Raw genomic sequence first — 56450 nt, forward strand, 5'->3', positions numbered from 1 at the left:
CGACTGGCCGCGCGGCAAGGTTCTGGGCGGCTCGTCGTCGCTGAACGGGCTGCTTTACGTTCGCGGCCAGCCGCAGGATTACGACCGCTGGGCGCAGATGGGCGCCATCGGCTGGGCGTGGGACGACGTGCTGCCGCTGTTTCGCCGCTCGGAGGACCAGCAGCGCGGCGCGGACGCGCTGCACGGGTCCGGCGGGCCGCTGGCCGTCTCCGACACCCGCGTCGCGCGCAAGATCTGCAGCCAGTGGATGGAGGCCGCCGAGGCCGCCGGCTATCCGCGCAACCCCGACATCAACGGCCCGGTTCAGGAGGGCATGACCTATGCGCAGCTGACCGCGCGGGGCGGCTGGCGCTGTTCGGCGGCGACGGCGTTCCTGCGCCCGGCGATGAAGCGGGCCAATCTGCGCGTCGTCACCCGCGCCCAGGTGGAGCGGGTCGAGATCTCCGGCGGCCGCGCCACCGGCGTGACCTATGTGGACGCCGCCAACCACCGCCATAGCGCCCGGGCCGAGGGCGAGGTGATCCTGTCGGCCGGGGCGATCGGCTCGCCGCAGATCCTGATGCTGTCCGGCGTCGGGCCGGCCGAACATCTGGCGAATATGGGGATCGAGGTGCGGCGCGATCTTGGCGGCGTCGGCCAGAACCTTCAGGACCATCTTCAGGCCCGGCTGGTGTTCAAGTGCCGCGAGCCGACGCTGAACGACGAGGCGCGCAGCCTCCTCGGCAAGGCGAAGATCGGGCTGCAATACGCGCTCACCCGGCGCGGCCCGATGGCGATGGCGGCGTCGCTGATCATCGGGTTCGTCCGCACCCGCGACAATCTGGAGACCCCCGACATCCAGTTTCATATCCAGCCCTGGTCGGCCGACAGCCCCGGCGAAGGCGTGCATCCCTTCTCGGCGTTCACCGCCTCGGTCTGCCAGCTTCGCCCCGAAAGCCGCGGCGCGCTGGAGCTGAAGAGCCCCGACATGCGCGACCATCCCGTCATCCGGCCGAATTATCTGGCGACGCCGACCGACCGGCGCACCGTCATCGACGGCGTCCGCATCACGCAGGCCATCGCCGCGAAGCCGCCGCTCCGCGACAGCATCACCGAAGCGCACAGCCCGACGGAAGAAGTGCGGAGCGACGAGGAGATTCTCGACTGGGTGCGCCGCACCGCGACCACGATCTATCACCCATCGGGCACCTGCCGGATGGGAACCGACAGCCGCGCGGTGGTCGATCCGCGGCTACGGGTCCACGGCGTCGAGAGGCTCCGCGTCGTCGATTGCTCGATCATGCCCGACCTGACTTCGGGCAACACCAACGCGCCGACGATCATGATCGGCGAGAAGGGGAGCGATCTGATTCTGGCGGACCGGCGATGACGGCGCGGCAAGGCGCCGGACCGGGCCGGAAGCCCGCGCAGGGCAACATGCGCCTCCTGACCCTGCTGGAGGAGATCGTGCGCATCGGGGCGCCGGTCGCGCCTCATGAACTGCTGGGCCGGGTGGATCTGCCGAAGGCCACGCTGCACCGGCTGATGGGCGCGCTCCAGGATCAGGGTTTTTTGCAGAAACTTCCGGACGGGCGCAGCATCCCCGCGCGCCGCACCTTCGGCATGGCGGCGAACATCCTGTCGGCGATGCGGCTCTCCACGGCGGCTTCAGCCGCGCTCAGGGCGCTTTCGGAGGAGATCGGCGAGACCTGCAACATTGCGATCTGCCGGGACGGCCGCATGATCTACACCGACCGCGCCGAAACCAAATGGCCGCTGCAGATCTCGCTGCCGGTCGGCTCGGAGGTGCCGCTGCATTGCTCCGCCAGCGGCAAGACCTGGCTGGCCAGCCTGCCTCCGGGGGAGGCGCACCGGCTTTTTTCGGCCGGCGCGCTGGAGCGCTTCGCGCCCAACACCATCACCGAGCCCGAGGCGCTTCTCGCCGAGATCGAACGAACCCGGCGCCGCGGCTGGGGCGAAGACAACGAAGAATTCATCGAAGGCATGACCGCGCTCGCCGTGCCGATCCATGACGCGGAGGGGCGGCTCTTCAGCACCCTGTCGTTCCACGCCCCCGTGCAGCGCATGCCGATCGCTCTCGCGCGCCAGCAGGCCGGCCTTCTGCACCGCGCCGCCCGCAACATGACCGCCCTGCTGTTCTCCGGCTAGACATGCGCCCCGGCGCCCCGCCGAAACCAGGCCGGGCGCGCAAGCGGCTGTTGCAAGCCCGCCATGGATCGCGCCAATCTGAGCGTGGAATTCTGCAACGGGACACGCCATGAAGCTGGACGCCATCGATCTGCGTATTCTGGATGCGGTTCAGCGCGACGGCCGGATCACCAAGCTGCGGCTGGCCGAACAGGTCGGCCTCTCGCCGACCCCCTGTTGGGTGCGGCTCCACAGGATGGAGCAGGCCGGGTTGATCGAGGGGTATCACGCCCGGCTGGACCCGCGCCGCGTCGCGCCGGTGGCGAGCGTCATCATTGAAGTGACGTTGGCCAATCATCGTCAGGCCGATTTCGAGCGGTTCGAGAAAGCCATCGCCGGGCGGCCCGAGATCACCTCCTTCTGGTCGGTCGGCGGCGGGGTGGATTATTTCCTCATGGCGAAGACCCGCGATATCGACGCCTATCAGCGCATGATCGACCAGATGCTGGCGGACGATATCGGCATCGATCGCTATTTCACCTATATCGTGACCCGAACCCTGAAAGAGAGCTCACGCATACCGGTTGAATTGCTGGCGCCGATCTGACCCCGCCATCGAAAAAACGGCGCCCAATAGAGACTCTGTCTGATTCGGCGTGATCCGATAGCTGGAATGGCTGATCGCGCGCCCCGATACAGCCCCCTTCTCCGAAGCTCCGGCGCCATGATGCGGCGAGATCACCCGGAGCGCCTCTGATGAACATTGAAACGCCCCGCGCCTCGCGGCACGCCGCGCTTGGCCGAATTTCGGACCGGCGCCTGTTGCGCAGCCTCGGCTATATCGACGATCGCTGGGTGGCGGCCGCCGACGCCGCCGATTTCGTGGTGACCGATCCGGCCTCGGGCGCGTTGCTCGGGCGGGTCGCGCGGCTTGGCGCGGCGGAGGCGGACGCCGCCATCGCCGCCGCCGTCGCCGCCTTCCCGCCCTGGCGGGACCGCCCGCCTCAGGAGCGGGCGCGCATTCTGCGGCGCTGGGGGGAGCTCATGCTCGAGGCCCGCGAGGATCTGGCGCTGATCATGACGCTGGAGCAGGGCAAGCCGCTGGCCGAGAGCCGCGGCGAGATCGACTACGCCGCCTCCTTTTTCGACTGGTATGCGGACGAGACGCGGCGCATCAACGTCGAAAGCGTCACGAGCCATCTGCCCGGCGCCGAGATGATCCTGCGGCGCGAAGCTCTGGGCCCGGTCGGCGTGGTCACCCCGTGGAATTTTCCGTCGGCGATGATCGCGCGGAAGGTCGCGGCGGCGCTGGCCGCGGGCTGCACCGTGGTCGCGCATCCCTCCTCCGAGACGCCGCTTTCCGCCCTGGCGCTGGCCGAGCTGGCCGGGCGCGCCGGGGTTCCGGCCGGCGTCTTCAACGTGCTGACCGGGGACGCCGCGCCCCTTGTCGGCGCCCTCTGCGCCGACCCCCGGCTCAGGGGCATGTCCTTCACCGGGTCGACCGCGATCGGCCGGCTGATCGCGGCTGAGTGCGCGCCGACCATGAAACGCCTGGTGATGGAGCTTGGCGGGCACGCGCCACTGATGATTTTCGCCGACGCCGACCTCGATAAAGCCGTCGATATCGCGATGGACGCCAAATTCGCCACCTCCGGGCAGGATTGCCTCGCGGCGAACCGGATCTATGTCGAGCGCCCGATCCTCGAGCGGTTCACCAAAGCCTTCGGCGCGCGCATCGCCGCGCTCCGCGTCGGCCCCGGCGTCGAACCTGCGAGCGAGATCGGCCCGCTCATGCACCGGCGCGCGCTGGAAAAGGTCGCGGCGCAGGTCCGGGATGCGGTCGCCAAGGGGGCGCGGGTCGTCGCCGGGGGCGCGATCGACGCCGCGATGCCGCTCGCCTACCGGCCCACATTGCTGGTCGACATCCCGGAGGACGCGTCGATCCTGAGGGAGGAGACCTTCGGGCCGGTCGCCGCCGTCATGCCGTTCGACACGGAGGCGGAGGTGATCGGGCGCGCCAATGACACGGAATACGGGCTCATCGCCTATGTCGTGACCCGCGACGGCGTGCGCCAGCTCCGGCTCTCGCGCGCGCTCGATTTCGGGTTGATCGCGATCAACCGGGTCAAGATCACCGGCGGGCCCTTGCCCTTCGGGGGCTGGAAACAATCCGGCCTCGGGCGCGAGGGCGCGCGCCAGGGGCTCGAAGCCTTCACCGAGCTGAAATGCGTCTGCGTCGACACCGCCGCCTGACGCGCGAACACATGGGACCAAAAGGAGACTGCGATGCTGGACCGGGACGACAATGAACTGAACGCGTGGGATCGGGATCACTTCTTCCACCCCTCGACCCCGAGCGGCCAGCATGCGCGCGGCGAAAGCCCGCGCCGGGTCATCACCGGCGGCGAGGGCGTCTACATCGTTGACAGCGAAGGCGGGCGCAGCCTCGACGGTTTCGCCGGGCTTTACTGCGTGAATGTCGGCTACGGCCGCACGGAGATCGCCGACGCGATCTCGAAGCAGGCGCATGAGCTGGCCTATTTCCATTCCTATGTCGGGCATGGAACCGAGGCCAGCATCACCCTCGCGCATATGATCATCGAGCGCGCGCCGGAGCATATGTCGCGGGTCTTCTTCGGCCTCGGCGGCTCCGACGCGAACGAGACCAACATCAAGCTGGTCTGGTATTACAACAACATTCTCGGCCGGCCCGAGAAGAAGAAGATCATATCGCGCTGGCGCGGCTATCATGGCTCCGGCGTGATGACCGGCTCCCTGACCGGATTGTCGCATTATCACGAATGTTTCGACCTGCCGCGCGCGCCGATCATGCACACCGAGGCGCCGTATTACTTCCGCCGCGAAGACCGCGGCATGAGCGAGGAGCAGTTCAGCGCCCATTGCGCGGCGAAGCTGGAGCAGTTGATCCTCGCCCAGGGGCCGGAGACCGTCGCCGCCTTCATCGGCGAGCCGATTCTCGGCACCGGCGGCCTCGTTCCGCCGCCGAAGGGCTATTGGGCGGCGATCCAGAAGGTCCTGAACAAATACGATGTGCTGCTGATCGCCGATGAAGTCGTCACCGGGTTCGGCCGCCTCGGCTCGATGTTCGGCTCGCCGCATTACGGGATGAAGCCCGATCTCATCACCATCGCCAAGGGCCTGACCTCGGCCTATGCGCCGCTCTCCGGCTCGATCCTGTCCAAAGACATGTGGGATGTCGTGGTGCAGGGCGCGGACCGGCTGGGGGAGATGGGCCATGGCTGGACCTATTCGGCGCATCCGCTCTGCGCCGCCGCCGGCGTCGCCAACCTGAAACTGATCGACGAGCTGGATCTGGTCAGGAACGCGGCGGAGGTCGGCGCCTACCTGAACGCATCATTGGCCGAGGCGATGGCGGATCATCCGAATGTCGGCGAGGTGCGCGGCGAAGGGCTGATGGCCGCCGTCGAATTCGTGGAGGACAGGGACGATCGCCGCTTTTTCGACCCGAAACGCGGGGTCGGCAAGGCGATCTCGGCCGAGCTGCTGAAGCGCGGCGTGATCGGGCGGGGCATGCCGCAAGGAGACATCCTCGGCTTCGCGCCGCCGCTCTGCATCACGCGCGAAGAGGTGGATATCCTCGTCTCCGCGACGAAAGAGGCTGTGAACGCCGTCCTTCCACGCTGAGGCGGTGCGGCGGGCCGGGCGCGTGTCTCGGCGCCCCGCCCGGCGCGTCAGCCGCCCTCGACCGCCACCACCGCGACGCAATCGCCCATCTGCACGAGCCCGGGAACATGGCGCGCCGCCAGAACGCCGGAGCGGCGGGCGTGAACCGGGATGGCGGCCTCGCCGCTCCGATCCACCGGCCAGAGGCGGGCGAGGGGCTGGCCTTCCGCCACCCTGCCGCCGAGATCGATCATCGGCTCCAGCAGCGCGGCCCGTTCGCAGAAGACGAAGCACCGCTCATCCGGCATATCGAGCATGACCGAGGGCGCGCGCTCGGGCGCGCCGCTCAGGATTCCGGCGTGAATCAGGAGATTGCGCGCGCCCTTCCGGGCGATGGCGACGGAGGCGGCGGTCGAGGTTCCGCCGCCGCCGAGTTCGGTCGTGACGAACACCTTTCCCTGCCTCTCGACCTCGGTGTCGAACATGCCGCGATTGTCGATCTCCAGCATCCGCATCGAATAGGGGGCGTTGAACGCCGCCATCGCCGCCATGCAGGCGGCCTCCTGTTTCTTGTCGGGCAGAATATGGGCGGCGGCGAAGGGCAGAAAATCGAGCGTGCGCCCGCCCGAATGATAGTCGAGCACGATATCGGCCATCGGCGTCAGCCGGGTGGCGATGAAATGCGCGATCTTCTGCGTCGCCGCGCCGCCCGCATCCCCGGGAAAGGCGCGGTTCAGGTTGCCGCCGTCGATCGGCGAACAGCGCCGCCCGGCGGCGAAGGCGGGGAGATTCATCATCGGCAGCAGGATCACCCGCCCGAAGATCCTTGCGGGATCGAGGGTCGCCGCCAGTTCCTGCAGGGCGATCGGGCCTTCATATTCATCGCCGTGATTGCCCCCGGTCAGCAGCGCCGTCGGCCCGTCGCCGCGGGCGATGACGCTGATCGGGATCATCACGGAGCCCCATGCGCTGTCATCGCGGCTATGCGGCAGGCGCAGGAAGCCATGATGGACTCCCTCCGCGTCGAGCGGAATCGTCGGGGTGATCGGGCTCTCCGTCATCATTTGACGAAGAGTTTCCGGGGCGTGGAGCAGAAGCACTCGACCCCGGTTTCGGTGATGAGGATCGGCTCGGTGATCTCGAGCCCGCCATCGTCGAGCCAGAGCGCGGGCATGAAATGGAAGGTCATGCCGGGTTCGAGCACCGTCTTGTCGCCGCGTCTAAAGGAGATCGTGCGCTCGCCCCAATCGGGCGGATAGCTGATCCCGATCGGATAGCCGCACCGGCTGTCCTTTTCGAAACCGGCCTTGTTCAGCGTCGCGTTGAAGGCGTTGGCGATGTCCTCTGCGAGGTTGCCGGGGCGCGCCTGCTCCAGCCCGGCCTCGATCGCGTCGAGCACCGCCGCTTCCGCATCGCGGTATTTCTGCGGCGCCTCGCCAAAAAAGAGGGTGCGCGATTGCGGGCAATGATAGCGCCGATGCGCGCCCGCGATCTCGAAAAAGGTCGCCTCATCGGGCTGCATGGGCCGGTCGTCCCATGTCAGGTGCGGCGCGGTCGCATCCATCCCCGAGGGGGTCATGGGCGCGATGGCCGGATAGTCGCCCCAGAAGCCATGGGCGCCGCGAATGGAGGCCGAGTAGATCTCGGCGACAAGATCGTTCTTGCGCATCCCCGGCTCGGCCACGTTGAAAATATGCTCGTGGACCATCTCGACGATGCATGCGGCGCGGCGCATGTATTCTATCTCTCGCTCGGATTTGACGGCGCGTTGCCAGTTGACCAGGCCGGTTGCGTCCTGAAACGAGACCTTCTTCATCTGCGTGACAAGCGTCGCGTGCGCCCGGGCGGAATAATAGTAATTGTCCATCTCGACGCCGATGCGCGCCTTTTCGAGGCCCAGCCCGACAAGGAGGCGCGAGAGATCCTCCATCGGGTGCTTTTCCGGGTTCTGAACGTAACTGTCGTCATAGCCGTGGATGCAATCGTCCTCCATGAACACGGTGCGCCGCGCGCCCATCGCGTCCATGTCGCGGCCCCACCAGATCGGCTCGCCGTCCTGCTTCAGGATGACCGCCTGAAACGTGTAGAACGACCAGCCGTCATACCCCGACAGCCACGATATGTTGGAGGGGTCGCAGACGACGATCGCATCCAGCCCCTTGGCGGCCATGGCTGCGCGGGTCTTGTCGATCCGGCGCAAATATTCGCCACTGGTGAAATTCGCCTCAAATGTCGTCATATGCGCCCTCTTTCACCCCCAATAGCGGCCGAAGACTCCGACTCGGGCCGCTATTCTTCAGCCTCTGAGGTGAATGTATAAGCTACGGGCGATCAAAACGCCGTCAGAACCCGACCAAAGGATGGAGCGAGCCGACCATTCCGGCGCCGCCGCGCGCAGGACGGGCGCAAGGCGGCGGTCCGGTCTCTCCCGGCTAGAGAATGGCCTTGAGGAATTCGCGGGTGCGCTGCTCCTGCGGATCGGTGAAGATCTGCTCCGGCGGACCTTGCTCACATACCCGGCCGCCATCGAAAAAGCAGATCCGGTCCGACACCTCGCGCGCGAAACGCATCTCGTGCGTGACCAGAAGCATCGTCAGATCATGTTCGCGCGCGAGCTTGCCGATGGTCTCCAGCACCCCGTCGACAAGCTCGGGGTCGAGCGCTGAAGTCGGCTCGTCGAACAGCATGATCTTCGGGCGCATCGCGAGGGCGCGGGCGATGCCGACGCGCTGTTGCTGCCCGCCGGAAAGCTGGTGCGGATATTTCTTCGCGTGGTCGGTGAGATCCACGAGGTCGAGAAGCTCCATCGCCCGTTCGTGCGCCTCGCGCTTCGACATGCCCAGCACCGCCATCGGGGCCTCGGAGATGTTGCGCAGGACAGTCATGTGCGGAAAGAGGTTGAACTGCTGGAACACCATGCCGAAAAGCTTGCGCATCTCGCGCAGATGCGTCTCGGACGCGGGAACGAGCTCGCCGCCCCGTTCTTCATGCCAGAGCGGCTTTCCCTGCACGCGGATGACGCCGCCCTGGATGGTTTCGAGCGTCATCAGGATACGAAGCACCGTGGACTTTCCCGACCCGGACGGGCCGATGATGGTGACCTTCTCGCCCGGCGCCACCTCGAAATCGAGACCGTCGATAACGACAAGATCGCCGAACTTCTTCATCACATTCCTGAAGCTGATGATCGGTTCCGTCATTTCAGGGGCACCCCTGTTTTTGGCAGGCTTTTGTCGATGAATCGCACCGCCGCCGAAGCGATGAGGGTGAGAATGAGGTAGAGGCCGCCGACCATCGTGAACGGCACGAAATAGTCGAAGGTCTGGTCGCCGATGATCCTGGCCACGTTCAGCACCTCGAGCACGGTGATGACCGAGAGCACGGGCACATCCTTCATGATCGAAACGGCGTAATTGCCGAGCGCGGGCACGATGCGCGGCACCGCCTGCGGCAGGATGATCCGGGTGAAGGTCCGCCAGCCGGTCAGATCGAGCGAGCGCGCCGCCTCCCGTTGCCCGCGCGGCACCGCGTCTATTCCCGCGCGGTAGCACTCCGACGTGTAGGCGCTGTACTGGATGCCGAGCGCGAGCGCGCCGGTGAGGAACGCGGGCAAGACGACGCCATATTCCGGCAAGACATAGAAAAGGAAGAAAAGCTGCACCAGCAGCGGCGTATCCCGGAAAAACTCGACGACGAGGATCGTCGGATAGGAGATGAAGGGCGATTTAGACTGCCGCAACACCGCGAACACGAGGCCGAGCGCGAGGGCGATGAAGAACCCCGCGAACGACGCCTGTATGGTGACCACAAGCCCGATCAGCAGCATCGGCAGGATCGAGATCGCGAAGGCGAGATCGCCATTCATCGCGTCCCATTCGTATCCGAACAACATCAGCCGCGCGCCCCCCGCCAGCGCGTGACCCAGAATTCGAGGCCGCGCATCATCACCATGAGGACCAGCGCCATGCCGAAATACATGAGCAGGACCATGGTGTAGATCGTTGTGCTGTCTTGCGTGAAATTGCGGATCTGCTCGGCGCGAAACGTCAGATCGCCGAGGCTGATCAATGAGACGAGCGCGGTGTCCTTCAGGTTCTGAACCGCCAGATTGTTGAACGGAGGCATCATCTCGGGGATGGCCTGCGGCAGCGCGACCCGCCAGAGCGCCTGCCATGGGGTGAAGTTGAGCGCGCGCGCCGCCTCATGCTGCGCCGGGGAGACCGCCTGAAGCGCCCCCCGCACCACCTCGGCCCCATAAGCGCCGATATTGAGCCCGAGCGCGAGCACGCCGGCGGTCACCGGCGGCAGCCGCAGGTTGACCCCGATATAATCCCCGGCGATCGGCAGAGCGAAATAGAGCCAGAACAGCTGAACCAGAAGCGACGTGCCGCGGAAGATCTCGATATAGGCGACGCTGAGCCCCCGGATCGCCCAGCTCCGGGAGATCTTTCCGATCCCGGCCGCGAAGGAGAGGATGGCGCCGAGGATCGTGGACCAGACCGTGATCTGGACCGTGACCCAGGCGCCCTCCGACAGCGGCTTCAGATAATCGATCCACGTCATGCGGAGTCGCTCCCCGAAGGCCCGGCGCCGTCCGCTCCGGGAGCCGCGGCGCCTCGTCCCGGGGCGGCGCGGCCGCCCCGGCTGTCAGGTCGATTCACCCGCCCGCGCAGAGCTGCTGCGTGGTCACCTCCGACGAATGCTCGATGTCGGCGGTCGTGAAGCCGTATTCCTTGAGGATCTCGCTCCACGCGCTGGTCTTCTTGAACTCCACGAGCGCCTCGCTGACCGCGTCGCGCAGATCGGCCGAGTCCTGGTTGAAGGCGAACCCGCCCCAGCTCCTCACCGGCTTGCCGTCGATCACCGGATCCTTGAACGTGTCCACGACGGCGACCTTGTCGCTCTTGCCGGCGAGGCCGCTCGCGGTGAGGCTGGTCGCCGCGTAGGCGTCGGCGCGGCCGGTCGAGACCGTCGAGATCGCGTCGGCGTTGGTCGCGATGGTGACGATGTTGTCCTCCGACACGCCGAGATGCTGCAACATCTGCAACTGGTCCGCGCCGGCCATGACGGCGACCTTGCTGTCGCCCTCCTTGAAGTCGGTGAAGGCGTGAAGATCCTTCGGATTGCCTTCCGCCACCAGAAGCCCCTCGCCATAGGAGGTGTTGGGCTCGGAATAGATCACCTTCGTGCAGCGCTCCGGCCGGATCGCGAGTTCGGCCGCGACCATGTCGAACCGATTCGCCTGCAGACCCGGGATCAGCGAGCTGAAATTCGTGACGATCCACTGGATGTCGTCGGACTCGATTCCGAGCCGCTCCAGAACCGCGCGGGCGACATCCGGGCCGGCGCCTTTCGCCTCTCCGCTCGGATCGACATAGCCGTAGGGAATCTCGTTCGCGACCGCGACGCGCACGAAGCCCCGGTCCTTGATGTCCTGCAAGCTCGCCGCCTGCGCGGCGGCGGCGCTCAGCGCGACAGCCCCGGCGGCGGCGACAAGACGTACCGATATGTTGAACATGCTCCACTCCCTTTGTTTTTTATAATCCTTGTCGTCAGACAAACTGAAACAGACCTCCATCCAGCCGTCAACCCCAGGGATATTACCCTATAAATACTTGTATATATGGGCCATTTACATACCTTAATTTCTTTTGATCAACTGGCGATCGAACTAATAAATAAAGCTCATGAAGCCAAAGGGAGAGGTTGACATTCAATACTCTTTATCCGCTCGAAAAAATTGAACGGCGTCAGGCGCTCGCCCCGCCACGGGGGCGAGGGGCCGCGCCGACGAGCGGAGCGCCGCGCGCGGCGCCCGTCGGCGCGGCGGACCAATGTCCGGATCGGCGCTTGCTCAGTAAGAGCGGGGCATGCCGAGAACATGCTCCGCGAGGTAGCTCAGGATCAGGTTGGTCGAGATCGGCGCGACCTGATAGAGGCGGGTCTCGCGAAATTTGCGCTCGATGTCGTATTCTTCCGCGAAGCCGAAGCCGCCATGGGTCTGAAGGCACGCCTCCGCCGCGTCCCAACTCGCCTCCGCCGCCAGCATCTTGGCCATATTGGCCTCGGCGCCGGGGTTTTCGCCGGCTTCGTAGAGCCCGATGGCTTCGCGCAGCATGAGCTCCGCCGCGCGCATCCGCGCGTAGGCTTTCGCGATCGGGAACTGGACGCCCTGATTCTGGCCGATGGGCCGGCCGAACACCTCGCGCCCACCGGCGTAGGCCGACGCCTTCTCGATGAACCATTTGGCGTCGCCGATGCACTCGGAGGCGATCAGGATCCGCTCGGCGTTCATGCCGGAGAGGATATAGCGAAAGCCCTTCCCCTCCTCCCCGATCAGGTTTTTCGCCGGCACGCGCACATTGTCGAAGAAAAGCTCCGTCGTGGCGTGGTTCATCATGGTGCGGATCGGGCGGATGGTCAGGCCGTTCGTCCTCGCCTCGCGCATGTCGACGAGCAGAACGGAGAGCCCGTCGGTCTTGCGCGCCGCCTCCTCGCGCGGGGTGGTGCGGCAGAGCAGGACCATGAGGTCGGAATGCTCCGAGCGGGAAATCCAGATCTTCTGGCCATTGACGATGAAATCGTCGCCGTCGCGTTTTGCGAATGTGCGGAGCGAACCGGTGTCGGTGCCGCTGGTCGGCTCGGTCACGCCGAAGGCCTGAAGCCGGATCGAGCCGTCCGCGACGCCGGGGAGATAGGCCTGCTTCTGCGCGTCCGAGCCATGACGAAGGACGGTGCCCATCGTGTACATCTGCGCGTGGCAGGCGCCGGCGTTGGCGCCGCTGCGGTGAATCTCCTCAAGAATCGCCGCCGCCGCGGAGAGGGGGAGACCGGAGCCGCCGTATTCCTCCGGGATCAGCGCGGAGAGGAAGCCCGCTTCGGTCAACGCCTTCACGAACTCGGTCGGGTAGGCCTGCCTCCGATCCAGATCCCGCCAGTATTCCCCGGGGAACCCTTCGCAGAGCTTGGCCACCGCGGCGCGAATGTCGTGATGCAATTCAATCGTCATGGCGCATATCCTGCGATGTCGGCGGGCTCATCACCTTGCAAGACGCGAATAACAGCCCAGCCCTGATGAAGCTAGTGAACCGCCGCGTACATCAGCTTCTCGTCGGTCGCGTCGAGCGGCGAGAACTCCTCCACCACCTTGCCCTGGCGCGAGACCAGAATCCGGTCGGAAAGCTGCATGATCTCCGGCAGATAAGAGGATATCACGACGACCGCCTTGCCCTCGTCCGCGAGCCTGTTGATGATGTCGTGAATCTCCGCGATCGCGCCGACATCGACGCCCCTTGTCGGCTCGTCGAAAATGATGAGCTCCGGCTCCTGAACCAGCGACTTGGCGATCACCACTTTCTGCTGGTTGCCGCCTGAAAGCTCGTTCACGCTCGCGGTCGGCGTGACCGACCTCACCTGGAGCGACTTGACCCATTCCTCGCCAAGCGCGTCCATCTCCCGGCTTTTGAGCCAGAACCGCCCGCGTTTCAGCTTGGAGAGCAGGCCGATGAAGATGTTTGCCTTGATCGACATGGTCTCGAAGAATCCCTCGACCTTGCGATCTTCCGTGATGTAGGCGATCCCGTCCCGCACCGCCGGGGCGGGCACGAGATAGCGCACCGGCTTTCCCTTCAGGATCACTTCGCCGCCATTGCGGTAATTGCGCTTTATGACGCCCGCGACGACCTTGAACGTCTCCGTCCGGCCCGCGCCGACAAGACCGAACATGCCCGTGACCTGGCCCTTGAAGACCGAAAGCGAATTGTTTTTCACCATTCCGGCGACGCGGAGATTCTGAACGCTCAGAATCCGCTCCCCCGCCTTGCGGATCTTCTTCTTTCCGGCGCCGTAAAGCTCGGTGGAAAGCGCGCGCCCGACCATGGCCTGAATGATCCGGTCGCGATCGAAATTCGCGGTGTCGTCGGTGACGACGCGCCGCCCGTCGCGCAGAACCGTGATCCGGTCCGAGACCGCAAGCGCCTCCTCCAGCGCGTGGCTGATGAAGATCACCGAGACGCCATGTTCCTTCAGCGTCTGGACGAGGTTGAAAAAGTGGCGTTTCTCTTCCGGGGTCAACGAGGCGGTGGGCTCGTCGAAGACGATGATCCGCGCGTTCAGGAGCATGGCCCGGGCGATCTCCACCATCTGCTTCTTGGCCGCGCCCAGCGCCGCCACCAGAAGCGTCGGATCGACATCGAAACTCAGCGATTGCATGAACTGCTGGGCGGCGATGTTCACGCCCCTGATGCGGTTGAAGAATTTCTCGTTCCCGAGGAACAGGTTCTGCGCGACGGTCATCGAGGGCACGAGGCTCGTTTCCTGAAACACCATCGCGACGCCCGCCGCGCCCGCATCCGCCGGGGTTTTCAGGTTGAGCTCTTTCCCGTCCAGCAGCATGACGCCGGAGGTGGGGGTGACGACGCCGGCCATCATCTTGGTCAGGGTCGACTTTCCAGCGCCATTTTCTCCGAGAAGCGCGTGAACCTCGCCTTTTCGGAGCGTGAAATCGACATCCTCGACAGCCGGCGCCCGGCCGTAAAGTTTCGTGACGCCGCGCATTTCGAAAATGACATCCATCACCCATCCCCATCGAAAAGCGTCTTTTCGATCTCCGCCAGGGAAAGCCGCACGATCCGCCCGGCCCCCTTGGACAGGACCAGAAGAGCGTCGCCGGTCTCCGCCGCCGCGGCGGCGCCGTGATTGAGCCCGCCGACGCGGCTGTGCAGCGCATAGACCGGCGTGAAATCGGCGGCGTAGCGCACGACGAGCCCGTAGGAGCGCGGCGGCGCCCATGGCTTGAGAACGCCCATCTGCTTCACGCCGCCGCCCTGAAGCGGTTCGAGAAAGTCCCGGCCCGAGCCGAAGGAAGGTGAAATCCAATGCCGCTGGTCGATGGTCGCCATCATCTCCCGGCGGTAGTCGTGCTCGGTCAGGACAAACTCGACCAGCTGCGTGCGGCTGCAGAACAGCGTCAGCCAGAAGCCGCCATCCGCCGCCGGCGCGAACCGGCAGGGGTAGCCCGGCAGGCGCTCGATGGCGGGCGCGGCCCGGCCGTCCCGGGCCTTGGCGACGCCATGCGCCCAGCTTTCCGAGACCAGGATATCGCCGTTCGCGTGCTCGAACGCGCCAAAGGCGTAGGCGAGCCCGGAGGCCAGCGTGGTCGCGGCGCCTCCGTCCGGCGCGATCCTCAGCAGGCGCCCGCCGCGATTGCGCGACATCAGGTCGTGCGCCCAGTCTTGATACGCGAACCGGTCGGAGGCGTCGGCGACGAGGAGCGCCCCATCCCGCGCGGCGTGGATCGCGGTGATGGCGACGAACGGCGCGCCGTCCGCGGCCCCGATCCGCCGCTCGGCCGTGGTTCCGGCGTTGATCAGAAGCGCGGCGCCAAGGCCGACGGCGAAGCCCCCGTCCCCCTGAATGGCGAAGGCGGTGACCGGCGCGTCGAACGCGGCGATTTCGCGCGCCTCGCCGCCCGGCGCGATCCTGTAAAGGGCCGCGCCCGCCGCCGCGAACAGCTCTCCCTCCCGGTTGACGGCCATGTCTTCGAGGCCGGGCATGGCGACCAGGACTTCGGCCTCCTCCAGCAGGTTGTTCGGCTTCAGCGCCCCGTCGAAGACCGGGATCGAGAGGCTCTGACCGCGGCGGTTGCCGAAGGCGGCGACCTTTTCGAGGAGCCGTTCAAGCATGGTATTTTCCGCTCGACACGAAGGTTTCATCCACATTGTCGAGCTTCAGCCGCCCGATCCGGTTGTTGGAGATCCCGCCGATATAGAGATAGCCCTTGTGCTCGCGCATCGAGGTGATCATCGGGTGGTTGGTCCCGTCGAGATCCCAGAGCACGTCCAGCACCTCGCCGGCCTCGTTGATCTTCACGATGCAGCCGGTGTTGATGTTGGGGGCGAGCCATTCGTCCCCCGGCAATTGTTTCGCCATGCGCCGCCGGAAGCCGGGTTTGCGCATCGCGAGATCGAAGGCCGGGCTCCGCATTCCCATGATCGCCAGCCAGTAATTGCCGTCCGATGCGCGGTTCAGATTGTCCGGATAGCCCGGCAGATTGTCGATCACGGTCTCGACCTCGCCCCGCTTCGGCCCGTCGAACCAGTAGCGGCAGATCGAGCAGCGCCAGCTCTGCGCGAACAGGATGCTCTGATTGTCGGACGCGAGAACGATGCCGTTCGGGAAAATCAGGTTCCGCAGGACCGTCGTGGTCTTCTTCAGCTTCGGGTCATAGAGGATGATCCGGCCGTTGCCCCGCCCCTCCAGCGCGTCCGTCGGCCATTCGTGCATTTCATAGCGGATCGTCGCTTCGGAGAAGAGGATGCGCCCGTCGGGCAGAATGTCGAGATCGTCCGCGAGGCGGAGACGGCTGTCGTCGATGATCGAGGTGAGCGAGCGGTTGGTCTCATCCGTCACCAGCTCGACCTTCCGGTCGTTCGTGACCCGGTAGAGCCCCATGCCGCCGACGCAGACGTAAAGATCGTGCTTGGCGTCGAAGGTCATGCCCAGCGGCTGCCCGCCGATCCGGGCGTAGACCTCGCTGGTTTTGTAGTCGGGCGCGAAGAATCGGATGATCTCGCCGTGGCGATCGCCGCAATAGAGATGATCGTCGTCATCCAGCACCACGTCCTCCGGCGCCTCCACCTGGCCGAGGCCGATGGTCTCGACATGTTTCAGCCGGTCGTTCGGGGCGTAGGGCGAGCCGGGGCCGGTCGCATCCTCGGGGAGGCGCGGAAGCTCCAGCAGCGCCGGGCTGACGTAAAGCTCCTGAACCGCCTTGTGGCGGTTCTTGAACCAGCGGATGTCGAGCGTCGCTGCGCCGAGAAGAATGACGGCGAGGATGATGCGCGCGCCGCCGGCGTCCATCGCCATGCGCAGCAGGCCGTTGGTGACGAGAAGGATGATGAGCGTGCCGAAAATGGCCTTCATCACCGAGCCCTTGCCGCCGCCGAGGCGGATGCCGCCGAGAATGGCCGCCGTCAGCACCGTGATCTCGAGCCCCTTGCCGGTGTCCGCGCCGGGGCTGGCGAGGCGGGAGGCGTAGAAGATCGCGGAGGTCGCGGTGAACACGCCGCAGGCGACATAGGAGAGCGCCACCGTCCGGTTCACCGGCAGGCCGGTGTTGTAGGCCGAACGCCGGTTGCCGCCGATCGCCATGACCCACCAGCCGGCGCGAAGCCGGGTCAGGAAGATATGGCTGAAGATGGCGACCACCCCGAACACCCAGACCGCGGAGGGGATCGAGAGAAACCCGCCGATGCCGAGCGCGTCCCATGTCGGCGAATCCGGAAAATCGGAGGAAATCGCCACCGCCACCTTGAAGTTCAGAAGATCGTGGATCGCCTTGAAGATGATGAGCGTGACCATCGTGGTCAGGAACGCCCGCATCCGCAAATACCCGATGAGGACGCCGTTCACCGCGCCGAGAAGCGCGCCGAGGCCAAGCGTGAGCCCGACCGCCGCCGGCCACGGCATGTGCAGGACATGCATGCAATACAGGATGAGCAGATTGCAAAGCGCGAACATCGACGCGACGCTCAGATCGATGCCGCCGACGATCAGGACCAGCGACATGCCGAGAACCACGAAACCGAGCTCGCTCGCCTGCCGGAACGTGTCCGAGAGACTGGCGATCGAGATGAAATTGTCGATCCGGGCGCTGAAAAAGACGATCGTGAAGATCAGAACGAAAAGAGGAACCGCGGTTTCCATCCACGGCTTCTGCAAAAGCTCGCCGAACACATGGTCTGGCCAGTATTTGTAGCGAAGCCTCTGAAGCGTGTTCGACATGGTGCAACTTTTCGATCTGCCGGAAGGCCGGGTTGGCGGCGATCCCCGCTGGCGCGCCGCCGGCGCCAGCGGGAAGGGCGTCAGCGGATGGTGTCGAGCGTCCAGCAGAACTGCTTGTCGATATTCTCCGGCGTGTATTCGACCAGCGGCGTGTACAGGATGGTCTTGGTCGAGCCGACCTCGTTCTTGTCCTGGAGCGCCGCCAGGATCAGGCCGTTCAGGTCGCGCGACTGCCCCGGCACGTCATAGCTGACGTAGTGCTGCCACATGTTCTCGCGGATGCCCTTGCAGGCCAGCTCGCCGCCGCCGCCCGAGGTCGAGACCATGACCTGATCGGTCTTGCCCGCTTCGGCCAGCGCCGCCGCCGTGCCGATGTCGGCGTTGTCCCAGACCCCCATGATGCCGCAGAGATCGGGATGCTGCTGCAGGACCACCTGGGTGATCGACTTGGCCTTGGAGGATTCGTAATCCCCGGTCGATTGGGTCGAGACGACCTCGACGCCCTTCTCGTCGTTCAGGACGTTCTCGTAGCCCTTGAGCATGTAGGCGGAGAACGGGCTGGTCGGCGGGCCGGCGAGGATCAGCACCTTGCCGGGCTTATCCGGGTTCGCGCATTTCGCCGCGATGGCGCGCGCCTGGGTCTCGCCAATCCCCTCCACATCCGCGCCGACGAAGCCGGTGGTCAGGATATTGGTCTTCATGTTGAGCTGGATGACGTGAATCCCCGCGTCCTCGGCGCGTTTCAGGAGCCGCGCGTAGGACTGCACATCCGGGTTCTGCACCACGATCACGTCGGGCTTTTCCGAGATCAGCGAGGTGATGGTCTGCGCGCCGGCCGCCGTGTTGAAGTTCGAATTCCGAACCTCGTAATGATAGCCGAGCGCCTCGGCCTCCCGCGCCATCATCTTCGACCAGCCCTCGGTCAGGTCGAGGCCCATGAAGACGGGAACGAAGACCACGCTCCGGTCCTTGAGGGTGGCGTAATAATCATCGCGCGCGGGATCGTCGATGCTTTGTTGCGCGAACGCGCCGCCGCCGATCGACAGCGCGACGGCGGCCGCCGTCGCCGCCGCCAGTTTCTGGAGCAAAGTCATATGGTCCTCCTGTTGGTCGCCGCCGGTTGAAGCCGGCGTCGTGGGTGTTTGCGTTCGGCGCCTTGTCGCTGCGCTCTTCTCTCAGATGTCCCCTTGCTGGGGGTCAGATATCCCCTTGCTGGGCGGTCTCTTCGTTGCGGGGGTTCACGATGCTGTCGAGCAGGAGCGCGCCGAGCAGCACCACGCCCTTGATGAGATTCTGCGCCTCGAAGGAGACGCTGAGGATGGTCATCCCGTTGACGATGGTGCCGATCAGCAAGGTGCCGACGATCACGTTCGCGACGCCGCCGCGCCCCCCCGACAGCCCGATTCCGCCAAGCACCACGACGAGGATCACGTCATAGATCCAGGTCAGGTTGAAGATCCGCGTGTCCATGTTGCTGGACGACGCCGAAAGCACCAGCCCCGCGAAGAGCGCGATCGAGGCGGAGAGGCAATATTGAAGAATGATGATCGGCCTGACCGGGATGCCCGAATTCCGGGCCGCGGCGGGATTGTCGCCGATGGCGTAGATGAAGATGCCGAGCCTGGTCTTTTTCAGGAAGACATGCGCCGCCAGCGCCGCGCCCAGAAAGGCGAGGATCGAATAGGGCACGCCAAAGAGCGCGCCGCGCCCGATCCACGCGATCACGTCCAGTTCGGCCGGCCACGAGACGATCTCGTATTCGAAAAGCCCGCTCTGCCCGATCCCGGCGAGCCCGATGCCGACCGCGAGCGTGGTGAAGAGCGCGGGAATTTCGGCATAGGCGATCAGCGCGCCGTTCACGGCGCCGACCGCGATCGCGAAGAGGAGGCCGGCGAGCAGCGCGACGACCGGCGGATATCCGCTCCCCGCCATGGTCAGCACCAGCGCCGACGGAACCGCCAGCGCCGCGATCATCGCGAGGTCGATGCCCCGGCCGATCACCACGATGGCCATGCCCAGCCCCAGAATGCCCAGCACCGAGACCGAGCGCACCAGCGTGAGCAGATTGCCGACCGAGGCGAACCCCTCCAGCCCGACGGCGAACCCGGCGAAGATCAGCACGAAAAGCGCGGCGACGATGGTCTGCTGGTCGAATTTCAGCTTCTCGCCGAGCCTGGTCATGACGTCAGGTCCCGCGGCCGCCATCCGCGACCGTAGAAACATGGGCGATGAACCAGGCGGCGTCCTAGCACGGACCGCGCGCGGCGCCCGCCACGTCCGATGGGCGGCCCGATCGACCGGGCGGATCAGCCGCGGGAAAGGCGGCGAAGACGGCGCGGTTCTCCAGTGTGTCGACCCCCATGATTCCCTCCGGCGCGCCGGTCTCGCAGCGCCTCGCCCCAATAGCGTTAACCCGGATTATCCGCGGCGCCAACTCCGCATCCGCGCCTTTTCATCAGACCCGGCGCGGGCCCCGGAGCGCGCCCGGGCGGCGCGGGGCGGGCCGATCCGCGCCGACCGGCCGTTCGTGACGCCGCCCGGACAGGCGCGCCGACGGCGTCATTTACAGCGGCGCGCCGATCCGCAACAGTAACCCCGCCTGAGTCTTACGCTGGAGCTCCGCATGACCATTTCCGAGACCATCGCCGCGTTTCTGTGCGGGCTGACCCGCGACACGATCCCGGAGCCGGTCAGGCGCAAGGCGGAGGCGTGCCTGCTGAACGGCTATGGCATCGGTCTCGGCGGATATTCGACCCCCTACGCCCCGGTCGCCCGGAAGGCCGCGCTCGCGATGGATCCGGCGGGGGACGGGGGCGCCACGCTTCTCGGCGACGGCCGGAAGGCGGGGCCGGGCGGCGCGATGCTGGCCAACAGCGCGCTGTTTCACGGCCGGGCGCAGGAGGACACCTGCGGCGCGGCCCATCTCGGCGCGATCGTGATTCCGATGCTGACGGCGCTGATCGAATCCGGGCGGGGCGCTCAGGCGAATTTCATTCCCGCGCTGGTCGCCGGTTATGAGGCGGGGGGCCTCTTTGAGGAGCTTTTCGCGGTCGACACCACGCCGGCGGGGTTTCGCGCCTCGACCATCTATGGCGTGATCGGCGCGGCGGCGGCGGCGGGCCGGCTGCTCGACCTCGCCCCGGCGGAGATGGCCGCGGCGCTGGCCAACGCGGTCTCGTTCAGCGGCGGGCTGCTGCAATCCTTCACCGATGGAACCGATGAGTGGCGCTATCAGGTGGGCGTGACCGCGCGCGCGGGCTGGACCGCGGCCGAATTGGCGGCGGCGGGCTCCACCTCCGCGCCGCACGCCTTCGAGGGGCCGAAAGGGCTGATCGCCGCCTTCGCGCGAAAGGAGCTCGATCCGGCGGCGGTGCGGGCCAAGCTCGGCCGCGACTGGCAGACGCTGCGCGTCGCCTTCAAGCCGTTCCCGGTCTGCGCGTTCAATCAGACGCCGGTGATCTCGGCGCTGGAGTTGAGGAAGCGGCTGGATCCGGCGAAGATCGCCGCGGTCGAAGTGTTCATGAACCCGTATGAATGCGGCTACGCCGGCATGGATTCGGTCGGCCCGTTCAACTCCATATCGGGAACGCTGATGAGCATTCCCTTCTGCATCGCGCTGACCCTGGCGCGCGGCGCGCCGACGATGGATGCGATGCAACGCTATGACGACGCCGAGGTGAACGGGCTCATGACCCGGATCAAGCTCACCCCGTCGCCGGAGATCCCCGTGCTGAGCTGCCGGATCGATGTGGCGCTGGAGAGCGGGGCGAACCTTCGCGAGGATACGAAGATGCGCGCCGAGGATTACGCGTATTCCTTCGAACAGGTGTCCGAGATGGTGCGGCGGATCGGACGGGAGCAGGCGCTGCCCGACGCCGCCTATGACCGGCTGGAGCGGTTTGCCGCGGACGCGGCGCGCGAGCCGATCTCCCTCGTGACGGAGGCGTTCGCCATGCTGCCGGAGAGGGTGAAGGCGGCCTAGCGGAAAAGCCCGTCCTTCATCAGCCCGAGATAGGCCTGGATCGCCGATTCGGGAATCACCGAATCCGTCTTGTACTGCATGGAGATATAGGCGCGGGCGCCGAGGAGGATCGCGACGATCGCCTTCAGCTCGTCATCCGGCATCCGCCGGACATGGCCGGCCTTCATGCCGCGGCGAAGCGCGCGGCAATACCCATCGGTCAACCGCCGGATATGCTCCGCATGGGCGACGGGGGCGAACACCTCCGCCTCGTATAAAATGCGGTAAAAGCCCGGATTGTCCTTCAGATAGCTGCAATAGGACCGGATGCGGACGGCTTCGCGCTCCAGCCCGGTCGCCTGCGTCGCTTTCAGGTCCCTGGTGATCCGGTCGGTCATCTGCTGGCCGACATAAGGCAGCAGAATGTCGAAAAGGCCCTGCCGGTCCTTGAAGTAATTGTAGAACGTGCCCTGAGCGACGCCGGCCTCCTCGGTCAGCCGCGCCACCGACGTGCCGGCGTAGCCGTGCTCTCCGACCACCCGCGCGCCCGCTTCGAGCAGGTTGCGATAGATCTTCCGCGCCTTCTGATCGCGAGTCAGCTTCCTCGCCGGCCGTTCAAAGGCCAGCCGATCTTTTCCGGCGTCCGGCGCCGGCTTCACATTCGACACGGGTCACCTCCCCGATTGCTCAGGCCCCGCGGGAGCCGCGAGATCCCGCAGCACCCTTTTCAACACTTTTCCGGACGGGTTGCGAGGGAGGGACTCCACGATTCGGAGCGCCTTCGGGCATTTGAACCCCGCGAGGCGCTCTCTGCAAAATGCGTTCAGCCGGTCGAAATCCAGCTCCGCGCCCGGCCGGAGGACGACCACCGCCAGCGGAACCTCGCCCCAGCGCTCGTGCGGCTGCGCGATCACCGCCACGTCGAAGATCTCGGGCATCGTGAAAAGCACCCGCTCCACCTCGGACGAGGCGATGTTCTCGCCGCCGGAGATGATCATGTCCTTCTTGCGGTCGGTGAGAAAGAGGAACCCGTCCTCATCCAGATATCCGACATCGCCGGAGCGGAAGAACCCGTCCGCGAACAGCGCCGCCGCCGTGCGCTCCGGGTCTTTCCAGTAGCCTTTCGTGACCTTGGGGCCCCGCATGCAGATCTCGCCCGCCACGCCGGCGGGCAGCGGCGCGCCGGTCTCGTCCCGGATTTCGAGCTCCACGAGGCTGACCGGGCGGCCGACGGAGCCGATCTTGTCGATCTCCCGGCCCGGCTCCATCAGCGTGTCGCCGGAGACGGTTTCGGTCATGCCGTAGGCGTCGATATAGCGGGCCGAGGGGAAGGTGGCGGCGAAATCCCGGATCCGGTTCTCCGGCGTGCGCTCGCCCCCGGCGACGCACCATCTGAGCGAGGTGAGATCGGGAAGAGCGGCCCGGTCGAGCGTGAGAATGGCGCTCGTCATCACCGGCGCCAGCCAGATTCCCGTGATCCGCTCCGCGGCGATGGTCTCGACCACGGCGCCGGGGTCGAAATCCCGAAGCACCACCAGCGCGCCGCCGGCCTGATGCACCGCGAGCCCGGGCAGATCGCAGGCCCCGACATGATAGAGCGGCCCAGCGACGCAAAGCCGGTCCTTCGCCGTCAGCTGCAGCGCCTGAATCAGGTCGTGATTCTTGAAATAGAAGTTCTCATAGCTGTGGGTCACGCCCTTCGGCCGGTCGGTCGTGCCCGAAGTGTACATCAGGCGCATCAGGTCGCCGCTTTCCCGCCGCTCCGGCCGCGTCGCCGGCGCGGCCCTGGGAAGCGCGCGCGCCGCTTCGGCCTGCGCGGCCGCGTCGAGATGGATCACCGGCGTCTCAAGCCCGGCGAGGGTGGGGCGGAACTCCTCGTCCGCGAGGATCAGCGCCACGCCGGCGTCCCCGGCGATATAGGCGACCTCTTCGCCCGAAAGCCGGAAATTGATCGGCAGGATCACCGCCCCGAGATGGGAGGTCGCATAGAGCAGCTCCAGAAAGGCGACGCTGTTCTTCATCACCAGCGCGACCACGCTGTCAGGCCCGATCCCGGCGGCCTTCAGCCCCCCCGCCGTCGCTTCGACGCGCGCCAGAAACTCCGCCCAGCTCAGCCGCAGATCGCCGTAGATCACCGCGTCTTCGCCGGGCCGGACCCGGGCGTGAAACCGAACGTGCGAGGTCAGATTAAGCATTTCAAACGTCCGTCAGTAGGATCGGGGCAGCCCCAGATTGGCCGTTGCGATGAAGTTCAGGATCATCTCTTCCGAGATCGGCGCAAAGCGGAAAAGCCGGGCGTCGCGCCAAAGCCGCTCGACATGCATCTCCTTGGCGTAGCCCATGCCGCCCATCACCTGCATCGCGCGCTCCGCCACCGCCGACGCCGCCTGAGAGGCGATCAGCTTGGCGGCGTTGCTCTCCGAGCCGAACGGCAGCCCAGTGTCGAACAGCGAGGCCGCCTTCAGATTCAGGAGCTTCGCCGCCTCCAGCTCCGCCCAGTGCTGCGCCAGCGGAAACTGGATCGCCTGATAGGCGCCGATCGGCTTGCCGCCGAAAACCGACCGGTCCTTCGCATAGGCGACGCCGAGCCGGATCGCGAGCCGGCCGGCGCCGACAAGCCCGGCCGTGGTCACGATCCGCTCGGTGTTCAGCACGTCGAGAAGCTGGCGCCAGCCCTGATCGACGTCGCCGATCAGCTCCTCGCCCTCGACGCGGACATTGTCGAAAAACACCTGGCTCGAAGGCAGGGTGTTGGTGCCGAGCTTGCCGATGCTGGCGTGCGAGAGGCCCTCCCGCTCCTTGTCGATCATGAACAGGCTGATGCCATGGGTCTTTTTCGGCGCGTCCTCGATCGGCGTCGTGCGGGCGACGACCAGCATCTTGTCCGCCTGCGGAACCCCGGTGATCCAGATCTTCTGCCCGTTCAGCCGCCAGCCGTTGCCATCCGCGGCGGCGGTCGTCTTCAGCTCCAGCGAGTTGGTCCCGGCGTCCGGCTCGGTCAGCGCCATGCAGAACCGCATCTCGCCGGCGCAGAGCTTCGGGAGCCAGTCGCGCTTCATCGCGTCGGTCCCGTATCGGGAGATCGAGACGCCGCCGAAGATCGGGTTGAGCATGAACACCTGGCTGAGCGTGGAGCCGGCGCCGGCGGCGCAGAGCTCCTCGATGATCAGCGCCGAATCGACCATGCCGAGCCCCGAGCCGCCATGTTCCTCGGGCAGCATCGCGCCGGCGAGCCCGGCGTCGCAGATCGCCTGCCAGCATTCCGTCGGGAACGCTTTCGCCTCGTCCTTCTCCCGCCAGTACTCAGGCCCGAACCGCTCCCCGACCTTGCGGGCGGTCTCGATCATCAGGCTCTGCTCTTCGGTGAGGGAGAAATCCATGTCCGGCTCCTGGCTTGTCAGTTCGGGCCATGCGCAGGGCGCAAAAGGCGAAGGGGGGATTCCAGAATCGCGACGACGCCGGAGAGAAACCGGGCGGCCTCGGCGCCGTCGACGATGCGATGGTCGCAGGCGAGCGTGAGGGTTAATTCGCGCCGGAGCGCAGGCGCGCCGGCCGCATCGGGCCGGAACAGCGCCCGGTCCGCGCCAACGCCGAGCATCATCGCGTTCGGCGGGTTGATGATCGGCGCCAGCGCCGAGGCGCCGAACATGCCGACATTCGAGATCGAGGCGACCCCGCCGCCGACATCCGCCGGCGTCAACGCGCCAGCGCGGGCGCGTGCGGCGAGATCGTCGGCGCGCGCCGCGATCTCGTCCAGCGCCGCGGCGCCGGCGTCGCGGACCACCGGGATCCGAAGACCCTGCGGCGTCTCCACCACCATGCCGATATCGACGCGGTCGAAGGCGATGATCCGCTCCTCCGCCCAGACGCGGTTCAGCGCCGGCGCCTCCGCCAGCGCGACGCCGAGCGCCCGGATCAGCATATGCGTGAGGGAGACCCGCGCGCCGCGCCGATCCGCATCCGCGTTCAGCTCCGCCCGGAGCGTCGTCAGCGCGGTGATCTCCGCCTCATGCGTGACGTGGAAATGCGGAACCTCGCGCCAGGACGCGGCGACCTTGCGCGCCGTCGCCAGCCGCGCGGCGTCGGGCGCGATTCCGGCCCCGGATCCGGCGGCGGCGCCGGGCGGCGCGGCGGCGGGCCGGGGCGCCGGGGCGGCCCCCTGAACATCTGCCGCCTTGATCCGCCCACGCGGGCCGGAGCCGCGCAGCGCGGCGAGATCCACGCCCGAATTCCGCGCGAGCCGGCGCGCCAGCGGCGTGGCGAGGATACGCGCGGGCCGCGCGCTCTCGGGCGCGGGCGACGGCGCCTTTTCACCGCCATGCGCGGCGCCGGCCAGCCGCGCGACCGGCGCGCCGACCGGCGCCGACTCGCCCTCCTGAACCAACACTTCCGCCAGCACCCCGTCCGCCTCCGCCTCGACTTCGTTGGCGACCTTCTCCGTCTCGACCGTGAAAAGCGGGTCGCCGGCCTTGAACGCGGCCCCGGGCGCGATACGCCACTCGGTCAGCAGCCCCTCGGTCATGGTCAGCCCGAACTTGGGCATGAGAAGGTCGGCCATCGGTCAGACGCCCTTGAAATCGGGGCTGCGCTTTTCGAGAAAGGCGCCGCAGCCCTCATGCGCGTCGTCGCTGTCCAGAACGAGGCCGATCATCGCCTGCTCATGGCGGAGCGCCGCGGAGAGCGGCATGTCGGCCCCGTCGGACAGGGTGCGCTTCAAGAGCTTGAGCACCAGCGGCGATTTCGCCGCGACCTTCCCGGCCAGCTCTCTCGCCGCGTCCATCAGCGTCTCATGCGGGACCACCCTGTTGGCGAGGCCGACGCTCACCGCCTCCTCCGCCGTCAGCATGTCGCCGGTGAACATGATCTCCTTCGCCCGGCAGAGCGGAAGCTGCCGGATGATCCGCTGCGTGCCGCCGGCGCCGGGGAAGAGCCCGAGCGTGATCTCCGGCAGGCCGAGCCTGGCCTTGTCCGAGAGGATGCGCATGTCCAGCGTCAGCAAGAGCTCCGTCCCGCCGCCGAGGGCGAAGCCGTTCACCGCGCCGATCGTGGGTTTGTCGAAGGTCTCGATTCGGCGGAAAAGCTTGTGAATGTCCTCCGCGAACTCCTGATAATGCGCGAGCCCCCGGCGCGAGTTCAGATCGGCGATGTCGCCCCCCGCGACGAAGGCGCGCCCGGCGCCGGTGAAGATCAGCGCCCGGACGCCCGCGTCGCGCTCCACCTCGTCGAGCGCGCCGTTAATGGCGCGGATCGTCGCGGTATCGAGCGCGTTCAGCGTCTCGGGGCGGTTGATCGTGAGCGTGGCGATGGCGCCGTCCCGGCTCAGCAGAATCGGATCTTCGGCCATGGGGGTATCCTTTCGGTCAGGCGAGCGTGCGCCGGAGCGCCGCGATGATTTTGTCCGCGTTCGGGCGATAGGCCTCTTCGAGGGTCTTGCCGAAGGGGGAGGGCGCGAACGGCGCGCCGACCCGCACGATCGGGCCGTCCAGTTCGTCAAAGCCGATATCGGCCATCCGCGCCGCGATCTCCGCGCCGACGCCGAACGCCTCCACCGCCTCGTGCGCCACCACCAGATTGTGGGTGCGCGACAGGCTTTCGAGAACGGTTTTCTCGTCCCAGGGCTGGAGCGAGCGCAGGTCCACCACCTCGACCGAGACGCCCTCCCGCGCCATGGCCTCCGCCGCCGCCTCCGCCATGCCGACGGCGGCGCCATAGGCGACGACGGTGGCGTCGGCGCCCGGCCGCGCGATCCGGGCTTCGCCGATCTTCATCGGCGCCATGGTCTCCGGAAGATCGCCCTTCATCGCGTAGAGCGCCTTGTTCTCGACGACGACCACCGGGTCCGGATCCTCGATCGCGGCGCGGAGCAGACCGTAAGCGTCCGCGGGATTGGAGGGGCAGACCACCTTCAGCCCCGGCACATGCGCGAGCCACGCCTCGAGGCATTGCGAATGCTGCGGCCCGGCGTTCAGCCCACCGCCATGCGGCGTCCGCACGACCATCGACGCCGAAGCCTGGCCGCCGAACATGGAGCGCGCCTTCGCCGCCTGATTGACCAGCATGTCCATGGCGAGAGTGACGAAATCCATGAACATGATTTCCGCCACCGGGCGCATGCCGGTCAGCGCGGCGCCGAGGCTCATGCCCACGATCGACGCTTCGGCGATCGGAGTGTCGTAGACCCGGCCGGGCCCGTAGATGTCCAGAAGGCCGCGCGTCGCCTTGAACGAGCCGCCGGCGGCGCCCACGTCCTCGCCGATGACGAAAACGGTCGGGTCCGCCGCCATCGCGTCCTTGAGCGCCTGATTGACGGCCCTGATGTATCTGACTTCCGCCATCGCTCAGCCCCCGGCCCGTGTGTAGACATCCGCCGCGAGATCGCCGGCCTCCGGCAAAGGCGCCGCCAGCGCGGCCTCGACCGCCGCCTCGATCGAAGCCTCGACCTCTTCATCGATGGCCGCCAGCGTTTGCGCGGAGACCCCGGCCTCGGTCAGCGCCTCGGCGGCGAGGCGGATCGGGTCGCGGGCGTCGAGCGATTCGATCTCCTCGCTGTCGCGGTAATCCTGACGGTCGCCCTCGAAATGGCCGCGCACGCGGGTCGTGCGGCATTCCAGAATCGCCGGCGCCGAGGTCTTCCTCATGCGGGAGACCAGCCGCGAGGCCGCCGCCGCGACTTCGGCGACGATATTGCCGTCGACGCCCGCATATTCGATGGAGAAGGCGGTCGCGAGCTTCTCCACGCTGGTCGCCAGCTGGTTTTCGGTCGGGCTGAACTCGGACCAGCCGTTGTTCTCGCAGACGAAAAGCACCGGCAGCGACCAGAGCGCCGAGATGTTGAGACATTCGTGCACCACGCCTTCGGCCAGCGCGCCGTCGCCGAAATACACCACCGCGACATGGCCCTCGCCCTGCATTTTCAGCGCCAGCGCGCTCCCCGTCGTGATCGGGATTCCGGCGGCGACGATTCCGTTCGCGCCCAGCATCCCCTTGCTGAAATCCGCCACATGCATCGAGCCGCCGCGCCCCTTGCAGAGCCCGGTCGCGCGGCCGAGGATCTCCGCGAAGAACCCGGTGAGATCGACGCCCTTGGCGAGCGTATGGCCATGGCCGCGATGGTTGGAGGAGACCGTGTCGCGGTCCCCCAACACGCTGGAGACGCCGACCGGGATCGCCTCCTGCCCGATGGAGAGATGAAGAAAGCCGGGCACCCGGCCATCCAGAAAGAGCTTTTGCAACCGCTCCTCGGCGCGTCTTATCAGCAGCATGCGCCGGTAGAGAGCTGTCCGCTCATCAGATGTCATGGCCATATCCTCCCTGAGGGAGAGTGCCGCGCCGCGGCGGCGGCGTCAATCAAGAATGAATGGTGAGTCATGAATCATATACTATGCAGGCCGCCGCCGCGCTGATATGCTATGGATGGATCAGGAGGCGCCGATGACGGATTTATCCGGCGAACACGCGGTCGTGACAGGCGGCGGAAGCGGCATCGGCCTTGCGGTGACCAGGGCCCTGCTGAAGCAGGGCGCGGCCGTCACCGTTCTGGACCGGGCGCCCGCCGCGCTCGAAACGGCGGCCGAGGTTGGCGCCGCGGCGGAGCTGGCCGACGTCGTCGACGCCGAGGCGATCGAAGCGCTGGCCGCGCGCCTCGCCCCCGCCGACATCCTCGTCACCTGCGCCGGCGTCCTTCAGAGCACGCTCCCGCCCGAAGAGCTGAGCTGGAGGGAATGGGACCGGATCGTGGCCGTCCATCAGCGGGGAACCTACGCCTGCTGCCGCAGTTTCGGCGGCCGCATGGCGGCGCGCGGCCATGGGGCGATCGTCACGATCTCGTCGGTCGCGGGCATCGGAACCGGGCCGCTGCACTCCTACGGGCCGGCGAAGGCGGCGATCGCGCACATGTCGAAATGTCTGGCGGCGGAATGGGGGCCGCGCGGGGTGCGGGTGAACTCGGTCGCGCCGGGCTTCACCGAAACCCCCGCGCTCGACCGGGGAGTCGCGGCGGGGGTGCTCGGCGCCGACCGGCTCCGCGACGGCGCGGCGCTCGGCCGTCTCGTCGCGGCGGAGGAGGTCGCGAATGTAGTCGTCTTTCTCGCCGGCCCCGCGGCGTCCGCCGTGACCGGCGTCGTGCTGCCGGTCGACGCCGGCTACCTCGTTTCCGGAGACTGGGGGGTCTACGGCGGCCTGCGCTGAGATGGCGTGAAAAAATGAATTATGAACCATCAGTCATATTTATTGACTCTCATTCAGGTTCGATAAACTGTGCCGAAAAGAAAACGATCAGGAGGAAGCCACCCATGAAGATTTCGCACATGAAGGGCGCAGGCCCGCACCGCCGTCAGGTTCTCAAGTTCGGCGCCGCCGGCGTCGGCGTGCTCGCCGCGCCGGGCATCCTGCGCGCCCAGACCGACAACATCCGCATCGGCATGCCGACGATCCTCTCCGGCCGGGTCGCGGTCCTTGGCGAGACGGCCAGCGTCGGCGCCAGGATGGCGGTGAAGGAGGCCAACGACGCCGGCGGCGTCAACGGCCGCATGCTCGAGCTTGTCATCCGCGACAGCGCCGGCAAGCCGGACGACGCCGCGCGCATCGTCCGCGATCTCGTCAACAACGACGGCTGCGAAGTGATCCTCAACGCCGAGGCCTCCGGCGCGTCGTTCGCGGTCAACGAGGTCGTCCGCGACATCAAGCGCTACTGCATGCACTCGATCTCGGAGACCTCCTCGCTCACCGCGGATCCGGCGAACCGGATCCCCTGGGCGTTCCGCTCCGCGCGTCAGGGCATCCATGACGCCGTGGCCGGCGGGATCTACGCCGCCGAGCTGGTCAAGTCGCACGGGTTGGTCCGCTGGGCCACCTGCTCCCCGGATTACGCCTATGGCCGCGACACGACCCAGCAGTTCATGGAGTATGTGAAGATCTTCGCCCCCGAGGTCGAAGTGGTGGCCGAGACATGGCCGAAGATCTTCCAGCCCGATTACACCGAGAACATCACCGCGCTGCTGAACACGTCGCCGGACGCTCTCTACACCTGCCTCTGGGGCGGCGATCTCGTGGCGTTTTTCGATCAGGCCAGCCTTTACGGCCTCTTCGACCAGTTCGAGTCGGTCGCGGTCAATCTCGGCGACTACCCGGTGATCGAGGCGGTGAAGAACCTGCCGGGCGGGATCCACATGGGCAACCGCTATCACAAGGACGTGCCGGACACCGAAGCGAACGAGGACTGGAACGCCGCCTATCGCGCCAGCGGCGACGTCTCGCCCACGACCTGGGCCTGGCAGACCTATTCGGGGATGAAGTTCATGATCGCGGCGATGGCCGAAACCGGCGGCGATCTCGACGCCGAAAAACTGGCGGCGGCGACCGCGGGGCGCACCATCGACTCGCCCTTCGGAGTCTCCGGCTCGCTGACGATGCGCGAGGAGGACAACACCGTGATCGACTACGCCCTCGGTTACGGCAAATCTCTCCCGAAGCCGCCTTATCTCACGGATTACCAGGCTGCGTCATGGGAGCAGATCCTGACCAATGAGAAAGAGTGGAAGAAGCGGAACGGCTACATCTGATCCGCGCCGCGCAATCCGGAAGACGCGTCAGGCGGCGGTTCAGGCCGCCTGACGCGACCGACCGAAGCCGCACGTCCGCCGCAAAAGGATCGTCATGATTGATATTGACGCCATAACAAGCTGCTTCTCGGTTTCGGCCTGTATGGTGAACCAGTTGAGCAGCGGCCTGATCATCGGCATGCTGCTGTTCCTCGTCGCGTCGGGCGTGACGCTGATCTTCGGCATCCTCAACATCATCAACTTCGCGCATGGCGCGTTTTACATGCTGGGCGCCTATTTCGCCTACACCGCCTATGTGATGACCGGGAATTATTACATCGCCGCCGCCGCCGGCGCGGTGGGCGCGGCGCTCGCAGGCGTCATATTCGAGCGCCTGATCATCAGCCGGGTCTATGGCGAGAACATCCTGATGCAGCTTCTCGTCTGCTACGCGACGATCCTGATTCTGGATGATCTGGTGAAGATCGTCTGGGGCAGCGAATATCTCTCCATGGGGGTTCCCGACCAGTTCAGGGTGCCGCCGTACCGGATCATGGGCGGGTTCGTGCCGCCGTTCTATGTCTTCATGGTCGGCGCGACGGTGGTCGTCGCCATCTCCTGCCTGGTCATCATCAACTACACCCGCTTCGGCAAGATCGTGCGCGCGGCGGCGCATAACCGGGTCATGGTCTCCGTGCTCGGCATTCGCGTTCCGCTCTATTTCGCGCTGCTTTTCGGGCTCGGCTGCGGGCTGGCGGGGCTGGCGGGGGCGCTGGCGGCGCCGGTGCGCTCGCTGACGCCGGGAATGGGGATAAGCATCCTGATCGAGAGCTTCATCGTCACCGTGATCGGGGGCATGGGCAGCATCACCGGGGCCTTTCTCGCGGCGCTCCTGCTCGGCCTCGTGCGCTCGATCGGCAGCCTCGGCTTCCCGCTCTTCGTCGACGGCGCGATGTTCGGGATCATGGCGCTGGTGCTGATCTTCCGGCCTCAGGGCCTTCTCGGCCGGAAGGAGCAGAAATGAGGCTTCTGAGCGAGTTCAGGCGCGATTTCGCCATCGCGGCCGCGGGGCTGGTCCTGCTTCTGCTCGGGCTCCTGCCGGAAAGCGGCTGGGTGCGGGATTTTCTGACATCGCTGTTCGCCTACGGGCTGCTCGGCATGTCGCTCAATCTGCTGATCGGCTATACCGGCCTCATCTCGTTCGGTCACGGCGCCTTCTTCGCCTTCGGCGCCTACGCGTTCGGGCTGCTTCTGCAATGGAACGCCTTCACGGCGGCGCTCGGCGGGGCCGCGGCGCCGGCGGCGCTGGTCCTGACCATCGTGCTGGGCGCGCTTTACGCGCTCATGATCGGCGCGATCTGCTGCCGGCTTTCCGAGATCTATTTCGCCTTCCTGACGCTGGCCTTCCAGATGTTTCTCTACAGCGTCATCCTCAGCTGGGTCGCGCTGACCGGCGGCGACCAGGGCCTGATGGGCGGGATCCCGCGGCCTCCCTTCCTTGGCGTCGATCTCGCGGACCCCAATCATCGCTACGCGTTCTGCGCCGTGCTCTTCGTCCTCTGCCTGCTTCTCCTCCGGGTGCTGGCGCAAAGCTCCTTCGGCTACACGCTGCGGATGATCCGGGACAATCCCAAACGCGCGGCGTTCCTTGGCGTGAACGTGCTGCGCGTCAAGGTGATCTGTTTCGTGATCTCGGGCTCGGTGGCCGGCGTCGGCGGCGTGATCCTCGCGCTCTTCACCTCGGGCGCCTACCCCGAATGGGCCAATTGGGAGCAATCGGGCGAAGCGATCTTCATGATCATGCTCGGCGGCGTGAACGCGTTCTTCGGCCCGCTGCTCGGCGCGCTGCTGCTGCGCGTCCTGAACGACCTGGTGCTGATCTACACCACGCATACCGAACTGGTGACGGGCCTGGTGATTCTTCTCGTCGTGCTGGGGCTGCGGATGGGCGTGCTCGATTTCATCAGCGTCCAGCGTCAGAACCGGAGGGAGGCGCGGGCCAGCGCGGAGCGGAAAACCGCGGAGAGCGGGAAAGAGAGCGTCTGATGGGTGAACCTGCGCTGGAGTTGCGCCATCTCGAAAAGCGGTTTGGCGGCGTCGTCGCGACGAAGGATGTCTCGCTGAGCTTCCCCGCCGGGTCGCTCTCCGCGATCATCGGCCCGAACGGCGCCGGGAAAACCACGCTTTTCAATCTCATCACCGGCAACCTCGCGCCGACGAGCGGGCGCATCCTGCTTGAAGGCGAGGATATCGGCGGGCTCGATCCGGCCTCGATCGTGCGCCGGGGGGTGGGGCGGGCGTTTCAGGTCGCCAGCATCTTTCCCTCCCTGACCGTCGAGGATTCGCTGACCGCCGCGGTCTCGGCCCACATGCGCCAGAACGAAAAGATGTTCACCGCCTTCGCTCCGCGCGAGGTGCGCGAAAAGGCGCAGGAGCTGCTTGAGCTGCTCGGCATGGAGGCGGTGGCGAAAGCGTCCAGCCGCACGATCTCTCACGGCGATCAGAAGCTGCTGGACGTGGGCCTCGCCCTCGCGATGGAGCCGAAGGTGCTGCTTCTCGACGAGCCGACGGCGGGCATGGGGCCGGAGGAGCGCTGGCGCATGATGGACACCGTGCGCGAGCTCTGGAAGCGAAAGAAGATGACCCTGATCTTCATCGAGCATGACATCGAGATCGTCTTCAAGACCGCGCAGAGGATCCATGTGTTGAAATATGGCGCGGTCCTCGCGGAAGGCGCGCCGGAGGAGATCCGGGGCAATCCCGACGTCATCGACGCCTATCTCGGCACGGACCACGCGCTTGCCGAGGAGCATGCCTGATGAACGACGCGGTGCTGGAGCTTGAGGGGCTGGAGGTGTTTTACGGCCGCTCGCAGATCCTCTTCGGGCTCGACCTGACCCTTCGGCGCGGGCGCACATTGGCGCTCCTCGGGCGAAACGGCGCCGGCAAGAGCACGACGATGAAGGGAATCGCCGGCGTCGCGCCCCCGGCGAAGGGCGTGGTGAGGATCATGGGCCGGGAGATGCAGGGCGCCGCCCCCCATGTGATCGCCCGGGCCGGGGTCGGCTATGTGCCGGAGGACCGGCAGGTCTTCCCGTTCCACACCGTCGAGGAGAACCTTCTTCTCGGCGTCAAGCCCGGCGCGAATGGGGAGACGTCCTGGACGCTGGAGCGGATTTACGAGACCTTCCATCTTCTCGCGCGCCTGAAGGGGCGCCAGGGCGGGCTCCTTTCCGGCGGCGAGCAGCAATTGCTGACCATCGCGCGCACGCTGATGGGCAACCCCGATATCCTGTTGCTGGATGAGCCGTCCGAGGGGCTGGCGCCGATCATCGTGCAGGAGATCGGCAAGCTGATCCGCCAGCTGCGCGAGACCGGCGTCACGATTCTTCTGGCCGAGCAGAACATGCATTTCTGCCTCGGGCTCGCGGAGGACGCGGCGGTGATCGACAAGGGCCGGATCGTCTACACCGGGACGATCGACGAGCTTCGCGAGAACACGGCCGTGACCGATCAGTATCTCTCGATCTGAGCTCAGCCCGCCGGGCGCACCCCGCCATAGGGCGCCCAGGACCCGGCGCAATAGAACCCGGCGTCGACCGGGAGCGCGACGCCGGTGATCGCCGACGCTTCATCCGAGAGCAGGAACGCCGCCGCCTTCGCGATCTCCTCGGGGGCGACCATCCGGCCAAGCGTCGAATTCTCCTCGAGGAGGCTGGGGTCGCGCAAACCCCTGTCGATCTGATCCTGAAGCGCCGGGGTGAGGGTGTAGCCCGGCTCGATGCAGTTCACCCGGATCCCGCTCCTCCCCCATTCTCCGGCGAGGTTCATGGTGAGGTTGGTCACCGCCGCTTTCGTCGGCGCATACGCATGGAGCGGAACGGAGCGGCCCGCCGTGATCGAACTGACCGCGACCATCGCGCCCCTGCCGCGCGCCTTCATCGGCCTGGCGAAGGCGCGAAGGCACAGGAACGTGCCGCGCAGGTTGATCGCGTAGATCCGGTCATAGAGGTCGAGGCCGATCTCCTCCGGCGGCAATGGCGGCTGAACGATTCCGGCGGAGGTGATCAGCCCGGCCACCGGGCCGGTCTCACGCTCGACCCTGGCGGCGAACTCCACGATCCGGGCTTCGTCGCGCACATCCACCTGATGGGCGACGCCCCCGATCTCGCCGGCCACATCCTCCGCCGCCGCCCCATTGATGTCCGCGATCACGACGCGCGCGCCCCGCGCCGCCAGAAGCCGGGCGCAGGCCGCGCCGATGCCGCTGCCCCCTCCCGTGACGACGATGACGGGATGGTCGGCGTTCGCGGCTGGGGCTGTCATGGCGAGGACCTGTCTGCTCTTTGCTGGCGGGCGCGAGAGTCGAAATAAATGAATGGCGAGTCAACAATCATTTTCGCCGGATCTTCGCTCGCGCCCGCCCCTCGCTTACGCCGCCACGCCTTCCTTCGACCGCACCGGCAGGCCGATGCCGCCCTCCGAGGCGAGCTGCGGAACCGGCCCGGTCCCGTCGCCGTCGCCCTCGTAGAGAAGCCCGTGCTGAAGCCGGAGCGGCTTGGTCGTCTCGCCGTAGTTGAGCGGCCCCATCGCCGCGTAGCGCCACATGGTCCCGGCGGCCCATGTCCCGGCCGCGCGCGTCAGCACCACGCTGGAGCCGACGATCTCCGCGCTGAACTCCGGCGAGGCGGAGGCGGCGGAGGCGCCGTTGCTCCAGGTCGCCCCGCCATCCTCGGAGACCTCGAAGCCCTGAACCGTGGTCCAGCCCGCCGGCGGCGTCACGCCGGCGATGCTCCACGCGGTTTGCAGCGTCCCGCCATTCGGCAGCGTGGCCGGGATGGTGATGGTCGCGCCGGAGCGCACCGCCGTTCCCAGCGTCGGGTCGGTCGCGCCGGAGATGCCGAGCGCGCGGAACCCGGTCTCGGCCATGCGGATCAACAGGCGCTCGCTCCCGTAGGGAACGGCGCGGTCCTGATGGGTGTTTCCGCCCGCCTCCAGCACGAAGCCGGGGATCTCGGGGCCGTAAACAAGCCCCTCATCCGCGCACCACGCCTCCATCTCCTTATTGATGTTGTAGGCCGACACCGGCTGGAACCAGAACGTTGACGGATTAGACGCGAGAGGGCCGACCTCGCCCTTCGAGAAATGCGGGGTGATCGGAGAGATCGCGAAGGTGGTCTCCGGCGGGAAATCGCCCCCCTGAATATGGTGATCCACCGAGTAGGTCTGCGTGGTCGGCGCGGCTCCCTTCCAGAGAGGATCGAGGAAATTCCCGGCCTGATCCGGCACCGACAACTGAGCGGTCCCCCAGTTCATGACGACCGCGCCGGAGGTCGGCTTCGCGAGGTCCAGCACCCGCACGAGGTCCGACCAGTTCCGCCGCGTGTCGCTGTCGTCCAGAAGCCACGCGACGCCGGTTCCGCTCTCGGCGAGGGAGATGATCCGCACCGGCGCGTCCGTGACCGTCTCCGCGTAGGACGCCATGGCGGCGAGCCCGTCGGAGACGGGCCGGCCCGGCGAGATCGGCGTCTGCGAGACAATGTCGATAGGCACGGTGCCAGACCAGATCCGCTCGGCGATGGACAGCGCCGCCGTGGCGGAGGGCGTCACGCCGCGACTGGCCTCCGTCAACGCGATCTCCACCTGCGACTGGCCGAGCGGGTAGATGTCGTAGCCGACGCCGCATTCGGCCCGGCTGCGCTGAACCATGGCCGGGCTCGAAACCGGCCGCGCCTCGACATGGCCCCATCCCTTGCCGAGCGGCGCCTCCATGGTCCCCTCCCATGCGCCGCCCGCGATGGTGGAGCCCGCGAGAACGGTCCAGTCCTTCCGCACGGTTCCGTCCGCATCGAAATAGCGCGCCTCGACCTGGCCCGTCACGCCGCTCGCCTTGCCCGAGAGCGTGATCAAAGCCGTGGACGCGCCGGGCGCGACCGACCAGACATGCCCCTCGAAGACCGGATCGAGCTTGAACCACGCCGCGCCGGAGCGGGTCGGATGAATGTCGCCGCCCTTGCGGAAGCCCGAGCCGACGAAGGTGAAGGCGCCTTTCCCCGTGGGATCGGCGAAGGGCGCCGTGTTGCTCGGATCGGTGAATTTCGCGGCGTAGTGCCAGCCGGTGATCTCGGCCGCCGGGTCGGCGCCGGCGCTGATCGCCTCGCATTGCGCTTGCGTCACCGTCCCGTCGATATAGCCGAAGAAGCCGACCGAGCCGTCGAAAGCCCCGTCGCCGCCGAAGGAGACCGGCAGGCCGTCGGAGCCGCGCCCCTGCGCGCCGATCTTGAAGCCGTTCCGGAAATTCTCCTCCGGCATCGCGGCGAGCGTCGACGAGTGGAACCGGACCCCGTCCTTGTAAAGCTCGATGAAGAGATCCGATCCGACCTGACGGGCCACGGCCAGAAAATCCCGCTCCCGCCCGATGTCGATCTCCGCCCGGCGGCCCGAGCCGCTGACGCTGATGACCAGCTCATTGCCGCGCTCATCGAGATTGCGGGTCGGGCGCGCGAAGATGGAGAAGCTCTGGTTGGCGCTCCCTCCGGAATTGCCGTTGCCAAGGATGTGCGTGTTGGTCTTCATCCACCCTTTCGTCGTGTCCGACCAGCTCTGCGCGGGCATGGAGATCGACGCCATGAAACAGGCGTCGCCCGCCCACACCGTCTCGACGCCGATCGGCTTGAAATTCGGCAGCGCGATATAGGCCATGTCCGCCGATGCGGCCATCGGGTTCGAGACCGGGAAGCGCACCGACGCGCTGTCCACGGCGATGGAGGAGGGCGCGGCCTTGACGGTCACGCTGAACGCGCTGGACGCCGCGCCGCCGGAATTGGCGTACTCGACGATCACGCTGGCGTCCGCGAGCGGCGCGTCGGTCGGGATCGACACGACCCCGGCGGCGTCGATCGTCGCGCCCGCGCCCGAGACGGACCATGCGCCGCCGACCGCGCCGATGAAATCGGCGGCGGCGTCCACCGTCCGCGCGCCGCCGCCCAGGCTGAACTCCTGATCCTGAAGCCCGCCCTCTGCGAACGGCGCCTGATAGCGGACGACCGCGCCCGCGCTTGCGGCGGCGGCGCTTCCGGATTCGTTCGTGGCCGTCACCCGGACCGCGATCTCGGCCAGATCGTCCGAGGCGGCAAGGACATACGCGGCGCCGGTCGCGCCGGAGATCGGCGCGCCGTTTCGGAGCCACTGGAACGCGAAGTCCGGCGCGCCGGTCCATGTTCCCGGCTCCACATTCAGCGTTTCGCCGATCACGGCGGCGCCGATGATCGATGGCGGCGCGGTGTTCTCCGGCGCCTCGATCACCGTCGCCTCCTCGACCAGCCAGTTGAACGCGCCGACCGCTTCTCCCGCCTGATTCGAGGCGGTCACCGTCACCACGCTCGCGCCCGGGGCGGCGAACGCGCCGGTGACGACGCCCGTGGCGGGATCGATCTCGAGCCCGTCGGGCAACCCGGTCGCGGAGTAGCTCAGCGCGGCGCCCGAGAAATGAATGGAAAGGTCGAGGGGAAGCGTCATTGCATGATATCCATCTGATCGGGAATTGGGCCGAGAAGCACGGGCGCCGCCAGAGAACGGCGGACCGTCGCCACGACGCGCGCCTGCGTGACCGAAACGCCGTCGGTCACCGGGATCGAAGCCGCGGTCGACACGCTCTCGCCTTCCGCGAACGCGTCGCCGAGCCCCTTGCGGTCAAATAAGATTTCGATCTTCGATCCCGATGTCGCGAGGGTGAAGAGCCCTCCCTGGTCGCCGGGCGCGTCGACCGTGTCCCCGCCGACAAGGGAGACCGGGCCGTCGGCGCCGGCGGCGCGGATTTCACCGATGACCGCTGGCGCGGCGTCATGCGCGACCACAGCGGAGAACGAGGCGGTGAAGCCCGAGTGACACTGGAGCACTATGAAGGCTGGAATCGGGATGATTTGCATCTTGCGCCCTCAGCTGACGACGACTGCGTGGATCCCGTCAGCGGTCGTCCCGGTCGCGTGAACCGCCCTGACGCCGCAAAGCAGCCAGCCGAAATCCGGCACCGCCACGGTCCGGCTTTCACCTTTCTGGCTGACGAACGCGATCGTGCCGCCGATTTCGGCGTAAAGGGCGATGGCGACGTCTTTCAACGACTCCGTATCGGACGGAGTGACCGGCGCGTAATCGATTCCCGGTCCGGACAGAGCCGAGGACCGGCGCGAAAAAGGGTTGGTCATCTTGCGGCCTCCATTGCGCCGCGGCTAGAGGGATAGCGTGCGACGAGCTTCAGAAGGCGGAACTATTCACAAATTGAGCTAATATTTTCTTATACCAGCGCGCGTTGCGCGCAACAGCGGCCGCAATCCGGCCGGCGCGGGCAGTATGAAAATAGATTCAGTAGGCTCTCTTCTGGAAAAGAAGCACAAAACCCGTCATGAAGAGAATTCTGAGGTCGAACAGAAGAGACCAGTTCTCCGCATAGTAGATGTCATAGCGGATGCGCTCCTCCATCATGTCCAGCGTCTCGGTCTCGCCGCGAAGCCCGTTCACCTGCGCCCAACCGGTGATTCCCGGCTTCACCTTGTGCCGGGTGAAGTAGCCGCGGATTCGCCTCCCGTATTCCTCGTTATGGCTGAGCGCGTGCGGGCGCGGCCCGACCAGAGACATCGAACCGTTCAGAACATTCAGCAACTGGGGCAACTCGTCGATCGAGGTCGCGCGGATGATGCGGCCGACCCGCGTCACGCGCGGGTCGCCCTTCGTCGCCTGCCGCACCGCGCCATCCCCGTCGCCGCACTGATACATGGAGCGGAACTTGTAGATCTTGAACACGCGGTTGTTGAAGCCGAGCCGCTTCTGCATGAAGAAAACCGGCCCCTTGGGGTCGTCGATCTTGATCGCGATCGCCACGAGGATCAGCAGCGGGCTGAACGCCAGGAGCGCCACGCTGGCGAACAGATAATCCTCCAGGCTCTTCATGAGCGAGCTCCAGCCGGAAATCGGCCGGCGCTCGACCTCGAACATCGACAGATGCGACAGCGAGCCCAGAACAGGCCGGAACCGAAGCCGGAATCCGACCAGATCGCTGGAGATATGGACGTTGACGGGCAATTCCTTCAATTGCTCGACGATCCGGACCAGCTTCAGATCCTCATTCCAGGGCAGCGCGATGACGACATCGTCGATCAGCCCGGCCCGAACATCCTTGAGCAGCCGGTCGGAGCCGCCCGCTATCCTGCGCCCGCCGATCTCGCCGGAGGCGTCGTCGGAGTCGTCGGCGTAAACGCCGATCACCCTGGTGAAATACGGCTGAACCTCGTCGATCCGCGACAGGAAGCGCCGCGCCTGCTCGCCGCCGCCGAGAACGACAAGGCTGCGGCTGCCCCGGCCCGACCGGGCGAGGCGGCGGAGCGTGAAATAGACCAGCATGCGCATCGCCAGAATCGCGACGATGCTGAACCCGGCGAACGCGATCACCCATTTGAGGTTGAACTTCCCGGAATCGTCCAATGCGAAGATGACGGTCAGGAAAAACAGGAACGCGGTCACGATCCCCGCGATGATCGCATCCGAGAAATGGATCGGCCGCATGAGCGCGTCGAGTTCGTAAAGCCCGGCGCGCTGAAACAGCAGAAAGGTTATGAAGCAGATGAAGACGGTGGCGAAAAGATACTGATTGGCCTGTCCGTCACCCAGGATCACGAAATAGCGGCAGGTCTGAAACGCGACGCATGCGATCAGAATCGCATCGAGAACCGCGACCACGCCTGGCACGAGGGAGACCGAAAAACGCTGGCCGCTGTGTTCGAAATCGCCGGTGTCCGGTGCGCGAGGCGTCGGTTCGGGCATCAGGAACGTCTCCAAATTCACACTCGATCGCCGCGCAGACGACCCACATCATGAAACCTCTATATCATAGCGCCTTATGTCGCATGCCGACGCCGCCGGCAATCAACGTCGATTTAGAAATGAACCCCATGACGCCCCCACGTCGCAATCGGCTTCAGGGAGAAAGCGTGAAACTTCGCGAAAAGGAGACGAACACCTTGTGAGACATCGCCTCGCGGCTCGAATCCGGGACCCATCGCCCCAGATACCCGACCCGCGCCGTGACTTCGGGCGTCACCGCCAGCGAGTAGCCGAGCGACGCGTAAAGCTGGTTCTGCTCATCGCTGTTTTGCGAAAACGTCGACGCGGACACCTGCCGCGAATATCCGAACCCCATGTCGACGCCTTCGCGCCGATTGATCTGATACCGGCCCGACGCGCCGATCGTGGTCCGGGTCTCCAGTTCGCCGGTCGAGCTCGGCTCCACGCCCTGCCTCGCCGTCAGCGAAAGGCTCAGGTCTTCGCTCGCCTGATAGATCGCGGAGACGTTGGCGTTGAAGCCGATCCCCGTGCTGGTGTCGCCGGCGGCGTCTTCGGTGTCGAGGAAGCTCGCGCCGAGCAGGCCGTCCAGATAGAATCTCGGGGTGATCTGCCCGCTGACGCCGCCATTCACATCGACGACGGTGGTGTCGGAGTCCTGCGCGCCGCCGATGTCGATCCGCCTGACGCCCACCCCGCCCTGCAGGGCGATCCTCTCGTTTATCCCGTGCGATATCCCCGCATTGGCGCCGATCGTGGTGCTGGGGGAGAGGGAATCGCTGTCATCGGTGTACCGGATCACGTTGACGATCGGGTCGAACGTAAACCGGGTCCGCGGATCGAGGTCGTATCCGACGCCGAGATTCCCCAGGACCGAGATCTGGGTGGCGTCCCGATCGATCAGGTCGAGATCGGGAACGCCGGAATCGGGAAAGCCGAACTCGCTGAACGTCGTCGGCCGCACATCCGCGACGAGGCCGCCGCTCAGATCGACCGTTCCGACCCGGTGGCTGACCCGCGTGGCCAGCCTCGGGCTGATCTGGTTTGAGTCGCTGTTGTCGGAGCCGGTGAACAGGGTCCCGGTCAGTTGCGGATTGATCTCCAGCCGGGTGCGCGGCGTCTGAGAGATGATGTTGAGGCCGGCCGTGGTGACGGAGCCGAAAGCGGGGTCGTGAGACCCCGGATCGAGCCTCAGATTGCTGTCGGCTTCAAAGCGCTGGCTGAGCGTGGCGAACAGGGACCACCCATCCGCCGCGGCGGGGAACGCGGCCATCGCGATCAGGGCCGCCGCAATGAGCGGAGCGCGGCTCCGATCTCGGAGGCGGATGGTGTTCATTTCTCTGGTCCGCGCTCAATCGAACAGGCTGCGCTCGGGCACGACGATCACATCTCCATCCGCGAGCAGCGGGCCCGGCGGGACCATCTCGCCGTCCTCGAGCGCCTCGTAGTCGAAAGTCTCGACCGTCGTCACGCCGCCGGCGGAATGATGAATCTGGATGCGGCTCCGCGCGGCGAAGGGGCCGGGGCCGCCCGCGAGCGCGAGGGTCTGCATCACGGTCATCGGCTTCTTGAAGGGATACGCGCCGGGCTGGCGCACTTCGCCGACGACATAGATGACCTCCGGGATCTCCTCCCCGGCGCCCGCGTTGAGGCCGATCGCGGAGACGGTGACCGTCGGCGGAGAGACGAAGATCCCGCTGAGGCCGGCGCGGATGCGCGCCGCCAGCTCCTCGGGCGTCTTGCCCTCGGCGGTCAGCATTCCGGCGATGGGGAGCGAAATGCGCCCGTCCGGCAAAATCAGAACCTGGCGGTTGAGCGACGGATCCTCAAGAACGGTGACCTCGACGCTGTCGCCGGGCGCGAGCCGATAGAGATCGTCTCCCGGCTCGACCACCTGCGCTTGCGAAGAAGCAGCGAAGAAAGCCATGACGAAGAAGGCGCACGACATGATGATAAATCGCGGCATTTACGGTCTCCCTCTATCCGAGAGGCCGATCCCGGCCTGCGTACGGACATTCGACAATGATCATACTCTGGATCATATTATACACAAAGACTCAACCACAACTTACTATCCTGGAAATGGAAACCGGATTCGCAGTGCCGATCTGCCACAACGCCCGGCGCGCGATCGTCAGGCGGCGGATCCGGCGCGGCGCCGCCCGATGGCGGGCGGAGATCGAACGCGGAGGGCCACCCCATGAGGAGAATTGCGGCGCGCACGCTCAGCGCGACGGCGTTCGCGCCGTTCGGCGACGTGATCGGGCTGAAGGCGAAGCCCGACAAGCTGATCAATCAGGGGCTTTGCGGGCGCCACCATGATCTCGCCCGGCTGGATTTCGGCGACGGGCGCGCCGGCGTCAGTCTCTTCGACGCGGCGCCGCGCGCGCTTCCCTATCGGCTGGAGATGATGGAGCGCCATCCCGAAGGCTCGCAGGCGTTCCTGCCGATGAGCCTCAGCCCCTTTCTGGTGATCGTCGCCGAAGACGCGGCCGGCGCGCCGGGCCGGCCGGCGGCCTTCCTCACCGCGCCGGGCGAGGGCGTGAACTTCCACCCGAACGTCTGGCACGGCGTCCTGACCCCGCTGAGCGCGCCGGGCCTCTTCGCGGTGATCGACCGCATCGGCCCCGGCGCCAATCTCGAGGAGCACTGGTTCGAGACGCCGTGGCTGATCGGGAGCGCCAAGTGAACAGGGGCGGGCCGCAAGGCGCGCCCCGCCCGCGTCACGTCCGCGCCGCTCCCCGCGTCGCCGCGACGTAAACCACCGTCGCCGCAAGGGCGTAGACGAAGTTGAGCCCCAGCACCCAAAGCCAGGGCGCCGTCGCGCCGAACACCGTCTTGGCGAGGATCGAGGGAATCACCGTCAGCGCCGCGAGCGCCGCCGCCCAGGCCTGCGCCCCGGACATCCGGACGAAGATCGGCGCCAGCAGGGCGGCGACGATGATCGCCACCGCCTCGCGCCCGAAGCTGAGGATCAGCGGGGCGAGCGGCGCGCCGAACGCCAGCATGATCGCGATCGAGTTTGCGATCGCGCCGGCGACGCCCGCCACGACGATGGCGACGATGATGCGGGTGGTGAACATGGCGTGCGCTCCCTGAGCCGGCTGGCCGCCCAGGCGCCGTCAGCCGCGCGCGATCCTGCGCCCGGCCCGGCGCCGGGTCAACGTCCGCCGACGCGCCCCAGAACGCCCGAACCGAGCCGCCGCCGCATATTTGGCTCTTGAGATTTCGCGGGAATTCACGTCTATGCGGCGCAGATAGCGTAAGGATCCGGCGAAACTCAGGCGGCTCATTCGGCCGCCGACCCGCCGGGCGCCCCCTGAAACATGCACACATCGCACTGCCGGAGCGTCTTGCGAAAGACATTTCGACAAAGGGTATTGGACTTTCATGATCTCACTCTCCGACTACCGCCGCCAATGGTTCGGCAATATCCGCGGCGATGTGCTGGCGGGCGTCGTCGTCGCTCTGGCGCTGATTCCCGAGGCGATCGCCTTCTCCATCATCGCCGGCGTGGACCCGAAAGTGGGGCTCTACGCCTCCTTCTCGATCGCGGTGATCATCGCCTTCACCGGCGGGCGGCCCGGCATGATCTCGGCCGCCACCGCCGCCACCGCCGTCCTCATGGTGACGCTGGTGAAGGAGTACGGCCTCGAATATCTGCTCGCGGCCACCGTCCTCGCGGGGCTGCTTCAGATCGGCGCCGGCCTGCTCAAGCTCGGCCGCTTCATGCGCTACGTGTCGAAATCGGTGATGACCGGCTTCGTGAACGCGCTGGCCCTCCTCATCTTCATGGCGCAGCTCCCGGAGCTGAACCTGAACAATCCCGGCGTCACCTGGCTGACCTTCGCGCTTCTGGCGGCGGGGCTGGCCATCATCTACCTCTTTCCGCGCATCACGACCGCGGTGCCCTCGCCGCTCGTCACCATCATCGTGCTGACCGTGGTGGTGGTGGTCATGGGCTGGGACGTCCGCACCGTGGGGGACATGGGGGCGCTGCCGGACACGTTGCCGGTCTTCCTGATCCCCGAGGTGCCGCTGACCTTCGAGACCCTGCTGATCATCTTCCCCTATTCGGCGGGCGTCGCGGTCGTCGGGCTCCTCGAAAGCCTGATGACCCAGAACATCGTCGACGATCTGACCGACACCAAATCCAGCCGGAACATGGAATGCATCGGTCAGGGCGTCGCCAACACGGCGACGGGGTTCATCGGCGGGATGGCCGGCTGCGCCATGATCGGCCAGTCGATCATCAACGTGAAATCCGGCGGACGCGGGCGCCTGTCGGCGTTCACGGCGGGCGCGTTCCTCCTGGTCCTGATCGTCGGGCTCGGCGACCTTGTGGCGCGGATTCCGATGCCGGCGCTGGTCGCCATCATGATCATGGTCTCCATCGGCACCTTCTCCTGGTCCTCGATCAAGAATCTGAGAACGCATCCGCGCTCGTCGTCCATCGTGATGATCGCGACGGTGGCCACCGTGGTCTACACCCACAATCTCGCCATCGGCGTGCTGGTCGGCGTGCTGCTCTCCGGGATCTTCTTCGCCGGAAAGATCGCCCAGCTGTTCCGCGTATCCTCGACCCTCTCCGCCGACGGGCGCGAGCGGACCTATGTGCTCGAGGGGCAGCTTTTCTACGGATCGGCCGAGGATTTCGCGAACGCGTTCGATTTCCGCGAGGCGCTCGACCGCGTGATCATCGACGTCAGCCGGGCGCATATCTGGGATATCAGCTCGGTTCAGGCGCTGGACATGGCGATCCTCAAGTTGCGCCGCGAGGGCGCGGATGTTCAGGTGGTCGGCATGAACGAAGCGTCCGAAACCCTCGTCGACAATCTCGCCATCCATGACAAGCATGGCGCGGTGGACACGCTGATGGGGCATTGAGGGGGAACGACATGAGCAAGATACTCGCGCTGCTGGACGGCTCCGCCTATTCCGAGAGCGTCTGCCACCACACGGCGTGGATCGCGAAGAAGCTGAACGCCGGCGTCGAGGCGATGCACGTCCTCGGCCGCCGCGAAGGCGCGACCTCAACCGACCTCTCGGGCGCCTTGCGCCTCGGCGCCCGGTCGGCGCTGCTGCAGGAGCTCGCGGCTCTCGATGAGCAGCGGGCCAAGCTGGCCCAGGCCAAGGGCCACGCCATTCTCGAGGACGCGAAGGCCATCCTGGAGCGGGACGGGGTCCCGGAGGTGAACCTGCGGCTGCGCAAGGGCGACCTTCTGGAGGCGCTCAGCGAGGTGGAGCAGGACATCCGCGCGATCACCATCGGCAAGCGGGGCGAGGGCTCGGGCTTCGCCGCCGGGCATCTCGGCTCGAATCTGGAGCGGATCGCGCGCACCTCGAAGGTCCCGGTTTTCGTCGCCTCGCGCGAGTTCCGGCCGATCTCCAGGGTTCTCGTCGCCTATGACGGCAGCCCCAGCGCCAGAACCGCCATCGGGCGCATGGCGACGAGCCCCGTCTTCAAGGATCTCGACATCTGCGTCCTCTGCATCGGCCAGGACGAGGCCCGCGCCCTGGCCACGGCCGAAGAAGCGGTCGCGACGCTTCGCGGCGCCGGCGTCGTCGCGGCGCCGCGCGCGGCCGCCGGCGAGCCGGGGGCGGTTCTCGGCGCGCTGGTTCAGAACGAAGGCTTCAATCTTCTGGTCATGGGCGCCTACGGCCACAGCCGGATCCGCAGCCTGATCATCGGCTCGACGACGACGGAGATGATCCGGACCGCGAGGATCCCGGTGCTCCTCTACCGGTGACGGCCCGGGCGGCGGCCGGGCGATCGGGCGCCGCGTTCAGCCTTCGGGCGGATCGGCGCCGAAGGCCCCTTGCGCCGCCAGCCGGTCGAGCGTCCCCTGATCCACGCCGACCTCGCGCAGCGCCTCGAAGGTGTCGGATCCGAGCCGCGGCGCCGGGCGCGCGACCGTGCAGGGGGTGGCGTGGAACTTCATCGGAAAGCCCAGCATCCGCACCGGGCCGCGGCCCGGATGCTCGACATCCATCGCCATGTTCTGCGCCAGGACCTGCGGGTCGGAGAACACCTGATCGAAATCCTGCACCCGCCCGCACGGCACCCCGGCGGCGTTCAGCCGCTCGATCCAGTGATCGCCTCCATGATCGGCCAGCTTCGCCTCGATCAGCCGCTTGAGGGCGGGGCGCCGGCCGAAGCGTTTTTCATTGGTGTCGAAGCGCGGATCGTCCAGCAGCCATTCCAGCCCCAGAACCGTCAGGAAGCGGCGCAGGATGGCGTCGTTCGACGGCGCGACCGCGATCTCGCCGTCGGCGGCGGCGTAGAGCCCGTAGGGCGCGACCAGCGGATGATCGTTGCCGGTGCGCACGGGCGCGCGGCCGGTCGCGAAATACTCGGAGGCGAGATAGGCCATCAGGCTGATGATCGCGTTCATCAGCGACACCTCGACCGCCTGCCCCTTGCCGCTCACGTCGCGCCCGCGGAGGGCGGCCGTGACGGCCAGCGCCGCGTAAAGCCCGGCCACCAGGTCGGTGATCGGCAGCGCGGTGCGCATCGGCGGCGACCCCTCGGGGCCGTTCACGGCCATGAAACCGCTCATCGCCTGCACCACGAAATCGAAGGCGGGGCGGTCGGCGTAAGGCCCGGTCGAGCCATAGCCGTTGACGCTGGCCACGATCAGGCGCGGATTGAGCGCGTTCAGCGTTTCGGCGTCCAGCCCCAGCTTGGCGAGCGTGCCGGGGCGAAAATTCTCGACCAGCACATCGGCGTCCGCGAGCAGGCGGCGCAGCGCCTCCTTGCCCGCGTCGGTGTAAAGATCCAGCACCACCGACCGCTTGTTGCGGTTGAACGCGGCGAAATACCAGGAATGGCCGTCGCGGAAGGCCCCCTGCGCGCGCACAGGGTCGCCGGCGGGCGATTCGACCTTGACCACGTCGGCCCCCAGATCGCCCAGCAGCATCGAGCAGAACGGCCCCGAGAGAACCCGCGTCAGGTCGATCACCCGGATGCCGGCGAGCGGCGCCGCCGGTTCAGCCACGGGCCGTGCGCGCCGAGTCCATCGGGGCGGTCTGCAGGCGCGGCCCGGCCTTCATCACCTGCCCGGGCAGCTCGCGCCCGACGATGCGCTCCGCCAGTTGCGCCGCCGCGATCAGACCGGCGAGATCGAGGCCCGTCTCCACGCCGCTTTCCGCCAGCATGTAGGCCAGGTCCTCGGTGCAGACATTGCCGGTGGCGCGCGGCACGAACGGGCAGCCGCCAAGCCCGCCGATGCTGGATTCATAGCGCGTGACGCCCTCCTGCAGCCCCACCCACGCGCAGACCAGCCCGACGCCGCGCGTGTTGTGGAAATGCAGGGCGATGTCGATATCGGGGATCGCGGCGCGGAGGGCGCGGCAGCGTTCCGCCACCAGCGGCGGCGTCGCCATGCCGGTGGTGTCGCCAAGCGTGACGCGCGTGACGCCGAGATCGCGGTATCCGCGCGCCATCTCCACGACGTCGGCCACCGGCACCGCGCCCTCGAACGGGCATCCGAAGGCGGTGGCGATGGCGCCCTGCGCCGCGACGCCGCCCGCCTCGGCGATGCGGACCACCTCCGCGAACCCGGCCAGCGACTCGGCGCGGCTGGCGTTCACGTTCTTGCGGTTATGGCTTTCCGACGCCGAGGCGAAGAGCACCATCGCGTCCACGCCGGCCCGGACCGCGCGTTCGGCCCCGCGCGCGTTCGGGACCAGCGCGCTCATGTGGACGCCGTCGCGCTCGCGAAACGCCGCCAGAACCTCCTCGGCGTCGCGAAGCTGGGGCACCGCGCGGGGCGAGACGAAGGAGGTGATCTCGAAACTGCGCGCCCCCGCGGCGATCAGCGCGCGGACCAGGTCGATCTTGCGCTCGGTGGGGATGAACACCGCCTCCGACTGCAGCCCGTCGCGCGGGCCGACCTCGGTGATCTCGACGCGGCGGGGCGCTGTTTCATGCAGGGGAGATTGGCTCATCCGCGGCCTCCGGAAGATGGAAACAGGATACGCCGCCGGGGTAGCAGCCCGGGCGCGCCGGATCAATCACGCGGCGCGTTGTCAGCGCGCGGCAAATGTGCAGGAATGCGCGGATCATCGCGTCTGCGACGCTTGAAAGGGAGGATCTCATGAGCAGGATCGTTACGGGACTGCAATCGCTGGGGGCGGCGACGCTGCTCGCGCTGTCGCTACAGGCCGCGCCCGCGCAGGCCGCCGTCGAATGCATCGCGCCGGCGGACCCCGGGGGCGGATGGGATTTCACCTGCCGCACCGTGGGGCGGCTGCTGACCGAGCTCGCCATCGTCGACGGCAACGTCCAGGTGGTCAACATGCCCGGCGGCGTGGGCGCGGTGGCCTTCGCCAATGTCGCCTCCAAACGCGCCGACGATCCCGACCTGCTGGTCGCGACCTCGACCGTGGGAATCACCCAGATCGCCCAGGGCAAATACCCCGGCGGCGTGGACGACATGCGGTTCATCGCGATGCTCGGCGCGGATGTGGGCGTGATCGCGGTCCCCGCCGACAGCGAATACGCCACCACCGCCGATCTGCTGGCGGCGATGAAGGCGGACCCGACCTCCGTCGTGACCGCAGGCTCCAGCGGCGCGGGCGGCTGGGATCATATCCGCCTGTTGCAGCTGGCGCAGGCCGGCGGCGTCGCGGAGCTGAACAAGCTGCGCTGGGTCCAGTTCGACGGGGGCGGCCCCGCCGTGACCCAGATGCTGGGCGGACAGGTCGATGCGGTCTCGACCGATCTCGGCGAGATCGCGGGCTTCGTCGAATCCGGCGACATCAAGATCCTCGCCGCCCTGTCGGACGACCCGATCCCCGCCTTTCCGGACATCCCCACCGCGATCAGCCAGGGCTATGACGTCACCGGCTACAACTGGCGCGGCTTCTACACCGGCGGCGACGTCTCGGACGAGGCCTATCAGAAATGGGTCGACGATCTGAAGACGCTCTACGACTCGGAAGAGTGGAAGACGGCCGCGACCTCGAGCGGGCTGATCCCGATCTGGCGCGGCGGCGACGAATTCGTCGCTTACGTGGCGGAGCAGGACGAGACGATGGCGGAAATCTCGCGCGAGATCGGCGTCATCAAGTGAGCGACCGGGTCGCAGGGCTGATCCTGTTCGTCATATCGGGCGTCTATGTCTGGTTGGCGGGCGGGTACACGGCGGGTTTCGGAGACCCGCTCGGCCCTGCGGCCTTTCCGCGGATCATCGGCGTCCCGGCGATGGCGCTGAGCGCGCTGCTGGTCATCTGGCCGGGGCCCGAGCCCGAGTGGGCGCGCGGCGGCCGGCTTCTTCGGCAGGGGGCGGCGCTGGCGGTGCTGCTCGGCTATGCGCTGTTGCTCGAGCCGCTGGGCTTCGTCCTCTCCACCTTGCTCGCCATCGCGGCGCTGGCGCTGCTGATGCGCGCGCCGCCGCGCGCGGCGCTGCTCTCCGGCGCCGCCGTCGCGCCGGCGCTCTGGCTCTTGTTCGACCGGGTGCTCGGGCTGCCGCTGCCGCTGGCCGGATCGTGGCTGAGCTGACGCATGGAGACGGTTTCACTCCTCATAGACGGGTTCGGCGTCGCGCTCCTGCCGCTGAACCTGACGTTGATCCTCGCCGGCTGTTTCGTCGGCACGCTGATCGGGGCGCTGCCGGGGCTCGGCCCGGTCAATGGCGTGGCGATCCTGATTCCGCTCACCTTCGCCTTCGGCCTTGACGCCACCTCGTCGCTGATCCTGCTCAGCGCCGTCTATTACGGCTGCATGTATGGCGGGCGGATCAGCTCGATCATGCTGAACATCCCCGGCGACGAGCCGGCGATCATGACCACGCTCGACGGCTATCCGATGGCGCGCGCGGGCAAGGCGCCCGAGGCGCTGGCGATTTCGGGCGTCGCCTCGTTCATCGGGGCGACGCTGGCGACCGTCGGGCTGACGCTGTTCGCGCCGCTGCTGGCCAAGGCCGCGATCTATTTCGGGCCGGCCGACTATTTCGCGCTCTACATCATGGCCTTCGCCACCATCGGCGGCATCGGCGGCGTGGACCCGCGCAAGACCTTGCTGGCGGCGATGCTCGGGCTGATGCTGGGCGCCGTGGGGCTGGACCCGGGCACCGGCGTGGCGCGCTACACGTTCGGCCTCTACCAGTTTTACGACGGGTTCGACGTGATCGTGGCGCTGGTCGGGCTGTTCGCGATCTCCGAGATCCTGATGTTCATGGAGAGCCCGCTCCGCGAAAAGCTGCTGCCGCAGATCGGCCGCGTGCTGCCGCGCTGGTCCACGCTCCGGGGCGCGTTCGGCGCGAGTCTGCGCGGCTCGGGGATCGGGTTCATCGCCGGATTGCTGCCGGGCGCGGGCGCGTCGCTCGGCGCGGTGATGTCCTATACGGCGGAAAAGCGCCTCAACGACAAGGACGGAACCTTCGGCAAGGGCGACCCGCGCGGCGTCGCCGCCCCCGAGGCCGGGAACAACGCCGCCTCGGGCGGCGCGCTGATCCCGATGCTGACGCTGGGGGTGCCGGGCTCAGGCACCACGGCGGTGATGCTGGCGATGCTGATCTCGCTCAACGTGCAGCCCGGCCCGCTCCTGTTCGAGCGTCAGCCGGGCCTGGTCTGGGGGCTGATCGCCTCGCTCTATCTGGCGAACATCGCGCTTTTGATCCTCAACATTCCGCTGATCGGCGTCTTCACCCGGCTGATGCGCCTGCCGGCCTGGTTCCTGATGCCCTTCGTGGTGGCGATCAGCTTCATCGGCATCTACGCCATCAGCCGCTCGCCCACCGATCTGCTGGTGATGGTCGCGTTCGGCGTGCTGGGCTTCGTGCTGCGCAAGCTGGACGTGTCGCTGGTGCCGGTGGTGCTGGGCCTCCTGCTGGGCGTGGACATGGAGAACAATCTCCGCCGGGCGCTGTCGATCTCGGGCGGGGACTGGACCGTGCTGGTCTCCAGCCCGATCGCGCTCTCGCTCTACGCCGTGACCGCCGCGTTCCTCGGCCTCTCGATCTGGCTGTCGACGCGCCGCGCCAAGCCCCGCGCGCCGGCGCTGGGGGATTGACCTTCGGGCGCCCGCCGGGGGCGCCGAAGGCGCGTTGCGCTCACGAATCTTAACAACTCTCAGTAGTATTCACCTCGAATTCAGGCGCTTTTGGGGCGATATCGACTTGAAAAAAGGCCAGATTCGCGCTAAATCCTCGCGAAAGGGATTCTTGTAGCGTTTGTTCCGTTTCGACTTGTGAACTTCGAAAGTAGGCGTTGGCCCCATCCGCTTATCGATGGGGCGGAACTGATGGGGATCAACTCAATGAGTTATGGAAGATTATCGGCCGCCGGCCTGGCGGCGGCGATGCTGGCGTGCGGCGCGGCTGGCGGCGCAAGCGCGGCGACGCAGACATGCATGAGCGGCAGCGGCAACTCAGGAGCGACGTTCATGCTGTCCGACGCCACGGCGGCGGCGTGCTTCACCGGGAACGACACCAACCAGATCGACAGCGACTTTTCGCTGTTCGGCATGACCGGCTGGGTTCTCGCCGACAAGAACGACGGCGCGGACGGCGACGACGCGATTAGATTCACCGACGCGCCGACCAACGGCGCCAAGTCCGGCGACTGGACCATCAGCTCGGTCGCCGGCCTCCTGAACGTCGCGATCACCTTGAAGGCGGGCAACGGCTTCGGCGCATTCCTGCTGGACCTCGACGACCTGACGCCCCTGTCCGGGCTTTGGACATCGTCCAAGGGCCTGTCGCACGCGTCGATCTACTACAACGGGACCGTCTCGGCGGTGCCGCTGCCCGCCGCGCTGCCGCTCCTGCTCGCGGCGATCGGCGGCCTCGCATTCGTCGGCCGCCGCCGCAGAGCCTGACCGGCCGCTGAAATCGAACACGCCAACGGAAACGGCGCCTCGCGAGGGGCGCCGTTTTTCACGCCCGCCCGCCTCGCCTCTGGTTCGGGAGCGGACGCAAGGGCGCGGGCGATATCCGCGCCGCGCCCAAGCGACAGCTTCACCGGAAGTCGCTGATCTCGCGGCGCTTGAGCCGCCGCAAAAGCAGATGCAGCGCGTTCAGGGCGATCATCGCGACGCCGCCAAGCTCCATCAGCCAATTCATGCGAACCCCGCCGATCTCATAGCCTAGGAACTGGTCGAAATGGTGGAATCCGGCGGCGCGAATGGCGATGAACGCGAGCAGGAAGACCAGCCCGATCAGCGCAAGCCACATATCGGCCAGCTCCCGCCGCATCGTCCAGGTCAGCGCCGCCGCCGCCAACAGGCTCGCCCCGATGATCGAGAAGATGACCCTGACCTGAAAAGGCCGGCGCTCGCCATACCAGCCTTGAGCCTTGGCCACGCACCGGCCCGCGGCCGTCAACGCCGATTGCAGATCGAGCTGCTTGTTGACCGCCAGCGCGAGAAGAAGCGCCGTCAGCCCCAGCCAGAACACCCGCTCTCTCCCGGCGAGCCCCCGGACAACCAGCGCCGCCAACACCCCCGCCGCGAGATAGGCGGCCACGGTCGCCCAGCCCATCACGGTCGGGTCGCCGATGGTCGGCGACCAGGTCGAGAAAACGCAGGCTGCAAGGTCGGCTATCTTCAAACCATGTTCCAGTCCGGGATTGTCGTGGCGCCGAGCGAACGGTCAGACAAAAGCGGGCGCATTCTCACCGCGATGAACGAGCCGACCTTTGCTCTCGCCGTGAGATATTCCGTCGACAGACAAATTTCGGTATACTGTGCCTAGACTAAGCCCCTCCCTGCACGAAAAGCGACCGCAGATGAATCGAATAAAATATCTGCGGGCCGAGCGCCGCTGGGGACAAGCGAAGCTTGCAGAATCCGCCGACATTCGTGTCGCTACGGTTTCTGAACTGGAGAACGGCAAGGGCAATCCTCGCCTGAGCACGTTGGTAGCCGTCGCGAGAGCGCTAAGTGTCTCTGTCTCAGATCTTTTTGATTCCAACGACGATCCTGAGGCAAGGGCGCTCACCTCCGCGATTCACGGCCTCGCTCCGGCGACCCGCACGGCCATTGAAACGATCATTCGCAATTCACGCCAGACTGTAGCCGCCAAGTCTGGCGTTACCGCTCACGCGATGGAAATGAGTGGCTTCGCCAACAGGTTAACCGCGCTTCTCGATAAGCTACGTATGTCTCGCGCCGATTTGGCGCGAGCGACAGACATTCCGTACCATCGGCTCAATCGGTGGTTCGTCAGGCCCGACTCAAAGCCCAATGGCCCGGATCTGCTCGCGGTCTCGCAGGCTCTCGGCGTATCGGAGCACTACCTGATCAACGGCGGCGAACTCAGGCCGTATGACGTCTGCGAATCTCTCGTGCGGCGCGTTCGAGAACTTGACGAAGAAGACACGCGTCAGGTGGCGCAATTTCTGGATTTTCTTGCGTCTCGCGGATCGCCGACTGGCGGTCGCTGATCGCGGCCCCCCGCACCCCTTTACCCCGCCGCCAATACCGCCGACAAAGCCCCCAAACCTCTCACACCCACGGGAAAAGGAGCATTTGCAATGGACCTGAACGTGTATCTGGCCGGCGAGATTCATTCCGATTGGCGCGACGCGATCATCGCGGCCTGCGACGGGCTCGATATCGAATGGGCGGGGCCGGTGACCGATCACGCCGCCTCGGACGATTGCGGGGTCGAGATCTTCGGGGCGGAGGCGGACAAGTTCTGGCATGACCGCAAGGGCGCGCTTCTGAACGCGGTCCGCACCCGCACCGGGATCGAGCGGTGCGACGTGCTGGTCGTCTGCTTCGGCGAGAAATACAAGCAATGGAACGCGGCGTTCGACGCGGGCTACGCCGCGGCGCTCGGCAAGCCGATCATCACCCTCCATCCGCCCGAGCACGATCATGCGCTGAAGGAGGTGGACGCCGCCGCCAACGCCGTCGCGCGGACGCCGGGCGAGGTGGCGCGGGCGCTGCGCTACGTCACCGCGTCGACGCTCTGAGCGGGGGGCGGGGCGCGCTGAACGCGCCGCGCCGGGGAGGCGCCGATTCGGCCCCGCGGGCCTTTACCCCGCCGCCGTTAACGCGGAGAAAGGCGGGGCGGCGCAGCGGCTCGCGCCTGGAACCAACCGGAGGGACACGAGATGAAGGAAGCTTTTCTCTGCGAGGGCGTGCGCACGCCGATCGGGCGCTATGGCGGCGCGCTCTCGTCGATCCGCACCGATGATCTTGGCGCGCACGCGATCCGCGCGCTGATGGCCCGCGCGCCGAACCTGCCCGGCGCCGCCATCGACGACGTGATCTTCGGCGACGCCAACCAGGCCGGCGAGGACAACCGCAACGTCGCGCGCATGGCCGCGCTGCTGGCCGGCCTGCCGGACACCGTGCCCGGCGCCACGATCAACCGGCTTTGCGGCTCCGGCCTCAACGCGCTCGGGCTCGCGGCGCAGGCGATCCGCGGCGGCGAGGCCGAGGTGATCATCGCCGGCGGCGTCGAGAGCATGTCGCGCGCCCCCTTCGTGCAGGCGAAGCCGGATTCCGCCTTCTCCCGCCGGGCCGAGATCTATGACACCACCATCGGCTGGCGCTTCGTCAACAAGCGGATGAAGGCCGAATACGGCGTCGATTCGATGCCGGAGACGGCCGAGAACGTCGCCGCCGAATTCCAGATCAGCCGCGCCGATCAGGACGCCTTCGCCCTCCGGAGCCAGCAACGCGCCCTCGCCGCCCGCGCCAGCGGCCGCTTCGCCATGGAGATCGCCCCGGTCTCCGTTCCCCGGCGCAAGGGCGACCCGATCCTCGTCGAGCATGACGAGCACCCGCGCGAGACCACGCTGGAGAAGCTCGCCGCGCTCCCGACCCCGTTCCGCGAGGGCGGCACCGTGACCGCCGGCAACGCCTCCGGCGTCAATGACGGCGCCGCCGCGCTGATCGTCGCCTCGGCCGCGGCGGTGGAGAAATACGGGCTCACGCCCATCGCCCGCGTCACCGGCATGGCCGTCGCCGGGGTTCCGCCCCGGATCATGGGCATGGGGCCGGCGCCCGCCTCGGAGAAGCTGATGGCGCGGCTCGGCCTCTCCATCGGCGAGATCGACATCGTGGAGCTGAACGAGGCGTTCGCGGCGCAGGGCCTCGCGGTGATGCGCCAGCTCGGCCTCCCCGACGACGCCGAGCATGTGAACCCCAATGGCGGCGCCATCGCGCTCGGCCATCCGCTCGGCATGTCGGGCGCCCGGCTCGCGCTCACCGCCGCGATCGAGCTGCGCGAACGCGGTCTGAAACGCGCGCTCTGCACCATGTGCATCGGCGTCGGCCAGGGCATCGCCTTGATGATGGAGGCCGCCTGAGCCGCCGCGATAAGTTGATATCCGGTTAACGCAAAACAGGAAACACTGTAATAACAACAAGATAGGAAAGTTATCGCACGCGATAACGCGCGATATCCTCTCCGCCCCGCGCCCCGCGCGGGGCGGAATCGCTTTGAGATCGCTCTCCCTCCGGCTACCCTCCCGACATGGCGCTCAACCATGAGGGGCGCCCCAGGAACGCCATCGCCCGCGCCCTCCTCCCCCGGAAAGGCGCGGCCGCTGGGAGAGGGAGACGCACATGACGTTGACGAAGATTCTCACATTCGCCGCCG

53 protein-coding genes (2 of these 53 cut by a window edge) are annotated in these 56450 nt (G+C 66.9%); 23 read left to right on the forward strand and 30 right to left on the reverse strand.

Translation table 11 applies throughout. The annotated features are described in order from the left end of the window. The 5 genes from WG921_RS13210 to WG921_RS13230 form a co-directional block, all read left to right on the forward strand. A protein-coding gene (locus WG921_RS13210; protein WP_340109712.1) for a GMC family oxidoreductase crosses the window boundary here: on the forward strand, nucleotides 1–1369 show its 3' portion. The gene continues 233 nt to the left of window position 1, outside the view; 1369 of the gene's 1602 nt are visible here — the last part of the coding sequence; the start codon falls outside the window, past its left edge; the stop codon is at nucleotides 1367–1369. Continuing rightward, on the forward strand, nucleotides 1366–2148 hold the full coding sequence (locus WG921_RS13215; protein WP_340109713.1) for an IclR family transcriptional regulator: 783 nt from the start codon (nucleotides 1366–1368) through the stop codon (nucleotides 2146–2148). Before WG921_RS13210 ends, WG921_RS13215 begins: the two co-directional genes overlap by 4 nt. A gap of 109 nt (nucleotides 2149–2257) precedes the next feature. Next, nucleotides 2258–2734 (forward strand): Lrp/AsnC family transcriptional regulator, encoded by a 477-nt coding sequence (locus WG921_RS13220; RefSeq protein ID WP_340109714.1) that lies wholly within the window; start codon nucleotides 2258–2260, stop codon nucleotides 2732–2734. Between the two features lie 149 nt (nucleotides 2735–2883). Continuing rightward, nucleotides 2884–4380 carry an NAD-dependent succinate-semialdehyde dehydrogenase gene (locus WG921_RS13225; protein ID WP_340109715.1) on the forward strand — a complete coding sequence of 499 codons (1497 nt, stop codon included), beginning with the start codon at nucleotides 2884–2886 and terminating at the stop codon, nucleotides 4378–4380. A gap of 33 nt (nucleotides 4381–4413) precedes the next feature. After that, the gene (locus WG921_RS13230; RefSeq protein ID WP_340109716.1) at nucleotides 4414–5793 is read left to right on the forward strand and encodes an aspartate aminotransferase family protein; all 1380 of its coding nucleotides are present in this window, start codon (nucleotides 4414–4416) and stop codon (nucleotides 5791–5793) included. Between the two features lie 47 nt (nucleotides 5794–5840). Here WG921_RS13230 and doeB read toward each other — a convergent pair whose 3' ends face one another. The 12 genes from doeB to WG921_RS13290 form a co-directional block, all read right to left on the reverse strand. Beyond that, nucleotides 5841–6833, reverse strand: coding sequence for a N(2)-acetyl-L-2,4-diaminobutanoate deacetylase DoeB (gene doeB / locus WG921_RS13235; protein WP_340109945.1), 993 nt, complete (start codon nucleotides 6831–6833; stop codon nucleotides 5841–5843). Beyond that, nucleotides 6833–8011 (reverse strand): M24 family metallopeptidase, encoded by a 1179-nt coding sequence (locus tag WG921_RS13240; protein ID WP_340109717.1) that lies wholly within the window; start codon nucleotides 8009–8011, stop codon nucleotides 6833–6835. The genes doeB and WG921_RS13240 overlap by 1 nt, the downstream gene beginning before the upstream one ends. A gap of 193 nt (nucleotides 8012–8204) precedes the next feature. Further along, complete coding sequence (gene ehuA, locus WG921_RS13245) at nucleotides 8205–8972, reverse strand: ectoine/hydroxyectoine ABC transporter ATP-binding protein EhuA (RefSeq protein ID WP_340109718.1); 768 nt, start codon at nucleotides 8970–8972, stop codon at nucleotides 8205–8207. Next, nucleotides 8969–9664, reverse strand: coding sequence for an ectoine/hydroxyectoine ABC transporter permease subunit EhuD (gene ehuD / locus WG921_RS13250; RefSeq protein ID WP_340109719.1), 696 nt, complete (start codon nucleotides 9662–9664; stop codon nucleotides 8969–8971). Before ehuD ends, ehuA begins: the two co-directional genes overlap by 4 nt. Then, nucleotides 9664–10335, reverse strand: coding sequence for an ectoine/hydroxyectoine ABC transporter permease subunit EhuC (ehuC, locus tag WG921_RS13255; RefSeq protein ID WP_340109720.1), 672 nt, complete (start codon nucleotides 10333–10335; stop codon nucleotides 9664–9666). Before ehuC ends, ehuD begins: the two co-directional genes overlap by 1 nt. Before the next feature lie 94 nt (nucleotides 10336–10429). Then, a complete protein-coding gene (gene ehuB, locus WG921_RS13260) occupies nucleotides 10430–11290 on the reverse strand; it encodes an ectoine/hydroxyectoine ABC transporter substrate-binding protein EhuB (RefSeq protein WP_340109721.1) in 861 nt (286 codons plus the stop codon). 336 nt (nucleotides 11291–11626) lie between these two features. Further along, nucleotides 11627–12781, reverse strand: coding sequence for an acyl-CoA dehydrogenase family protein (locus WG921_RS13265; RefSeq protein WP_340109722.1), 1155 nt, complete (start codon nucleotides 12779–12781; stop codon nucleotides 11627–11629). Nucleotides 12782–12852: 71 nt separating this feature from the next. Beyond that, on the reverse strand, nucleotides 12853–14346 hold the full coding sequence (locus WG921_RS13270; RefSeq protein WP_340109723.1) for a sugar ABC transporter ATP-binding protein: 1494 nt from the start codon (nucleotides 14344–14346) through the stop codon (nucleotides 12853–12855). Further along, nucleotides 14346–15455 (reverse strand): SMP-30/gluconolactonase/LRE family protein, encoded by a 1110-nt coding sequence (locus tag WG921_RS13275; protein WP_340109724.1) that lies wholly within the window; start codon nucleotides 15453–15455, stop codon nucleotides 14346–14348. The genes WG921_RS13270 and WG921_RS13275 overlap by 1 nt, the downstream gene beginning before the upstream one ends. Further along, complete coding sequence (locus WG921_RS13280) at nucleotides 15448–17556, reverse strand: ABC transporter permease subunit (RefSeq protein WP_340109725.1); 2109 nt, start codon at nucleotides 17554–17556, stop codon at nucleotides 15448–15450. The genes WG921_RS13275 and WG921_RS13280 overlap by 8 nt, the downstream gene beginning before the upstream one ends. 80 nt (nucleotides 17557–17636) lie before the next feature. Then, entirely contained in the window at nucleotides 17637–18650 is a 1014-nt protein-coding gene (locus tag WG921_RS13285) for a sugar ABC transporter substrate-binding protein (protein ID WP_340109726.1), read from the reverse strand. Nucleotides 18651–18753: 103 nt separating this feature from the next. After that, nucleotides 18754–19737, reverse strand: a complete 984-nt coding sequence (locus WG921_RS13290) for an ABC transporter permease (protein ID WP_340109727.1) — start codon at nucleotides 19735–19737, stop codon at nucleotides 18754–18756. A 442-nt stretch (nucleotides 19738–20179) separates the two neighbouring features. On the opposite strand from WG921_RS13290, the gene WG921_RS13295 reads away from it, so the two are divergent. After that, nucleotides 20180–21538 carry an MmgE/PrpD family protein gene (locus WG921_RS13295; protein ID WP_340109728.1) on the forward strand — a complete coding sequence of 453 codons (1359 nt, stop codon included), beginning with the start codon at nucleotides 20180–20182 and terminating at the stop codon, nucleotides 21536–21538. Here the strand turns inward: WG921_RS13295 and WG921_RS13300 are convergent. The 7 genes from WG921_RS13300 to WG921_RS13330 are packed head-to-tail and all read right to left on the reverse strand — an operon-like array spanning nucleotide 21535 to nucleotide 28815. After that, entirely contained in the window at nucleotides 21535–22185 is a 651-nt protein-coding gene (locus WG921_RS13300) for a TetR/AcrR family transcriptional regulator (protein WP_340109729.1), read from the reverse strand. The two genes, WG921_RS13295 and WG921_RS13300, sit on opposite strands and share 4 nt — an antisense overlap. Before the next feature lie 3 nt (nucleotides 22186–22188). Further along, nucleotides 22189–23712 carry an AMP-binding protein gene (locus tag WG921_RS13305; RefSeq protein WP_340109730.1) on the reverse strand — a complete coding sequence of 508 codons (1524 nt, stop codon included), beginning with the start codon at nucleotides 23710–23712 and terminating at the stop codon, nucleotides 22189–22191. A 12-nt stretch (nucleotides 23713–23724) separates the two neighbouring features. Beyond that, on the reverse strand, nucleotides 23725–24897 hold the full coding sequence (locus WG921_RS13310; RefSeq protein ID WP_340109731.1) for an acyl-CoA dehydrogenase family protein: 1173 nt from the start codon (nucleotides 24895–24897) through the stop codon (nucleotides 23725–23727). A 17-nt stretch (nucleotides 24898–24914) separates the two neighbouring features. Further along, nucleotides 24915–26075, reverse strand: coding sequence for a dihydrolipoamide acetyltransferase family protein (locus WG921_RS13315; protein ID WP_340109732.1), 1161 nt, complete (start codon nucleotides 26073–26075; stop codon nucleotides 24915–24917). A 3-nt stretch (nucleotides 26076–26078) separates the two neighbouring features. Then, on the reverse strand, nucleotides 26079–26861 hold the full coding sequence (locus WG921_RS13320) for an enoyl-CoA hydratase/isomerase family protein (RefSeq protein ID WP_340109733.1): 783 nt from the start codon (nucleotides 26859–26861) through the stop codon (nucleotides 26079–26081). Nucleotides 26862–26877: 16 nt separating this feature from the next. Next, entirely contained in the window at nucleotides 26878–27852 is a 975-nt protein-coding gene (locus tag WG921_RS13325; protein WP_340109734.1) for an alpha-ketoacid dehydrogenase subunit beta, read from the reverse strand. A gap of 3 nt (nucleotides 27853–27855) precedes the next feature. Continuing rightward, on the reverse strand, nucleotides 27856–28815 hold the full coding sequence (locus tag WG921_RS13330) for a thiamine pyrophosphate-dependent dehydrogenase E1 component subunit alpha (protein WP_340109735.1): 960 nt from the start codon (nucleotides 28813–28815) through the stop codon (nucleotides 27856–27858). Between the two features lie 133 nt (nucleotides 28816–28948). Between WG921_RS13330 and WG921_RS13335 the strand changes: the two genes are divergently transcribed. The 6 genes from WG921_RS13335 to WG921_RS13360 all read left to right on the forward strand — a co-directional run bounded on the left by WG921_RS13335 (nucleotide 28949) and on the right by WG921_RS13360 (nucleotide 34588). Continuing rightward, entirely contained in the window at nucleotides 28949–29704 is a 756-nt protein-coding gene (locus WG921_RS13335; RefSeq protein WP_340109736.1) for an SDR family NAD(P)-dependent oxidoreductase, read from the forward strand. Between the two features lie 104 nt (nucleotides 29705–29808). After that, the gene (locus WG921_RS13340; RefSeq protein ID WP_340109737.1) at nucleotides 29809–31077 is read left to right on the forward strand and encodes an ABC transporter substrate-binding protein; all 1269 of its coding nucleotides are present in this window, start codon (nucleotides 29809–29811) and stop codon (nucleotides 31075–31077) included. Nucleotides 31078–31171: 94 nt separating this feature from the next. Then, on the forward strand, nucleotides 31172–32080 hold the full coding sequence (locus WG921_RS13345; RefSeq protein ID WP_340109738.1) for a branched-chain amino acid ABC transporter permease: 909 nt from the start codon (nucleotides 31172–31174) through the stop codon (nucleotides 32078–32080). Beyond that, on the forward strand, nucleotides 32077–33102 hold the full coding sequence (locus WG921_RS13350; protein WP_340109739.1) for a branched-chain amino acid ABC transporter permease: 1026 nt from the start codon (nucleotides 32077–32079) through the stop codon (nucleotides 33100–33102). Before WG921_RS13345 ends, WG921_RS13350 begins: the two co-directional genes overlap by 4 nt. Then, complete coding sequence (locus WG921_RS13355) at nucleotides 33102–33875, forward strand: ABC transporter ATP-binding protein (protein WP_340109740.1); 774 nt, start codon at nucleotides 33102–33104, stop codon at nucleotides 33873–33875. The genes WG921_RS13350 and WG921_RS13355 overlap by 1 nt, the downstream gene beginning before the upstream one ends. Next, a complete protein-coding gene (locus tag WG921_RS13360; protein WP_340109741.1) occupies nucleotides 33875–34588 on the forward strand; it encodes an ABC transporter ATP-binding protein in 714 nt (237 codons plus the stop codon). The genes WG921_RS13355 and WG921_RS13360 overlap by 1 nt, the downstream gene beginning before the upstream one ends. Nucleotides 34589–34590: 2 nt before the next feature. On the opposite strand, the gene WG921_RS13365 is transcribed toward WG921_RS13360, so the two are convergent. From WG921_RS13365 to WG921_RS13395, 7 genes are all read right to left on the reverse strand, one after another. Beyond that, nucleotides 34591–35382 carry an SDR family NAD(P)-dependent oxidoreductase gene (locus WG921_RS13365; RefSeq protein WP_340109742.1) on the reverse strand — a complete coding sequence of 264 codons (792 nt, stop codon included), beginning with the start codon at nucleotides 35380–35382 and terminating at the stop codon, nucleotides 34591–34593. A 105-nt stretch (nucleotides 35383–35487) separates the two neighbouring features. Continuing rightward, the gene (locus WG921_RS13370; protein WP_340109743.1) at nucleotides 35488–38574 is read right to left on the reverse strand and encodes an Ig domain-containing protein; all 3087 of its coding nucleotides are present in this window, start codon (nucleotides 38572–38574) and stop codon (nucleotides 35488–35490) included. Further along, complete coding sequence (locus tag WG921_RS13375) at nucleotides 38571–38984, reverse strand: hypothetical protein (RefSeq protein WP_340109744.1); 414 nt, start codon at nucleotides 38982–38984, stop codon at nucleotides 38571–38573. Before WG921_RS13375 ends, WG921_RS13370 begins: the two co-directional genes overlap by 4 nt. 9 nt (nucleotides 38985–38993) lie before the next feature. Then, nucleotides 38994–39260, reverse strand: coding sequence for a spike base protein, RCAP_Rcc01079 family (locus WG921_RS13380; protein WP_340109745.1), 267 nt, complete (start codon nucleotides 39258–39260; stop codon nucleotides 38994–38996). Between the two features lie 157 nt (nucleotides 39261–39417). Beyond that, nucleotides 39418–40872: an undecaprenyl-phosphate glucose phosphotransferase gene (locus tag WG921_RS13385; RefSeq protein ID WP_340109746.1), complete on the reverse strand. Its 1455-nt coding sequence runs from the start codon at nucleotides 40870–40872 to the stop codon at nucleotides 39418–39420. A gap of 154 nt (nucleotides 40873–41026) precedes the next feature. Beyond that, nucleotides 41027–42226: a hypothetical protein gene (locus tag WG921_RS13390; RefSeq protein WP_340109747.1), complete on the reverse strand. Its 1200-nt coding sequence runs from the start codon at nucleotides 42224–42226 to the stop codon at nucleotides 41027–41029. A 15-nt stretch (nucleotides 42227–42241) separates the two neighbouring features. Then, nucleotides 42242–42856: a polysaccharide biosynthesis/export family protein gene (locus tag WG921_RS13395; protein ID WP_340109748.1), complete on the reverse strand. Its 615-nt coding sequence runs from the start codon at nucleotides 42854–42856 to the stop codon at nucleotides 42242–42244. A 234-nt stretch (nucleotides 42857–43090) separates the two neighbouring features. Between WG921_RS13395 and WG921_RS13400 the strand changes: the two genes are divergently transcribed. Continuing rightward, nucleotides 43091–43579, forward strand: coding sequence for an ureidoglycolate lyase (locus tag WG921_RS13400; RefSeq protein WP_340109749.1), 489 nt, complete (start codon nucleotides 43091–43093; stop codon nucleotides 43577–43579). Nucleotides 43580–43613: 34 nt separating this feature from the next. Here WG921_RS13400 and WG921_RS13405 read toward each other — a convergent pair whose 3' ends face one another. Next, complete coding sequence (locus WG921_RS13405; protein WP_340109750.1) at nucleotides 43614–43973, reverse strand: hypothetical protein; 360 nt, start codon at nucleotides 43971–43973, stop codon at nucleotides 43614–43616. 307 nt (nucleotides 43974–44280) lie between these two features. Between WG921_RS13405 and WG921_RS13410 the strand changes: the two genes are divergently transcribed. Beyond that, nucleotides 44281–45777 carry a SulP family inorganic anion transporter gene (locus WG921_RS13410; protein ID WP_340109751.1) on the forward strand — a complete coding sequence of 499 codons (1497 nt, stop codon included), beginning with the start codon at nucleotides 44281–44283 and terminating at the stop codon, nucleotides 45775–45777. An 11-nt stretch (nucleotides 45778–45788) separates the two neighbouring features. Continuing rightward, nucleotides 45789–46640, forward strand: coding sequence for a universal stress protein (locus WG921_RS13415; protein ID WP_340109752.1), 852 nt, complete (start codon nucleotides 45789–45791; stop codon nucleotides 46638–46640). 36 nt (nucleotides 46641–46676) lie between these two features. Here WG921_RS13415 and WG921_RS13420 read toward each other — a convergent pair whose 3' ends face one another. Both WG921_RS13420 and WG921_RS13425 read right to left on the reverse strand, forming a co-directional pair. Then, on the reverse strand, nucleotides 46677–47888 hold the full coding sequence (locus WG921_RS13420; RefSeq protein ID WP_340109753.1) for a CaiB/BaiF CoA transferase family protein: 1212 nt from the start codon (nucleotides 47886–47888) through the stop codon (nucleotides 46677–46679). After that, on the reverse strand, nucleotides 47881–48840 hold the full coding sequence (locus tag WG921_RS13425; RefSeq protein WP_340109754.1) for a hydroxymethylglutaryl-CoA lyase: 960 nt from the start codon (nucleotides 48838–48840) through the stop codon (nucleotides 47881–47883). Before WG921_RS13425 ends, WG921_RS13420 begins: the two co-directional genes overlap by 8 nt. Nucleotides 48841–48989: 149 nt before the next feature. Between WG921_RS13425 and WG921_RS13430 the strand changes: the two genes are divergently transcribed. From WG921_RS13430 to WG921_RS13445, 4 genes are all read left to right on the forward strand, one after another. Next, nucleotides 48990–49967 (forward strand): Bug family tripartite tricarboxylate transporter substrate binding protein, encoded by a 978-nt coding sequence (locus WG921_RS13430; protein ID WP_340109755.1) that lies wholly within the window; start codon nucleotides 48990–48992, stop codon nucleotides 49965–49967. Continuing rightward, a complete protein-coding gene (locus WG921_RS13435) occupies nucleotides 49964–50395 on the forward strand; it encodes a tripartite tricarboxylate transporter TctB family protein (protein ID WP_340109756.1) in 432 nt (143 codons plus the stop codon). The genes WG921_RS13430 and WG921_RS13435 overlap by 4 nt, the downstream gene beginning before the upstream one ends. A 3-nt stretch (nucleotides 50396–50398) precedes the next feature. Further along, nucleotides 50399–51907 carry a tripartite tricarboxylate transporter permease gene (locus tag WG921_RS13440; RefSeq protein ID WP_340109757.1) on the forward strand — a complete coding sequence of 503 codons (1509 nt, stop codon included), beginning with the start codon at nucleotides 50399–50401 and terminating at the stop codon, nucleotides 51905–51907. Nucleotides 51908–52153: 246 nt separating this feature from the next. After that, entirely contained in the window at nucleotides 52154–52714 is a 561-nt protein-coding gene (locus tag WG921_RS13445) for a VPLPA-CTERM sorting domain-containing protein (protein ID WP_340109758.1), read from the forward strand. 139 nt (nucleotides 52715–52853) lie between these two features. Here the strand turns inward: WG921_RS13445 and WG921_RS13450 are convergent, their stop codons facing one another. Continuing rightward, nucleotides 52854–53444 carry an isopropylmalate isomerase gene (locus tag WG921_RS13450; protein ID WP_340109759.1) on the reverse strand — a complete coding sequence of 197 codons (591 nt, stop codon included), beginning with the start codon at nucleotides 53442–53444 and terminating at the stop codon, nucleotides 52854–52856. Nucleotides 53445–53622: 178 nt separating this feature from the next. Here WG921_RS13450 and WG921_RS13455 point away from each other — a divergent pair, with 178 nt between their 5' ends. From WG921_RS13455 to WG921_RS13470, 4 genes are all read left to right on the forward strand, one after another. Then, nucleotides 53623–54279, forward strand: coding sequence for a helix-turn-helix transcriptional regulator (locus WG921_RS13455; protein ID WP_340109760.1), 657 nt, complete (start codon nucleotides 53623–53625; stop codon nucleotides 54277–54279). Nucleotides 54280–54369: 90 nt separating this feature from the next. After that, a complete protein-coding gene (locus WG921_RS13460) occupies nucleotides 54370–54813 on the forward strand; it encodes a YtoQ family protein (RefSeq protein WP_340109761.1) in 444 nt (147 codons plus the stop codon). A 141-nt stretch (nucleotides 54814–54954) separates the two neighbouring features. Continuing rightward, complete coding sequence (pcaF, locus tag WG921_RS13465; protein WP_340109762.1) at nucleotides 54955–56157, forward strand: 3-oxoadipyl-CoA thiolase; 1203 nt, start codon at nucleotides 54955–54957, stop codon at nucleotides 56155–56157. 259 nt (nucleotides 56158–56416) lie between these two features. Then, nucleotides 56417–56450, forward strand: the 5' end (the start) of a protein-coding gene (locus tag WG921_RS13470) for a cyclase family protein (RefSeq protein ID WP_340109763.1). It continues 1010 nt past the right edge of the window; 34 of the gene's 1044 nt are visible here — the first part of the coding sequence; its start codon is at nucleotides 56417–56419; the stop codon falls past the right edge of the window.

It is taken from the genome of Paludibacillus litoralis, assembly GCF_037646705.1.
In the GTDB taxonomy this organism is placed as follows: Bacteria; Pseudomonadota; Alphaproteobacteria; order Rhodobacterales; family Rhodobacteraceae; genus Pikeienuella; species Pikeienuella litoralis.

Bases quoted from the DNA above. Each gene is read 5' to 3' on its own strand.
- WG921_RS13215 (WP_340109713.1), top strand. From the start codon at position 1,366: ATGACGGCGCGGCAAGGCGCCGGACCGGGCCGGAAGCCCGCGCAGGGC.
- WG921_RS13220 (WP_340109714.1), top strand. From the start codon at position 2,258: ATGAAGCTGGACGCCATCGATCTGCGTATTCTGGATGCGGTTCAGCGC.
- WG921_RS13225 (WP_340109715.1), top strand. From the start codon at position 2,884: ATGAACATTGAAACGCCCCGCGCCTCGCGGCACGCCGCGCTTGGCCGA.
- WG921_RS13230 (WP_340109716.1), top strand. From the start codon at position 4,414: ATGCTGGACCGGGACGACAATGAACTGAACGCGTGGGATCGGGATCAC.
- doeB (WP_340109945.1), bottom strand. From the start codon at position 6,833: ATGACGGAGAGCCCGATCACCCCGACGATTCCGCTCGACGCGGAGGGA.
- WG921_RS13240 (WP_340109717.1), bottom strand. From the start codon at position 8,011: ATGACGACATTTGAGGCGAATTTCACCAGTGGCGAATATTTGCGCCGG.
- ehuA (WP_340109718.1), bottom strand. From the start codon at position 8,972: ATGACGGAACCGATCATCAGCTTCAGGAATGTGATGAAGAAGTTCGGC.
- ehuD (WP_340109719.1), bottom strand. From the start codon at position 9,664: ATGTTGTTCGGATACGAATGGGACGCGATGAATGGCGATCTCGCCTTC.
- ehuC (WP_340109720.1), bottom strand. From the start codon at position 10,335: ATGACGTGGATCGATTATCTGAAGCCGCTGTCGGAGGGCGCCTGGGTC.
- ehuB (WP_340109721.1), bottom strand. From the start codon at position 11,290: ATGTTCAACATATCGGTACGTCTTGTCGCCGCCGCCGGGGCTGTCGCG.
- WG921_RS13265 (WP_340109722.1), bottom strand. From the start codon at position 12,781: ATGACGATTGAATTGCATCACGACATTCGCGCCGCGGTGGCCAAGCTC.
- WG921_RS13270 (WP_340109723.1), bottom strand. From the start codon at position 14,346: ATGGATGTCATTTTCGAAATGCGCGGCGTCACGAAACTTTACGGCCGG.
- WG921_RS13275 (WP_340109724.1), bottom strand. From the start codon at position 15,455: ATGCTTGAACGGCTCCTCGAAAAGGTCGCCGCCTTCGGCAACCGCCGC.
- WG921_RS13280 (WP_340109725.1), bottom strand. From the start codon at position 17,556: ATGTCGAACACGCTTCAGAGGCTTCGCTACAAATACTGGCCAGACCAT.
- WG921_RS13285 (WP_340109726.1), bottom strand. From the start codon at position 18,650: ATGACTTTGCTCCAGAAACTGGCGGCGGCGACGGCGGCCGCCGTCGCG.
- WG921_RS13290 (WP_340109727.1), bottom strand. From the start codon at position 19,737: ATGACCAGGCTCGGCGAGAAGCTGAAATTCGACCAGCAGACCATCGTC.
- WG921_RS13295 (WP_340109728.1), top strand. From the start codon at position 20,180: ATGACCATTTCCGAGACCATCGCCGCGTTTCTGTGCGGGCTGACCCGC.
- WG921_RS13305 (WP_340109730.1), bottom strand. From the start codon at position 23,712: ATGCTTAATCTGACCTCGCACGTTCGGTTTCACGCCCGGGTCCGGCCC.
- WG921_RS13310 (WP_340109731.1), bottom strand. From the start codon at position 24,897: ATGGATTTCTCCCTCACCGAAGAGCAGAGCCTGATGATCGAGACCGCC.
- WG921_RS13315 (WP_340109732.1), bottom strand. From the start codon at position 26,075: ATGGCCGACCTTCTCATGCCCAAGTTCGGGCTGACCATGACCGAGGGG.
- WG921_RS13320 (WP_340109733.1), bottom strand. From the start codon at position 26,861: ATGGCCGAAGATCCGATTCTGCTGAGCCGGGACGGCGCCATCGCCACG.
- WG921_RS13325 (WP_340109734.1), bottom strand. From the start codon at position 27,852: ATGGCGGAAGTCAGATACATCAGGGCCGTCAATCAGGCGCTCAAGGAC.
- WG921_RS13330 (WP_340109735.1), bottom strand. From the start codon at position 28,815: ATGACATCTGATGAGCGGACAGCTCTCTACCGGCGCATGCTGCTGATA.
- WG921_RS13335 (WP_340109736.1), top strand. From the start codon at position 28,949: ATGACGGATTTATCCGGCGAACACGCGGTCGTGACAGGCGGCGGAAGC.
- WG921_RS13340 (WP_340109737.1), top strand. From the start codon at position 29,809: ATGAAGATTTCGCACATGAAGGGCGCAGGCCCGCACCGCCGTCAGGTT.
- WG921_RS13345 (WP_340109738.1), top strand. From the start codon at position 31,172: ATGATTGATATTGACGCCATAACAAGCTGCTTCTCGGTTTCGGCCTGT.
- WG921_RS13350 (WP_340109739.1), top strand. From the start codon at position 32,077: ATGAGGCTTCTGAGCGAGTTCAGGCGCGATTTCGCCATCGCGGCCGCG.
- WG921_RS13355 (WP_340109740.1), top strand. From the start codon at position 33,102: ATGGGTGAACCTGCGCTGGAGTTGCGCCATCTCGAAAAGCGGTTTGGC.
- WG921_RS13360 (WP_340109741.1), top strand. From the start codon at position 33,875: ATGAACGACGCGGTGCTGGAGCTTGAGGGGCTGGAGGTGTTTTACGGC.
- WG921_RS13365 (WP_340109742.1), bottom strand. From the start codon at position 35,382: ATGACAGCCCCAGCCGCGAACGCCGACCATCCCGTCATCGTCGTCACG.
- WG921_RS13370 (WP_340109743.1), bottom strand. From the start codon at position 38,574: ATGACGCTTCCCCTCGACCTTTCCATTCATTTCTCGGGCGCCGCGCTG.
- WG921_RS13375 (WP_340109744.1), bottom strand. From the start codon at position 38,984: ATGCAAATCATCCCGATTCCAGCCTTCATAGTGCTCCAGTGTCACTCG.
- WG921_RS13380 (WP_340109745.1), bottom strand. From the start codon at position 39,260: ATGACCAACCCTTTTTCGCGCCGGTCCTCGGCTCTGTCCGGACCGGGA.
- WG921_RS13385 (WP_340109746.1), bottom strand. From the start codon at position 40,872: ATGCCCGAACCGACGCCTCGCGCACCGGACACCGGCGATTTCGAACAC.
- WG921_RS13390 (WP_340109747.1), bottom strand. From the start codon at position 42,226: ATGAACACCATCCGCCTCCGAGATCGGAGCCGCGCTCCGCTCATTGCG.
- WG921_RS13395 (WP_340109748.1), bottom strand. From the start codon at position 42,856: ATGCCGCGATTTATCATCATGTCGTGCGCCTTCTTCGTCATGGCTTTC.
- WG921_RS13400 (WP_340109749.1), top strand. From the start codon at position 43,091: ATGAGGAGAATTGCGGCGCGCACGCTCAGCGCGACGGCGTTCGCGCCG.
- WG921_RS13405 (WP_340109750.1), bottom strand. From the start codon at position 43,973: ATGTTCACCACCCGCATCATCGTCGCCATCGTCGTGGCGGGCGTCGCC.
- WG921_RS13410 (WP_340109751.1), top strand. From the start codon at position 44,281: ATGATCTCACTCTCCGACTACCGCCGCCAATGGTTCGGCAATATCCGC.
- WG921_RS13415 (WP_340109752.1), top strand. From the start codon at position 45,789: ATGAGCAAGATACTCGCGCTGCTGGACGGCTCCGCCTATTCCGAGAGC.
- WG921_RS13425 (WP_340109754.1), bottom strand. From the start codon at position 48,840: ATGAGCCAATCTCCCCTGCATGAAACAGCGCCCCGCCGCGTCGAGATC.
- WG921_RS13430 (WP_340109755.1), top strand. From the start codon at position 48,990: ATGAGCAGGATCGTTACGGGACTGCAATCGCTGGGGGCGGCGACGCTG.
- WG921_RS13440 (WP_340109757.1), top strand. From the start codon at position 50,399: ATGGAGACGGTTTCACTCCTCATAGACGGGTTCGGCGTCGCGCTCCTG.
- WG921_RS13445 (WP_340109758.1), top strand. From the start codon at position 52,154: ATGAGTTATGGAAGATTATCGGCCGCCGGCCTGGCGGCGGCGATGCTG.
- WG921_RS13455 (WP_340109760.1), top strand. From the start codon at position 53,623: ATGAATCGAATAAAATATCTGCGGGCCGAGCGCCGCTGGGGACAAGCG.
- WG921_RS13460 (WP_340109761.1), top strand. From the start codon at position 54,370: ATGGACCTGAACGTGTATCTGGCCGGCGAGATTCATTCCGATTGGCGC.
- pcaF (WP_340109762.1), top strand. From the start codon at position 54,955: ATGAAGGAAGCTTTTCTCTGCGAGGGCGTGCGCACGCCGATCGGGCGC.